This is a genomic window from Pseudoalteromonas sp. T1lg65 (assembly GCF_051930985.1).
In the GTDB taxonomy this organism is placed as follows: Bacteria; Pseudomonadota; Gammaproteobacteria; order Enterobacterales; family Alteromonadaceae; genus Pseudoalteromonas.
This window is the reverse complement of the sequence record NZ_CP196837.1, coordinates 332,672-390,342: the sequence shown is the minus strand read 5'-3', so window position 1 is coordinate 390,342 and position 57,671 is coordinate 332,672. Positions and strand designations below refer to the sequence as shown.

The following is a 57,671-nucleotide window of genomic DNA, read 5'->3' as shown; positions in this document are numbered from 1 at the left end:
GATGTTACGTGGTGCCGTATTAGAAGCCGGTGAAAGGAATGGTAATGAAGGCGTTGTCGTCACTTCAATTGAAGCTCGTTCTCCAGCTGCAAGAGTGGGCCTAGAAGAAGGTGACGTGATCATGCAGGTTAACCGTAAGCGAGTCACCAGTGTTAACGACATGTCTAAGCTGATTTCTGAGATCAAAGGCAATATCGTGCTTGGAATTAAACGTGGTCGAGAAACCGTGTTCTATCTAATTCAATGATATTCACGTAAATAATGGTATTGAAACACAGCGATAGTTGTCGCTGTGTTTTTTTTTGTGTCATTATTGTCTTCATAATGAAAAATATAATGTATCAATACTCGTGCTGAAATTACTTAAATTCATATTCCCACCGTTCTTAGCTGGATTAGGCGTTGCCTTTATCATTATTTGGCTAAATCCAACCCTCAAACAAAATCTACCAAGCTTTGATGTGAATAAACACATTCCGTCACAGCATATGAGCTTTGCTGATGCCGTAGATAAGGCAGCACCTGCTGTGGTGACAATATTCTCAGAAGGCTTTAGCAGCCAGCCGAGATACAAAAGACAAAACACCGTCAGAGAATTGGGGTCTGGGGTTATCATGTCAAGCGATGGTTATATTCTAACTAACTATCATGTGGTTAATAATGCGGATCAAATCCTCGTTTTACTTACTGATGGTAGGCAGTATTTTGATGTACAGCTAATAGGCTTTGATACTGTCACTGATTTAGCTTTACTGAAGATCCCGGCTAAAAACTTGCCAGTTATACCCATTGATACAAATTTCAACCCACGAGTTGGCGATGTGATCCTAGCGATTGGTAACCCTTTGAATCTAGGACAAACGATCACACAAGGAGTGATCAGTGCAACAGGAAAACAAACACTTACCGAGAGCCAATATAATACCTTGCTACAAATGGATGCGGCTGTGAATGTAGGTAATTCAGGTGGCGCAGTTATAAATTCAACAGGTGCTTTGGTAGGAATTACTTCCGCCCAATTCAAGACCAGGTATAACATTGATATTCAGGGGATTTCTTTTGCCATACCCTATGATCTCGCGCTCGATGTGATGGCAAAGTTGATTAAAGATGGCCGAGTAATTCGAGGCTACCTTGGTTTCAAAGGAACTCCGGTTGATAACACGGGTAAAGACGTGACCGATCTCTATACACCTATCGTTGGACTAAGAGCCACTGACATAGACCCTTTGGGTCCAGCTTGGCAAGCCGGTATGAAAAATGGTGATATCTTAATTAAAGTGGACAACACCCCAGTTACAGATCCACAACGCACCTTGAAGAAAATAGGTAATACAAGCCCTGGAACAACCGTCATTTTTGAAGTCATTCGCAATGGAGAGCGGTTAGAGATACAAGTCGAAGTTGCAGAGCTGGAAACCGGCGTGTATTAATAAAAAGAGGGCCTATCGCCCTCTCTGTCTGCAATTATTGAAAAATGTTAAGACTTTCGTCTTTTGATTTTCGCGCCCAAACGACTGAGCTTGTCTTCTATTTTTTGATAACCACGGTCAACATGATAGATACGATCTACGATTGTTTCGCCGCTGGCAACGATACCCGTTAGAATTAAACTTGCTGAAGCTCTCAAGTCTGTAGCCATTACCTGTGCCCCACTTAGAGATTTACTATCGAGACAAATCGCAGTGTTACCTTCCAAACGAATATTTGCACCCATGCGCTGTAATTCTGGGACATGCATAAAACGATTTTCAAAAATGGTTTCAGTAATCGTCGCACTTCCTTCAGCGACAACATTCAACGCGGTAAACTGCGCTTGCATATCAGTAGGAAAGCCTGGGTGTGGCATGGTCTTAATGTTTACCGCTTTCAGGTTCCGCTGACGCATATCAACGTAAATACTGTCTTCTGTCACTTCAACCAGTGCATTCGCATCTCTGAGCTTTTCTAGCACCGGCTCTAAACTATGATAATCGGTGTTTTTACACAGCACTTCACCATGGGCCATAGCCGCAGCAACCAAAAAAGTACCCGTTTCAATGCGATCTGGAAGAATTTTGTGCTCACAGCCAAGTAGTTCTGCTACACCTTCAATCTCTATTCGGCTGGAACCAGCCCCGGTGATCTTCGCGCCCATTGCTATCAGGCAATCAGCTAAATTTGTTATTTCCGGTTCTCTGGCTGCATTTTCAAGAACGGTTTTCCCATCTGCTAATGTCGCTGCCATTAGTAAATTTTCGGTAGCTCCAACACTCACAGTTTCCATAAATATTTCAGCGCCTTTCAAGCGGCCCTGAGTTTGTGCTTGGATATATCCATTCTCAACCTTGATTACAGCACCCATCTTCTCAAGCCCGCTAATATGTAGGTCAACAGGCCTTGCTCCGATTGCGCATCCCCCTGGTAGAGAAACCTGGGCTTGACCGAATCTAGCCACGAGAGGGCCTAGAGCTAGTACTGATGCTCTCATCTGTTTTACCAACTCATAAGGGGCAAGCACTTTGTCGACAGAACTACCGTCAATTTCTAGGACGTCTCCGTCCCACTCGACTTGTGCTCCTAACGTCTTCAGTAAGGCTTCTGTAGTACCTATATCTCTTAGATGGGGAACGTTGGAAAAGCGGCTTTTACCATTGGCTAGCAAGGCCGCAAATAAAATGGGTAAGGCAGCATTTTTAGCACCTGAAATAGTGACTTCACCGGCTAAAGTGGTGCCACCTTGGATAACAAACTGATCCATAGCGGCACTCCGTTATTGAGGTAGGATGAATTTACGTTCTCTTTGCCATTCTTCCGGCGTAAATGCTTTAATGCTAACAGCATGAATGGTTCCATCTTTGATGGTACTCATCAATGGACCGTAAATTAACTGCTCTCGTTTAAGTCTTCTTAACCCGTCAAAACACGCTCCAACCGCAATCACTTCATAATGGCTACCCTGCGCCTTCACGACCACCTCGTCCAGAGGTAATGCTTCTTTCAATAATGTTTCGACCTGATTAGTTTCCATTAGACTCACTCAAATAGGGTTGTAACCTGACCCAGCTCCATCAAATTATGTAACTGTTCAGGAATGTTTCTCAGCTTTAGACTAACGCCGTTGTGCTGTAATAAACCTAAAGAGTGAATTAACCAAGCTAAGCCTGCCGTGTCAACCCTTGTGACCTCAGAAAGGTCAAAATCGATGTCTGACTGAGCATTTTTCAACAAACTTTCAAGAGAAGACGATTTCAGGGCGCTTGGTAAACTCTCTCTTGTAAGCTCGCCATTAAATACGATTTCACCTTTACTCTGGGTGAATGACAGTTTATCCATTGCCATCACTTCCTCTAAACTGGATAGGTAGTTTGCTCTTTTTATCCAGTAACTCGATAACATGTTCAATGCCCTGTTGTCGCAAAATACCTTGTAACTCTGATTGTTTTGCGTCAAGCAAACTAATGCCTTCTGCAATCATGTCATATGCACGCCATTGGTCGTCTTTGCCTCGGCGTACTTTAAAATCTATTTTTATATCCGGCTTGCCCGCTTCAACAATTTTGGTTTTCACCACCGCAACGTGCTCACCTTCAAAAGAACTGGCTTCGCCAAACTCAACCATTTGATCTTTATACTGTGTAAACACACCAGCGTAAGTAGCAATCAGGTAATTGCGAAAGACATCAATAAATACCTTGATGTCATCAATTGCTTTTTGCTTTTCTTCCTTATTGCCGATATTTCGCACTTTTTGGATATGCGAGCCCAGCATTCTGTAAGCAGCATATTTGTAATCGATATAAGGCATTAATTCTTCTTCAACAATCACTCGAAGATGCTCTTTATCTTTTTCAATAATATTTTGTTCCTTCGCGACCCGAGCGAAAGTTTGTGCCGCAACTTGTTCGACCATTTTGTATGGATCTTTGGTATCGACATCACTTGCATTCACCGTACAGGCAAACAACACACTGAGGGTTACCAGAAAAAACTTTATTAACAGAGGTCTAACGTTCATTATTCACCCCCTTGGTTAAACAAGAACTGTCCGATTAGTTCTTCTAACACTAGCGCTGATTTGGTATCAGTCATCATATCACCGTCTTTTAACGCTTTCGTTTCAACGCCGAACAAATCTTCAAGGTTATCTTCTTGCGCTACAACGTCATTTCCTGCACAGGTATCTTTTGCAGATTGCGAAGCGATAACTGGTGAAATACCCAAATATTGCTCACCCAAAATCCCCGATGTCAAAATAGATACTGAAGAAGTATCTGAAAACTGACACTCATAATTTTTATCAATACTCATCGACACTACTGGCACAAACTCTTCTGGGTGAATGTAGATACCATCAACGCGACCGATGACCACCCCACCAACTTTAATGGGGGCTCTTGTTTTTAATGAACCGATATTTTCAAATTTAGCTTTCAATGTGTAAGTTTCACCATTGCCGCTAATGCCAGCATTAGCAACTTTTAATGCCAACAACACAAATGCAGCAACACCCAATGCCACAAACAGGCCTACTAATATTTCAATTTTCCGTGTGTTCATGATTAAAACCTTTTAACTTGAGAACATGACTGCGGTAAGCACAAAGTCAAAACCCAGTACTGCTAACGATGAGTGTACAACGGTTTCCGTTGTCGCTTTACTGATCCCCTCTGAAGTAGGAATACAGTCATAACCTTTATAAAGTGCAATCCACGTAACGAGCAAAGCAAATACAAAGCTTTTGATTAACCCATTAAGGATATCTTGTTGAAAAGAAACTTGTGATTGCATAATTGACCAGAAGCTACCTGAATCGACGCCCAACCAATCCACGCCAACTAAGTGCGCTCCTAAAATGGCGATTGCCGAAAAAATAAGAGCAAGTAACGGCATACTAATAAAACCAGCCCAAAAACGGGGGGAAATAACTCTTTTTAGTGGGTCAATTGCCATCATTTCTAAACTTGAAAGCTGCTCGGTGGCCTTCATCAAGCCGATTTCTGCAGTTAACGCACTGCCAGCGCGACCAGCGAAGAGTAACGCCGTCACCACAGGCCCAAGTTCACGTAACAAGCTTAATGCTACCAAAGGACCTAAACTATCTTCCGCGCCATAGCCAACCAACACCGTATAGCCTTGCAGAGCCAATACCATGCCGATAAACAAACCGGAAACCATGATAATCAGTAAAGACTGATGCCCTATCATATAAAGCTGCTTAATGAGCAGTGGCGTACCTTTTCTGAAATTTGGCATACTGAAAAGTGCACCAAATAACATCGAGGTTGCTCTTCCCAACGCGGCAAAGCGACTAAGAGTCTTATGGCCAAGTTGTTGTAATAAATCAATCATGATTGACTCCCTGTCAGTAGTTCTTGCTGATAATCAGGGGCATTGAAGTGAAACGGTACAGGTCCATCGGCTAAACCTTGTAAGAACTGTTGTACCAGTGGAGATTCGTGCTGCAACATTTGTTCAGGTGTGCCAGTGCCAATGACGCCTTGGTCTGCAATAATAACAACATGATCTGCAATACTTAGTACCTCAGTAACATCATGCGTCACTATCAATGAAGACAAGCCTAACACCTCATTGAGAGATTTAATCAGGCGCACTAGGACTCCCATAGAAATCGGGTCTTGTCCAGCAAACGGTTCATCATACATGATCAATTCAGGATCTAGCGCTATAGCACGTGCCAATGCGGCGCGACGCGCCATACCGCCTGATAATTCTGCTGGCATTAGGTCTTTTGCACCGCGAAGACCAACCGCTTGTAACTTCATTAATACCACTAAACGGATTAGTTCTTCGCTAAGAGCGGTATGTTCTCGAAGCGGGAAGGCCACATTGTCAAAAACACTCATATCGGTGAAAAGAGCACCACTTTGGAACAACATGCTCATTTGCGTTCTTGCAGCGTATAACTCGGCTCTGGACATTTTAGGGATGCTTTGGCCAGTAAAGAGGATATCACCACTATCTGGTTTTAACTGACCACCGATCAATCTGAGCATTGTTGTCTTACCGATACCACTGGGACCCATTATTGCGGTAATTTTACCTTTGGGTACGGAAAAGCTCATGTTGTTGTAGATGATCCTCTCACCTCTTGAGAAGGTTACATCCTTGACTTCTACAATAGACTGCGACAAGCCGCTCTCCACATCTCGTATTTATTTGGTTCATTATGATACTTTTTTTTCAAACTATATGGAAAATCGATTTGGTAAAATTTTGTAAGGGTACGATTATCTCGAAGTGAGAGTTTACTTATACTTTCGATGACGCTTTTGGTAGTATCTACCGAAAATTTGATCCATTTCGGCTAGAGGTTCATGGTTTTATCATTTGTTGTTCTAATTCTCGGCTTTGTAGCACTGGTATGGAGTGCAGACAGATTTGTATTTGGTGCAGCAGCATTGGCACGAAACTTTGGTGTGCCGACATTAATTGTAGGGCTCACGATTGTGGCAATGGGGTCATCTGCACCAGAAATGATGGTTGCAGCACAAGCAGCTCTTGCTGATAAAACAGACACCGCAGTAGGAAATGCAATCGGCTCCAACATTGCCAACATTCTTTTAGTACTCGGAATAACAGCTCTTTTACGCCCTCTTTCGATCGGCTCAGGCATATTGAGACGCGAGATGCCACTGCTTGTTATTGTGTCTTTGGCAGCTTGGTACATTATCAGTGATGACTATTTCAGTTTTGTAGAAGGGAGCGCACTTCTTGTCGGCTTTATCGTGTTTCTTGTTGGCCTTATTATCATTACGAAGAATGGTGGTGGAAACACAGATGATCCGTTAGTAAGTGAAGCCTGTGAAGAAGTTCCCAATAATGTGGCTAATAGTAAAGCTATTTTTTGGTTAGTGATTGGTATGTTATTACTTCCGATTAGTGCCGATTATCTAGTCGGCGCAGCGGTTGATATTGCTAAATATTTTGGCATGAGTGACTTACTCATTGGTCTTACTATTATTGCTGTGGGAACCAGCCTACCTGAGCTCGCAGCGTGTGTTGTTGGGGTTCTTAAAAAAGAGGACGATCTGGCACTGGGTAATATTATTGGTTCCAATATATTCAATATATTAGCCGTCTTATCTATCGCAGGTATTGTAAACCCATCAAATATAGATCATGCCGTATCATCGCGAGATATCTACGTGATGCTTGGCGCAACGGCTTTACTGATAGTCATGAGTTTAAGTTTCACCGGTAAACGTCGCATTAACCGTTTTGAAGGCGGCTTACTGACTTTGGGTTTCTTAGCCTACATGTATTACATAATTTAGTGGACCACTACAATGACAGAAAATCAGTTTATTACCTCGGGAAAGCAGGTCTTTAGTACTGAACTTGAAGCGGTTGCTGAGGTCCAAAAATTCGTTGATAAAAATTTTGCCAAAGCCTGTCAACTGATGTTTTCCTGCGCAGGTCGCATCATAGTAATTGGCATGGGCAAATCTGGTCATGTTGGCAATAAGATTGCGGCTACGTTAGCAAGTACAGGTACTCCAGCATTTTTTGTACATCCAGGTGAAGCAAGTCATGGCGATTTAGGCATGATCACTAAAGAAGATATTGTACTGCTGATTTCTAATTCAGGAGAAACACAAGAAGTACTCGCAATTGTGCCTGTGATAAAACGAATTGGAGCCGCCATGATAGCGATGACAGGCAATCCTAACTCAAATATGGCGAAAAATGCGACGGTCCACCTTTGCGTTAAGGTCTCGAAAGAAGCTTGTCCATTAGGACTAGCGCCAACCGCTAGCACAACGGCTACTTTAGTGATGGGAGATGCTCTCGCGGTAGCTCTGCTGGAAGCTCGTGGCTTTACTGCCAACGACTTCGCGCTTTCTCACCCAGGAGGCAGCTTAGGTAAGCGCTTGCTATTAACCTTAAGCGACATTATGCACACTGGCGACAGTGTGCCAAAAGTTTTAGATTCTTGTACTGTCAAAGAAGCGTTATTCGAGGTTTCTAGCAAAGGGCTGGGGATGACCGCCGTTATCGACAAAGATGGTAAATTAAAAGGGTTATTTACAGATGGCGACCTGCGACGCATTATTGAACAAAAGGTAGATATACACACTACCCCAATCACCTCTGTCATGACCGCGAATTGCACCACGGCCAAGGCGGATATGCTAGCGGCGGAAGTATTAAATATTATGGAAACTAAACGGATCAATGGACTGATTGTTGTCGACCAAAATTATCAACCAGTTGGCGCTTTGAATACTCAAGATTTGTTACGTGCAGGAGTACTTTAAATGAAGTTTGCCGATCTCTATCAACCCATCAGCGAAGAGACCACGCAAAGAGCGGCCAATATTAAGCTACTGATTTGTGACATCGATGGGGTATTTTCTGATGGCAGAATCTATCTTGGGAATCAAGGCGAAGAACTAAAGGCCTTCAATACAAAAGATGGCTTTGGCGTTAAAGCACTGATTGCATCAGGGATACAAGTCGCCGTAATTACAGGACGACATTCACACATTGTTCAGCAGAGAATGACTAGTTTAAATGTACCTTATATTTATCAAGGACAAGAAAACAAGCTTCATGCATATGATGAACTTAAAACCACGCTTAACTTACAGGATAACGAAATCGCCTATATCGGTGATGATGGCCCGGATTTGCCTGTAATGGAAAAGGTTGGTTTTGCTGTTGCAGTAAATGATGCTCACCCACTCGTAAAAAGGCTAGCTCATTATACAACGTTGATACCTGGGGGATACGGAGCTGTCAGGGAACTAACGGACTTGCTCATGCTTTGCCAGAACAAACCGTTAACCAGTGCAGGGGCAAGTACATGACTGTACTGCGTGTTGTTTTACTGATCCTTTTTGCTGGTATCATGGCGTGGCTTTGGCACCCGATATTGACTGAAAAAAAAGACGATAGTGTAAAGCAAGAAGAACACTTAGCTAAACCAGACTATATAGCAACACAACTTCAGCAACTTGCCTACAGTGAAAATGGCCAGTTAAATTACCAAGTTAAAGCTAATAAAATGGAAGTTTTTCAAGAGCTAGGTTTTAGTCACTTTACCCAGCCTGTGTTCACTTTATACAATGGTGAGCAAAATTGGGAGCTCAGCGCAGCAGAAGCCACGTTATACGATAACAATATGCTGGTACTTGAAGGCAATGTCCTAGCTAAAAACTTAACCGAGGGAGCGATGATCAGTGATGTTTTTGCTGACAACGTAAGAGTAGACATAAAACAAAAACTGATGAACTCCCAACAGCCAGTAGAAATAATTGGCCCAAGCCTCAAAATTACAGGTAAGGGATTAACCGCTGACCTACACAATGAGGTCATTGAACTTATCAATCATACAAAGACTATCTATTATGATCAGTAAACTCTTTACTACCTTAACCCTTTTTAGCCTCAGTGTATGGGCTACCGTTGCTTCATCAGTAGAAGATTCGCAAGTTATTATTGACTCAGATCGGCAGCAAGCCCAATTACAAAGCGACATTGCCATCTTTGAGAAAAACGTAACGGTCATTCATGGTCTTCGTCGCATTACCGCCGATAAATTAGAAGCACACCGTCGAAAGGAGCTTGGTGATAATAAGCAATTGCTTATTGCCAAAGGTTCCCCTGCCATTTTTACTGAACAGCAAGCCGATGGCACTATGCTGGAAGCAAAAGCCAACGAAATACGCTATGACGTTGCCACCATGACCTTAGTTATCTCAGGTAATGCGGAGATTAAACAAGCCGGACAGAAAATGAATGCTGACAGCATCACCTATGACATCGATAAGCAGCTGATCAGTGCAGACCGCTCAGATCAAAAAGACTCCAGAGTGCGTACCATTTTAGTGCCGGTCAAAGATGACAAAGATCAATCTAATAAAGGGTTAAAAGAGCAAGGTAACAATTAATGAGTGAATTAATTGCACAAGGCCTAGCAAAAAGCTACAAAGGCAGACAAGTTGTCAAGAACGTAGCTCTCAATGTTAAAGCTGGTAGCATAGTCGGTTTACTTGGTCCAAACGGAGCGGGGAAAACCACTACTTTTTATATGATTGTTGGTTTAGTACCGAGCGACAAAGGCGTTATTCAAATCGATGACCAAGATATCACCTTGTTGCCCATGCATAGCCGTGCCCGCTTAGGTATTGGCTATTTACCACAAGAGTCTTCCATATTTAGAAAACTCACTGTGTATCAGAACCTTATGGCGATATTAGAAACTCGCAAAGATCTCAATAAAACAGAGCGTGAGATTGAGCTTAACGAACTTCTAGATGAGTTTAACATTCAGCATATTCGTGACTCATTGGGTATGGCGCTTTCAGGTGGAGAACGAAGAAGGGTAGAAATTGCTCGAGCTTTAGCCGCAAACCCAAAATTTATCCTTTTAGATGAACCTTTTGCTGGTGTTGACCCGATTTCAGTGTTAGATATAAAGACAATAATAAAGCACCTAAGAGATCGAGGTATTGGGGTTTTAATTACAGATCATAATGTCAGGGAAACCTTAGATGTCTGTGAAACCGCCTACATTGTTTCTCATGGTGAGCTAATAGCATCAGGCACCCCTGAGCATGTTTTGGCAGATCAAACAGTAAGAGATGTCTACCTAGGTGAGCAATTCAAGCTATAGTTAGATTGGTAGTAATAACAACTGTGAAAAAGGATTGTTAGAGATACATGAGACAATCATTACAGCTGCGTATGGGGCAGCAACTGACCATGACACCTCAGCTGCAACAAGCCATCCGCTTGCTGCAATTGAGCACATTGGATCTACAACAAGAAATACAAGAAGCACTAGATAGCAATCCATTGTTAGAGGTGGACGAGTCTGAATCTCAAGATTCTGATGGCGTGGAAATATCTGACCAAGATAAAAACACGGATCAAAACAATTCAGAATCCAGTGATGAGAGTCAAGTCAGTGATTATGAGTTAGACTCGGATACTGCCCTGAGCAAAGATACAGTTAGTGAAGAACTCGCCATGGATGTCACTTGGGATGAATACATGAGCGCCGCTCCTAGTAGTAGCTCAGGTCCTTTACCTGATGACGACAATGTTTATCAAGGCGAAACATCTGAGTCATTACACGACTATCTAATGTGGCAACTACAACTCACCCCTTTTAGTCCAACCGATCATGCCATTGCTACTGCTATTATTGAGGCCGTCGATACATCAGGAATTCTGACTCTATCTTGCGAAGAGATTTTAGAAAGCTTAAATGGCGATGAAAGCGAGGAAACGATTGAGTTAGATGAAATTGAAGCCGTATTAAAACGTATCCAACTTTTTGACCCCGTCGGTATTGCAGCAAGAAGCCTTCAAGAATGTCTTTGTATTCAGTTACGTCAGTTTGCGCCAGAAACGCCTTGGCTAAAAGAAACACAAATGGTGCTAACCGACCATATAGATTTGCTAGCCAGCCGTGACTATCGAACGTTAATGAAGAAAACTCGCCTCAAAGAAGATGAACTAAAAGAGGTAATGACGCTTATTCATAGCCTCAATCCCAAACCTGCGGCCAGTATTCTTCATGAAGAACCTGAATACGTGATACCTGACGTGTCAGTAAAAAAAGTGAAAGGTCGTTGGGTGGTAGAGCTGAATCCCGACGCAATGCCTAAAATTAGAGTGAATGATCACTACGCTGCAATGTCTAGAACCGCACGCTCCAGTTCTGATAGTCAGTTCATCCGTTCACACTTGCAAGAAGCAAAGTGGTTCATTAAAAGTCTTGAAAGTAGAAATGACACTTTATTGAAAGTAACTAATTGCATTGTGCAACAACAACAGGCATTCTTTGAACATGGACCTGAGGCAATGCGTCCTATGGTGCTTAACGATGTCGCGGAGATGGTTGATATGCATGAATCAACAATTTCCCGGGTTACAACTCAAAAATATATGCATACACCTCGCGGCATTTTTGAGCTGAAGTATTTCTTCTCAAGCCATGTAAGTACAGAAAACGGAGGTGAGTGCTCATCAACAGCAATTAGAGCACTGATCAAAAAGCTGGTAGCTGCGGAGAACACAGCTAAACCTTTGAGCGATAGTAAAATCGCAGACATACTAGCTGAACAGGGAATCAAGGTAGCAAGGCGCACGATCGCAAAGTATCGTGAATCCCTAGCCATTCCACCGTCAAATCAGCGTAAAAGCTTGATTTAAGACGTTAAACCAAAGAAGGAAAATGCTTATGCAACTAAATTTAACTGGTCGTCACGTAGAAATTACAGATTCACTTAGAGACTATGTCACCAACAAATTTGCGAAGCTGGAGAGGCATTTTGACCACATCAACAATGTCCATGTGATCCTAGACGTTGAAAAACTAGTACAAAAAGCAGAGGCTACTTTGCACGTGAACGGCGGAGAACTATTTGCTTCGACTGAACACCAGGACATGTACGCGGCGATTGATAGTTTAATCGATAAGCTAGACCGTCAAGTAATTAAACATAAAGAGAAATTAACTCGTCATTAAAATGAAATTGAGTTCACTTGTAAATAAGGACTGTAGTAAAGCTGCGGTCCTTTTTAATAGCAAAAAGCGTATTCTCGAATATATTAGTGAGCTGGCACACACTCAGCTTCCTGAGGTTAGTCAGCACGCTATTCTTGATGCACTGATGACCAGAGAAAAGCTTGGTAGCACAGGGATAGGCAAGGGTATTGCGATCCCACATGGAAGACTAGCCGGTATCGATCATGTCGTCACTATGGTACTTGTGAGTGAGCAAGCGATTCCGTTTGAAGCCATAGACAAGCGCCCCGTGGATATTTTCGTCGCTCTGATTGTACCTGATGGAGATAATCAGCATCACCTAAAGACCTTGGCAACAATTGCTGATAGACTCAAAGACAAAGCGTTTTGTAAGCAACTTAGGCAAGCAAAAACAGATGATGAGTTATTTTCGGTGATCCAGAATGAGTCAAGTAACTGAGCAAGAACAAGGAATGGAGTTAATTATTATCAGTGGCCGCTCAGGCTCTGGTAAGTCTGTCGCGTTGAGAGTCTTAGAAGACTTAGGTTACTACTGCGTTGATAATATACCAGTCAATTTATTGCCCTCATTAGTCAGAAGCGTTTCTGACAGTTACGACAAGATCGCCGTAAGTATTGACGTTCGCAATATTCCTAAAGAAAGCGATGAATTTAATGATATTTTAGAATATCTGCCGGGCTTTGCGAAGCCGACTTTGTTTTATCTAGACAGCGATGACCAAACGTTGATTAAGCGTTTTTCAGAGACACGTCGTCTGCACCCTCTTTCATTACATAATCTTCCTCTTGATGTTGCGATAAAAAAAGAGCGAGAATTGCTTGATACACTCATCAATCGCGCCGACTTTTTAATTGATACAACCGATATCAGCGTACACCAGCTTGCTGAAGACATCCGCGAAAAAATATTAGGTAAAAAAGACAAACAATTAATTATTACCTTTGAATCTTTCGGCTTTAAGCATGGCATTCCAAAACAAGCTGATTATGTCTTTGACGCTAGATTTCTGCCTAATCCACATTGGGAACCAGAATTAAAACCGCTTACGGGCCTAGATCAAGCCGTAATCGATTACCTATCTAGCCACAGCATAGTGCAAAAATTTACCTGGCAAATTCAAACCTTTGTTCAGACTTGGCTGCCACACTTAGAGCGCAATAACCGCAGCTATCTAACCATCGCAATAGGCTGCACCGGCGGTCAACACCGCTCTGTATATCTAGCTCAGACAATCGGAGAACGCTTTGCTCGTACCCACTCGAATGTGAAGATACGACATCGAGAGCAAGAATCAAAATGATTGAAGACAGCTTTTTAATCCGAAACAAATTGGGACTACACGCCAGAGCAGCAACAGTACTGGCAGAGCTGGCTAACCAATTTGATGCTGAAATCACACTCTATCAGGGTGATAAACAAGCCGCAGGGGATAGTGTTCTAGCCCTCCTGTTACTTGAAAGCAGTCAAGGTAAACAAGTTCGTGTTACGTGTGACGGCCCTGATGCCCAACTAGCACTTGAAGCGATAGGTCAATTAATCGCAAATAACTTCAATGAAGCAGAGTAACGCGCTTCTTACTGGTCTGATAACTACTTTATAGATAAGCGCTTTTTGAGTTTGTAGCTTGGTAACTCCCACCAAAGTAAGTTAAACTGTATGTGCCTGCCTGTAGATATACAGAAAAATTTCTCGGCTTAAACCTGTGTAATATCTGCAATAAAAATAGAAAACAATTAAGGTAATCTGTTAACACGGTTTAACAATGTCGCTAGCAAAATAATTAAGGACGTATATGCCTGAAGCATTTGAACAAGACTACACACTGGAACAACTTCAAAAGGCCACCAAGGCCTTAAACAGTGGTCAGTTTGTTCAAGTCAGGCGCATGCTTGCAGAGACAGCACCGTGTGATACGGCACTATTACTTGAGTCTTCCCCCCACAAAATTAGGACAATGCTTTGGCAACTCGTCGATCCTGATATTCAAGGGGATATTCTCGAGGAGCTTTCAGAGGATGTGCGTCTTAGCATCATCTCGAAAATGGAACCTGAGCTCATCGCTGCAGCCACTGGCGATATGGATGATGACGATCTCGGTGACGTACTGAGAAGCCTACCCGATACAGTCTATCAAGATGTTATTGGTGCTATGGATAGCCAAGATCGGGAGCGTGCCACAGTCGCGCTTTCCTATAAGGAGCACTCTGCTGGTGCCTTAATGAGCACCGATACCGTCACAATACGGCCGGATGTTTCGCTTGATGTCGTATTTCGTTACCTGCGCCTAAAGGGCGAACTTCCTGATGGCACAGATGAGTTGTATGTCGTTGATAAACATAACTGCTTTTTAGGCTCGTTGTCCATCAACACGTTACTGACTAGCACGCCAGATAAGATCGTCAGAGAACTCATGGATGAAGAGCGGGAAACAATCCCTATTTCTATGGATGAGTCGGATGTTGCACAGTTATTTGAGCGCCACAACTGGATTTCCGCCCCCGTTGTCGATGATAACGCCCACTTACTTGGACGTGTAACTATCGATGACGTTGTAGATGTTATTCGTGAAGATGCTGAGCACAGCTTGCTTAGTATGGCAGGTCTAGAAGATGAAGAAGATACCTTCGCACCGGTTCTAAAAAGTAGTCAGCGCCGTTCGATTTGGCTTGGTGTTAATCTCATCACAGCTTTAATGGCAGCCTTTGTGGCGAGTTTTTTCGAAGGAACGCTCGATATCCTCCCGATACTTGCGGTTTTAAATGGCATCGTGCCTAGCATGGGTGGTGTTGCGGGTAGCCAGACCTTAACCTTGGTGATCCGGGGTATTGCTTTGGGCCATATCAACCAAACGAACCAGCGTTTCATTATGGGTAAAGAATTAGCGATTGGCGCGCTTAATGGTCTGCTTTGGTCTGTTTTAATCGCCGGTGTTATCGCAGTTTGGCAGTGGGACTTTAAACTCGGTGCCGTGATAGCTTTCGCCATGTTTATGAATTTAGTGGCTGCGGGGATAGCTGGTGCGAGTGTACCAATCGTACTTAAGAAAATGAAAATTGATCCCGCGTTGGCTGGCAGTGTTGTGTTGACCACTGTCACAGACATTGTGGGTATTTTCGCTTTCCTTGGCACAGCGACATGGTTTTTAGTATAAGCCAACCTCGGTTTTCGATGATATGCGCCTCTAGTTGAGGCGCTTATCACACTTAATTTCCTGCTATTTGCATATTATTAATTAGCACAGAACCGGTTTGTATGGCTCCTCGCTTTTCAATGTCGGCTCCCAATCCTTCCACCCCTAAGAACATGTCTTTAAGGTTTCCAGCTATGGTAATTTCACTGACAGGAAACTGAATTTGACCGTTTTCAACCCAAAAGCCCGCGGCGCCACGAGAGTAGTCACCAGTAACCGTATTGACTCCTTGACCCATTAATTCTGTTACTAATAAGCCTGTCCCCATCTTTCTGAGTAACGCATCCAAATCGCCTTCCGTCGGATTCACTAACCAATTGTGGATCCCACCAGCATGACCCGTAGAAACCATATTCATTTTTCTGGCTGAATAGCTAGTCAGTAAATAGGTTTGCAGTTCACCACTGTCGATGATTGTCCTATCTGCCGTTTTCACTCCCTCGCTATCAAATGGACTAGAGGCTAACGCTTGCAACATATGCGGTCTTTCTTCAATAGAAACACACGGATTAAATACTTGCGTGCCCAAGCTATCTAATAAAAAGCTTGATTTCCGATACAGTGCGCCACCACCTATCGCAGAAACTAAATGACCAAACAGGCCACTAGCAATATCGGCTCTGAAAATAACAGGAGTTTTTCTCGTCGATAGTTTACGACTCCCCAGCTTCGCAAGGGTAGCACTAGCCGCTTCGATACCAAGGTCTTTGGCTGACTTGAGTTCGGTTGATAGCCGAGAAACAGCGAACGCAGAGTCTCTTTGCATTTGTTCGTCTTCCTTACCTATCACCATCGTGCTAAAACTATGACGAGTGCGTGGGAAACCAGCTATTAGACCATGTGAATTACCATACACACGTAACCCCTCATGGCTCGAGATGCTTGCGCCATCTGAGTTAATGATCCGAGGATCCGCATCTAACGCTGTGTTCTCGGCTTCTTGGCATAAAGAAATAGCTGCGTCTGGAGTCAATGACCAAGGATGATACAAATCGAGATCTGGAGGGCTCATTTCTAGCAGTTGTTTATCGGCCACCCCATTGCACGGATCGTCAGAGGTAAATTTTGCAATATCTACCGCTTTCTCAACAACCGATCGCAAGGCTTTTGGGCTCAAATCAGCTGTTGACGCAGAACCTTTGTGATTGCCAACGTAGACACTGACTCCCAAGCTACCATCTTGATTGAACTCTATGGTATCGACCTCTCCCATTCGCGTACTCACGGATAACCCTGACGTGCTCGACATCGCAGCCTCAGCAGATGTGGCTCCTAAGCTTTTCGCGTAAGAAAGTACATCTGAAACCGCGTTTTTTACTTCGTCAATTTGAGAATAAATAGACTGTTGATTTGCTTGGTTCATAGTTACGGTATCCATCACCTATTAATACTTATAATGCTAACACAGCAGTTGGCTGTTGTAGCGTTCATTTATGGTATACTTTGCTTAATATCTAAATTGTAGTGTAAGACTAAACATGGCAAAGCAAGACTCAACGCATGATGAAGAAATCATCTATGTTTCAAAAAGTGAATTAAAAAGAGACGCGCAGCAATATCATCAACTCGGCTGCGACATCGCTGACTTGGCTAAAAAGCAACGTGAAAAACTCCCGCTTAACGATGAACTTAAAGAGGCGATGGCGCTTGCTGACAGGATCCGTGGTAAACACGACGCATACCGTCGCCATATGAATTACATCGCCAAAGCACTTCGCTCAACGCCAAACGTCGAAGAGCTACAAGCAGCTTTAGACCTCATCCTCAATAAAAATAATCAAGCTGACGTGCTACTAAATCAAGTGGAAATAATACGAGATGAACTCATCTCTCAAGGTGATGCTCGAATTAATACTCTACTTGAAGAATACCCAACATTAGAGCGTCAAAAAATGCGGCAGTTAGTTCGTCAGGCAGCTAAAGAGCTGAAAGCTGAAAAACCTGCAAAGTCTTATAAAGAGCTATTTCAATATCTGAAAGACGTTGTTATGCCTTAGTTTATAAGTAAAAAAGGGCTTTGCCCTTTTTTACTTATGCGGTACCACCGACGGTGATCTCATCAATTTTCAGACTCGGCTGACCCACTCCTACGGGTACACTCTGACCATCTTTACCACACACACCGACTCCTCGGTCTAGAGATAAATCATTACCAACCATAGACACTTTTTGCATCACATCAGGGCCATTACCAATCAACGTTGCACCTTTGATAGGTGTCGTGATCTTACCGTTTTCAATGAGGTACGCTTCGGATGCGGAGAAAACAAATTTGCCAGATGTGATATCAACTTGCCCACCACCAAAATTTGACGCAAATATCCCCTTTTCAACACTACGAATGATTTCTTCTTGTGTATGTTCCCCTGGGAGCATGTAGGTATTCGTCATTCTCGGCATTGGTAAATGGGCGTATGATTCACGTCTCGCATTGCCCGTAGGTGCTGTATTCATCAGCCTGGCATTCATTTTATCCTGCATGTATCCCTTTAATATGCCGTTCTCTATCAGCACATTATAGGCAGCTGGCGTACCTTCATCATCTACGTTTAATGAGCCGCGCCTATCCGCCATAGTGCCATCATCAACGACAGTGCATAAGCTTGAAGCAACCTGCTCCCCAACTCTACCACTAAAAGCTGAAGACCCTTTACGATTAAAGTCCCCTTCTAGGCCATGTCCCACCGCTTCATGTAATAAAACGCCAGGCCAACCAGAGCCTAACACCACAGGCATAGTGCCCGCAGGTGCGTCAATCGCTTCTAGATTTACTTCTGCCTGACGAACGGCTTCCTTGGCATATTCCATCCAACGCGGTTTGCCGTTTACTAGTTCTTTGAAATACCCATAATCTAATCGCGCTCCACCACCGGCACTACCGCGCTCTCTGCGGCCGTTCTTCTCGAGTAAAACGGAACAATTTAAGCGGATCAGTGGGCGAATATCGGTTGCAAACGTGCCATCACTAGCAGCAATTAAGACTTCTTCATAAACGGCTGAAATGGAGCTTACAACCTGCTGCACTGCAGGTGCTAGTTGTCTAATATACTCTTCAATATCTCGCAATAAGCTGACTTTTTCAGCATCACTCATACTGCTAATGGGCTGCGCAGGTTGAAACTGCAATGGGGCAGTAACGTCTGAGAAAACTTGCACTTTGCTATGCTCACCTCGTGAAGCTATGCTTCTGGCTGCTTCTGCGGCTTTGTTCAACGCTTCAATGTTTATCGCATCCGAATAACTGAACCCTGTTTTCTCGCCACTAACGGCTCGGACGCCAACACCCCTTTCGATATTGTAGGAGCCATCTTTGACAATACCATCTTCAAGTACCCATGTTTCATGATAACTTGACTGAAAGTATAAATCGGCATAATCAACTTGATGCTGGTGAATATACTGAAGCGTTTGTTCCAGTTGCTCTCGAGATAACTCGCTATCTCGTAATAAATTTTGTTCTACACTATTCATAAAAACTCACTTCTAAAACGGTTGTGGCTTGCAACGGGCATCTTGCTACGAACTTTTTCTATATAATCGCGATCTAACGCGTGGCGAATGCAGCCTAGTTCGCGTCCTGCATCTTCTAGAATTTCTCCCCACGGAGAAATTATTAAACTACGACCGTATGTCTCACGACCATTTTCATGCACTCCTGACTGTGCTGCAGCAACCACATAACATTGCGTTTCAATTGCTCGCGCTTGCAACAACACCTGCCAGTGTGCATCTCCCGTCACTCGCGTAAAAGCACTCGGAATAACAAAAATTTCAGCACCTTGCTCTCGCATTACTTGAAATAAACCTGAAAAACGTAAGTCATAACAAACGCTCAAACCGATGTTACCAAACGGCGTGTTTCGAACAACAACGACTTCATTGCCAGCTAAGGTGCGATTTGACTCTTGGTATTGACCAACACTGTCACTAATCTTGGCATCAAACAAGTGTATTTTATTATAGCGTGCGACTTGCTGGCCTTCCTTATTGAATAAATAGCTAGCAGCATGATATTTATGCTCATCTGCCTGTGTCGCAATCGTCCCGGCAGCTATCCAGACTTTATATTGTTTGCACAAAGCCGATATCTGCTCTAAATAGTAAGGAGTTTGTCCTGCATAAGACCATGTATCTTCAGCGTTTGCACAAAATGACAGCCAAGCTTCAGGTAAACAGACCAACGTTTCGCTGCGGATTGATAGCGCTTCTAGTTGATGTTTTAAAAAGTTAAAATTTTCTTCAGGTGCAATTGCTGAGCACATTTGTAAGGCGATAATATCAGCCATAATTTAATCCATCCCTTTATTATTATTTAAATCCTGAGTACTACTAGCTGGCGTAATTTCCTCTACCGCGTTTTGAGCTGCTTCTTCGGATAAGGCTTCACTGTCATTTTGCGTCGGCTGGATTGGGCGTATAGGCTCGGGTAGCTGAATTTCCTTACTTTTTCTATCCACTTCTGTAACGACTGGTTCTTGCATCGTACCTGTAACTATAAAATTGATTTCTGAGATCACCCGTGTTGAGTGGATCACTTTATCCAGTGCCAATGCTGCAAGCCCCGTTACTGGGTTGACAGCCCATGCCATAATAACGGGCAAACTCGAGGTCACTTGCGGTGCAACCGCGAGTTGATAGTTTATTTCTTGAGTGTTTAAATTCGCATAACCACTAATCGATAAATCTGCTGGCACGCCATCTAATTTAGTATCTTGGGTGTACGCGATACCATCATTAATCTGTATCGTCCCCGACATGTTGTTATAAAAGAAGCCTTTAGAGAACACATCTCTAAAGTCCAAACGCAACTTACGAATCAATGAGTCCAAACTAAGTAATGAAAAAACTCTAGCCCCTTTATCACTTATCTCAGCCAAATGACCTTCACCAAGTGTCCAATCTAAATTGCCACGCAAAGAGGCAACATCAAACTGATAGGGTGCGGTTTGCCAGTTAAGTGCGAAATCTATATTAGCTCTTGAGTCTTTTATGGTTGAGGTAATATCAAACTCATCCATTAATTCGCCAAAGTCTTCACTTGCAAGCTGTCCCGATAAATAAGTTACACCTTGCTGAAATCGACCTGAAGCATTGAGTTTATGCTCCTTTTTATCGACGACTAATTCAGAAATATTCAGCATGTTGCCGTCACCAAAAAGAGACAACGACACATTGTCCAACTGATAGTTACCAACTTTACAGTCACTACAAACAAACTTAGTTGCTGGTACTTGAGTCAACCACTGAGTATCGTGCTGTTGCTTTTGCTCCTGCTGCTGATCGGAATCTGGTAAGTTGACTCTTAAGTAATCACTGGTGATCTGAATGGGCCGACTGGAATCTTTTGGAGGGAGTGCCACCTGCGTTCTAATCTCCTTACCAAAGATTTTCATTTCCAAGCCTTGCTGCCCCGGTTGCAGTTTGACCTCAACGTCAGAGAAAGGAATATCGGATACCTTTAAGGTGCTAATATTTCCATATAGTTCAGCAAGTGAAGGCATAAATGATTTTTCCGTTGGGTTCCCTGTCGCTTCGATAACATTCTCAATTAATGGCAACCAGTCAAGTAGCTCGATTTCGGGTTGTTCGATAGTGACATAAAAGCCATTACCTTTAAGGCCCGAATCGTTATCAGCTAGGAGTAAATGTGCTTGAGTCATCTTTGCGGTACCATTGTCAACGATACCGTTAAAATATAGTTTTTCTCCCAGCGAAGTGCTTAGCAAATTAGAAATATCATCACCAATAATCGTGGCCTTCAACGGCAGCAATTGTTCCGCTTGTTTGTTATATGGTGTCGGCAAATTAATAGCGATACCCGCTAAGTCACTTTCAATATGTGCTTTATAATTAAATCCTAAAGGTTGGAAATTTAGCTCAATACTTCCGTCGATTGCAGTGTCACCGGAAATAAAGTCTTCACTAAACCCTCCATCATGCTTGTGCAACACTTTCGCTGAAGCTTGTAACGAGACATCTATTGCTAATTGATACTGTTGTTTATTACCTTGGCCTTTTAGCGATAAGTCTACTGGCATCTCTAGCCAAGTCGCCGTGAGTTTATCTAACTCAATATCATCATTATTGAAGCGTACTGTGCCAACTAAGTTTTGTAGTTCTATTCCAGGCTTTGTTAGCAGTAAATCGTTGTTGGATAGTTCAGCCATACCGGAAGCTAACGTTGCACCTGATTTTAAATCAACGGTCAGATTAACATTCGCTTTGACAGACCCCTTGGGCTGAACAATTGAGAAAATATTTGCCAAGGGGTCGGCTAATGGCGTTGCACTAAAGAACGCTTGTAAAGTATCGCCTTCAGCTTGATGCTCAATATCAACAGTAAGCTCATTGGCTTGGTTTAAGTTTTCAATGCTTACCGTTACAGAGCGGTTAATTTCTTGATTGAGCAGCTTACCTGCGGTCGCATAAATGTCCATTCGCTCATTTTCAAAGTGCAGCTTAACCTTTCCCGAGGTTACCGAAGGCCAATCCGGAGCAAAGGCAAATTCAACCTCATCCAAGTCTGACTGCACTTCAAATTGTCCTGAATTGTCTTCAAATGGAAAGCGGTGGAGCGGCCCAGAAAACAGCACCTGAGAGAGTAAATGCTGGCCATCTTTAATGCCGAAATTCAAGTAATCAAGCAAACTTTTTCGCATCACACTTACTGGGAAATACTGGGCAGCGATCCCCCCATTTCCTCCTAGCAATTCTGCATACAAGTTGAGTTCTGGCTGAGACTTTAAGGCAACTGAGAATTCACTAACTAGAGCAGTGTTACTATCGCTTATCCAGAGATTTGGAGAAAATATTTGCCAATAATTTTGGGCCTGCTTGTTGATATAAATATCACCACTGAGCTGCTCAATAGACAAATTTCTGTTAAACATGGCCTTAGAAAGGAGCTCTGTGTCTGCGGCACTTAAGTTCATACGAAGCGTGCGATTGTCAGCAACCAGCTCCGTTCTCAAACCAAAAATACCCGGTATTGTGTCAAACGGCTGAGTCGCAACTTTATCAATAACTGCCCAGAGACTTGAGAGCTGCCGCTGCTCTATAGCCACTTTGGCACCGCTGACGAGACCATTGGGAGCCAATTCATAGAGTATGTCTCGGCCCTCAAAATCAGCTAGTTGTGCTAACTGAGCAAGCAAATCAACGCGTATTCCTTCGAGCCATAACGTTTGGCTTTGTGTATCTAAAATCCCTTCTACCGCTATCGGGTCAAACACTTTACTTCCCTGAACGAATTCGATCTGGCTAGTCTTCAGATGCCAATGATTTCCTTTTGGCTGTAATGACATTTGCCCTTCGCTAATCGTCAAAGTTTGTGGAATATCGTTTTCTTGCCAACTGATTGTACTGGGTTGTAAAGAGATAAGTGCATCATTAAAACCGCCATCATTAATGCTCGCCCAAAGCTGGGCATTAATATCTCCATTTATTGCTATGTCTCTAAGTGGCAATAGCTCTGACAACCAAGGAATGGGATCAATCTCTGAGGCTAATACATAAACATCCCCTGAGATATTTCTCAGTTTACGGCCTGTTATAGCCAATTGCGCCTTAAAAGAACCCGTTGATAACCCAGGTAGCGCAATCTCTCCCACTGCATGATGCTGTTGTTGAGAGTTTTGCCAGACAACATCCTGTAATAGCAGGCGGTGCGCTTTACCACTGGCAAAAGCGAAAGTTAATTCACTGTTTTGAATAGCAAAATGTCCCACATCTCCGAGAAAAAGCGCCTCTATCAACGCCTGCTGGTCAAATTCACTATCCTCTTGGGTCACGGAGAGCGCAGGTATATCAACAACGGCTTTGAAACCATCTATCACAAAATAGTTGGAGACCAGTTGCCATTGTCGTATTGACTGAATTAGGTTAATTTGAAGCGAAGTTTTTGCAATCTCGATAGCAATAGGGGTACTGGCGTTTTCTGTAAAAGACAACGATTCCAACACTATCGCAGGACCATTTCCTTGCCAGCTTGCACTGATCTTGCCGATACTCATGTCAACATTAAACTGTTCTTGCAGCATGGTTTCAATCTGCTGCCGATAGTTATTCGTGTATGGTAGCGCATATTTTACGGCAGACACCAGCACAGCCAATGTCACCAAGGTGATAGCGAATAATTGCCAAGCTTTACGCAAGCAAAAAAAACAGACGGCCTTAGCCTGCATTCAAACTATCCTTACATCATTACAACGTCAAACTGCTCTTGGCTATACAAGCTCTCTGTTTGAATACTAACTTGTTTACCAATAAACAGTTCAAGCTCTGCTAAATTATGGTACTCATCATTGATCAGTGCTTCACTGACCGCAGGTGAGGCGTAAACCATAAACTTATCTGCATCATATGCTCTGTTAACACGCACAATTTCCCGCAAAATCTCATAGCAGACTGTTTCGACCGTTTTCAACGAGCCCCGGCCAGAACAAGAGGGACATACATCACACAAAATATGTTCAAGACTTTCACGGGTTCTTTTTCGAGTCATCTCCACAAGGCCTAGGGCCGAGAGACCATTAATGTTAGCTTTTGCACGGTCTTTCGCCAACGCGGTTTCTAAAGAGTGAAGCACTCTTCTTTTGTGCTCATCTGAAACCATGTCAATAAAATCAATGATAATAATTCCGCCAAGGTTTCTTAATCTTAGCTGCCTAGCAATTGCCGAAGTGGCTTCAACATTAGTATTAAAGATAGTTTCTTCTAAATTGCGATGACCAACAAAAGCGCCGGTATTCACATCGACCGTCGTCATGGCTTCTGTTTGATCTATGATTAGGTATCCGCCCGACTTAAGTTCTACTTTGCGATGCAGTGCTTTTTGAATTTCAGATTCCACATCGAATAAATCAAAAATAGGACGTTCACCTGGGTAGTATTCCAGTGCACTTGATAACTGAGGGACAAATTCTTCGGTAAATGATTTAAGCTCTTGATAGGTAAGCTTAGAGTCGACTCGAATACGCTCCATATCTTCACCAACATAGTCACGTAAAGTGCGAAATGCCAAGGTGAGATCTTCATGTAAAATACTTGCTTTACTGGTCTTACGGCGCCTAGATTGGATTTTTTGCCATAGCTTCTTTAGAAATTCAGCATCATGTTGGAGCTCTGCTTCTTTAGCACCTTCGGCCGCGGTGCGCACAATAAACCCACCATTTTCATCATTGTATTGCGAGACAATCTGCTTTAAACGATCGCGCTCTTCTTCTGTCTCTATACGCTGGCTAACACCGACATGAGTGGCGTCAGGCATAAAAACCAAATACCGTGAGGGAATTGTGATATCCGTGGTCAATCTAGCGCCTTTGGTACCAATGGGATCTTTCACCACTTGCACCATAATATATTGACCCTGCTTAACCAGCTCCCTGATATCCTGCACTTTCTTGACCGGTGTTTCATCAACCCCTTCTTCGAATGAAGCACTATTGACAATATCTGAAGCGTGCAGAAATGCTGCCTTTTCAAGGCCTATATCAACAAACGCGGCTTGCATTCCAGGAAGGACACGACTGACTTTACCAAGATATATATTTCCCACAATGCCCAAGTTGCCGATCCGCTCAACCTGAACTTCTTGCAATACCCCGTTTTCAATTAGTGCGACTCTACTCTCACTGGGCGTAACGTTAATTAGTAATTCACTGCTCATGGTTACCCAAAAATACTTTAATTAGTTCATCTGTCTCATACAAAGGTAAGCCGACTACGGCAAAATAGCTACCTTTAAGCTGAGTCACAAAACGGCCACCAAGTCCTTGGATACCATACCCTCCGGCTTTATCCAAAGGCTCTTTAGAATGCCAATAAGTTGCTATTTCCTGGCTAGAAAGCGTTTTAAAAGTGACGTCTGTTACAATCACTTGGCTCAAGACTTTGTGCTGTGTTGCCAGTGCAATTGCTGTCATGACTTGGTGTGTGCGTCCTGAGAGGCTTTGCATCATGGCAGTAAAGTCAGCTTTGTCGTTCGGTTTACCCAACACAGTGTTATCAATAACTACCACCGTATCACTGCCAAGTACGGGCCGATCAACATAGCCCATTTTGACACCCGATTGTGCTTTTAGTCTGGCCAAACGTTCAACCGTTTGCCGTGGTGTTTCTCCATCTATGGTGCGCTCATCAGCGTCAACGCTAAATTGAAGAAATTCATAACCTAATTGAGTTAACAACTCTTTGCGGCGCGGTGACGCAGAGGCCAAATACAACGAAGTGGGCATTACCTAATCCTAAATTGTCTTCTGTACTTCCTGAGCAATGGGAAAATCCATAACCAGCAAATCATACCTGTTACGGCTGGCCATAAATATTGCGGGTTAAAGTAGATATCAAGCAAGAAATGGTTAAGCCAAAATTGTAACAAATGATAGAGCGCTAAGAATAGCCCTATTAGTACAGACTGCTGCCAAATAGAAAAGTTTCTAATCTTTTGAAAGTTACTTACGGTAATGTAGATACAAATTGAATAGGTAAGAGAGTTCACACCTAATGGTGCGCCCATGGCAAGGTCCATGATCAGGCCTATCATCCATGCCCAACCTATGTTTACTTTATACGGTAAAGCTAAAGACCAATACATCAGTACCAATAACACCCAGTCTGGTCGGTAGGGCTCTAAAGAAAAAGGCAGTGGCATAAGTGCCATAATTAATGCGACAAAAACACTCAGTGCGATAAAAATATTACTATGCTTACTCATTGTTGAGCGCCTCGCCAGCTTGTTTTCCTAAAATAACCAACAACCTTATTCTGTCCAATTGCGCAACTGGCTCGGCAAACACCTGAGCAAAGGGTAACCCCTCATTTCTATCGATTTCTGTAACTATCGCAACAGGATAACCCTCAGGAAAAGTCCCTCCAAGGCCAGAAGTGACCAATACATCCCCTATTCGGATATCTAAACTATGGGGCACGTGTACTAACCTGACAGTGTTAATTTTTCCTGTACCTTCAACCACTGTACGGACATTATTTCTTAAAATCCTCACTGGGGTTGCATGTGTGGTGTCCGTCATCAAAAGTACTCGTGATGTGGTAGTTCCCACCTGAGTCAACTGACCGACAATCCCCATTTCATCGATTACAGTCTGCCCTTCTTCGACCCCATCAATGGTGCCTCGATTGACCACAACCTGATGGCTATAAGGGTTGGAGTGAACGGATAATACTTGGGTGATTAAACGATTATTAACCTGTTTTGCTGAGGCCCCTAACAGCGCCCGAAGCTCTTGATTTTCCTTCAACAAAAACTGATATTGTTGGAGTTGCTCACTTTGTAGTAGCTGCTTTTCTTTGAGGACTTGGTTTTCTTGTTGCAATCGTTCTCTGGTATGGAGACTTTTCATTCCTATGTTGAACGCTTCGTAAGGCATATTTGCCAAATACAAAAGCGGACTTACTAGCGTATTTAAGCTAGTTCGAACAAACGTTCCGCCTGATGTGTATCGATCCCCTACGATAAGGACAATACTAAGGACAACTGCGACAGAAAGTCGCAGTTGCAAAGATACGGTCCGGCCAAATAATAGATTCATTAGTCGTAGCTAAACACATCGCCGCCGTGCATATCTATCATTTCAAGCGCTTTACCACCACCTCTGGCGACACAGGTTAATGGATCTTCTGCAACGACTACCGGAATGCCAGTTTCTTCCATCAACAATCTATCTAGATCTTTCAATAATGCACCACCGCCAGTCAGCACCATCCCATGGGCAGAAATATCCGATGCTAGCTCAGGTGGTGATTGCTCTAAAGCTACCATAACCGCACTGACGATCCCCATTAATGGTTCTTGTAACGCTTCTAATATTTCGTGTGAGTTCAGCGTAAAAGAACGAGGCACCCCTTCAGCTAGGTTACGGCCACGCACTTCCATCTCAACTGGAGTTTCACTTTTAAATGCAGAACCAATTTCATGTTTAATTTGCTCTGCTGTGGCTTCACCAATCAAGCTACCAAAATTACGGCGTACATAGTTAATAATCGCCTCGTCAAATTTATCACCACCGATGCGAACAGATGAAGAATATACCACACCGTTAAGTGAAATAATGGCAACTTCAGTGGTACCACCACCAATATCAACAACCATTGAACCAGTTGCTTCTGATACAGGTAAACCTGCACCGATAGCTGCAGCCATAGGTTCTTCAATCAAATATACTTCACGCGCCCCAGCGCCCATCGCTGACTCTCTGATCGCACGCTTTTCTACTTGAGTGGCTCCACAGGGCACACAAATCAGCACCCTTGGGCTTGGACGCATAAAGTTGTTATTGTGTACTTGTTTGATGAAGTGTTGCAGCATTTTTTCGGTTACATAAAAGTCGGCAATTACACCATCTTTCATTGGCCGAATCGCTTTAATGTTTCCAGGTGTACGACCAAGCATTTGCTTCGCCGCAGTACCAACTGCTGCAACGCTTTTAGGACCACCAGCGCGCTCTTGACGAATCGCAACCACAGATGGCTCATTAAGTACAATCCCCTCTTCTTTAACATAGATCAGCGTATTTGCCGTACCTAAGTCGATTGAGAGATCATTTGAAAATAGTCCACGTAATTTTTTAAACATGAGGCAGGATTACCTTTAAGAATTCTTAACACAAAACAGCATCATGATGCTGTTCTTTCAAAATCTATGTTATCGCTCTCGTACTAGACGAAAACCAATGTAGTTCGCTCTAAAGTCAGGAGCTAATGCTAATCTGGTTGAGACTCGAGCTAGGCTTGGTGCAAAGTTCCATGCACCACCTCTCACAGTCACATCACTTTGTGAGGCCCTTTTTTGAGTCCATTCCCAAACATTGCCAACCGTGTCATAAAGACCGTAGCCATTCGGAGCAAATTGCGCAACAGGTGCTGGGCTTTTGTTTGACCATTCGCTACCGCACCAACCGCAATTTGCTAAATTTCTGCCAATTTCGTTACCCCATGGATATTCCGATGTTGTTCCTGCGCGGGCGGCATACTCCCATTCCACTTCGTTTGGCAATCGGTATTGAATACCTTCTTCACCAGATAGCCAATCCGCATAAGCTTTGGCATCTTCATAGGCAACACAAACTACAGGGAAATTATCCACCTGTTCATATCCTGGAGTCTGCCAGTTATATTCTAGCTCCCAAACCGGCTCACCGTTTTGATAATGCGCACACCCTTTGCCTTTTTCAGCTAACGTTTTAAACCCTGTACTATCCACAAAACGTCGAAATTCAGCCACCGTAACTTCGCTACTTTGCATTGCAAATGAATGGCTTAATACTTTTTCAACGATGGGTTTTTCGTTTGGTAAACCATTACCTGTTAAATCACCCATTTTAAATGAACCTGCAGGTATAATAGCGAGTTGGTTTTGCAAGCTGGCTAGTGGCTTTGATTGTTTTTCTGGTTTTGACTCTGTGACTTTTTTCACAACTTCTGTAACTGGCTGACGTGTTTTTACCAGTTTGGCCGTCAAAGTACGCGCTTTTCTTAAATTTACCTTGGCTTTGTAGGTATCATAACCCAACTTACGAATTTCAACGTCATGAAGGCCAGTAGGTAAGGCTACTGTTACTTTTGTCGACCCATAGCTCACGCCATTAATAAATACTTCATCGTCATAAACATTAGAGCGTAAAGTTAAGTCGACTGTTTTGTCAGCCGGTTGTGGCTTTTTTACTAGAGGGGTCTCCTCTATTTTTTGTGATTTTATTGTCGCCACTTCAACGTCCGCTGTTGGCTGCTCATCAAAAGTGAGTTGTCTATCTGAGTAGGTTGAGGGAAAAGAGCTTTGAAACCCAACAGCCAAAGGAGTTCCATAATCGCTACAAAATCTGTTGTCCACATTCAGTAAGTTACATAAACGACTGTTGTTTACATCACCGCGCATGGTCACACTGAGATTAACGCTATAGTTGCCTTGGCCACTGAAAGCGCTTGAAACTACGTGGCTATTAAGCACCTGAACTTGCGCCCCTGCCATATTGCGTTTTGGTTCAACTAAACGACTTTCAGTAAGATTGGTAAAAATTTGGTCAATAAAACGTTTTGTTGCCTTTTGTAATCCTATTTGCTGACCACGTTGCTCACAGGCTGCCAGCGTCTCGGTTCGCTTACAGTTGATGGTGTTATCAACTTCCAAGGTCCCTTCACGTGAAAACTCATTTCTTAAGCGCTCCACACGAGCGCTGCTTAGTTGATCTTTTAGGCTTTCAAGGGTGTTTACCAAGGTATGTTTTGTGACACGAACTTGCTCAATGTTTTCTCGCTGAGATGCAATAGCCGCCAACTGCATCGCAATATCATCTTTATTCTGTTTGTGCTCCGCGACTGCCTGCTGATAACGAGTTTGAGCGGAAGAAATGTCAATGGAAGGGTCATCAATGAGTCTTCTATACAACTCATTCATCGCGTCAAGAGCTTGGTTTTTTTCTTTGTCTAACTCAGTTGAACGATCTCTTAGTAGCTCTAACTGAGATTGTAAACGGGTTTCCTCCGCTAAGTGCTTTTCCAATATTGCTGAATATTTATCAAGCTCATTTTGTTTATTGCCTAATTCAGACTCAATGGCGGTCACCGTTGCTGTGTCTTGAGCATAAACACTTGGTGAAACACTTACGGCTAAAATAGAGGCCGTTACAAAAAAAGTTATAGGAGCAATTCGCATATGTTCCGTTCCCAACAGCGGCAGTTGTTTGGTCTTGTTAATTCTTATAGTTAGGGCTCTATGCTATGTACTTACAAAGTAAAACACAAGCTTTGCACAATTAATATCTGAGTTTACAACTATTACCCAGCAACTTGCCAGTTTTAAAGGCATATTTTCTAGATTTTATTTCACTTCAACAAACTATCAAGCTTTCAAGCAATTTATTGTTTTATCATCCAATTTCGGCAGTGTATAGGATGGAAACACTCTATCGCCAAAATACTAAAGTCACCTGCTCTCCCTAGGCTTACTTCTGCACCTGTTGAATGTCCCCATAAACGATTTTCACTCACTTTTGTAGGTAGATTGAGTTACATTACCCACTATAAATACTCGGAGAATGCCTATTACCATGTCGCTAGCACTCAATTTACCTGAATCTCCAATACAAACCCTTGTTCACCCAACTCTAAAGCTGCACGGGATAAGGTTACGAGTAAAGCGCGATGACTTATTACATCCAGTAATTCAAGGTAACAAGTGGCGGAAATTGAAATACAATTTGCTCGAAATGCAGCACCGAGGGTTATCCGAACTGGTTACGTTTGGTGGTGCTTTTTCAAATCATTTATATGCAACAAGCATGGCTTGCAAGATCTTTCGTTTCACCGGTCAAATAATTGTTAGAGGACCACTACTAGATCATCAAAACCCCACCATAAAAATGGCCCAGGCCTGTGGCTTAACTCTTCACTCGGTCACCCGCCAAGAGTACCGAGAGCGAGGCAATAAAGAGTACGTTGAAAACCTAAAGCGACGCTTTCCTCATGCTTGGCTAATACCTGAGGGAGGGACTAACTCATTTGCTATTAACGGGGTTAAGGAATTGGCTAATGCTTTACCTAACACGGATTATGTCGCATGCGCCGTTGGGAGTGGTGGTACTTTAGCCGGACTTATTTCAGGATTACCCAACACAGCTCATTGCATCGGGATATCAGTCCTCAAAGGAGCTGACTATTTGCAGCAAGAGATCAATGCGTTGGTCACAAATGATCGAACTGCTAACTGGCATTTACTGCATGATTATCATCATGGTGGATATGCCAAGCTGACAGAGCCACTTATACAGTTTTGCAAAACGATGAGACGACATCATCATCTTCCTTTAGAGCCTATTTATACCGGAAAACTGCTATTTGCGCTGTTTGATCTAATCGAAAAAGGCTACTTTAAACGCGGCAGTGATATCATTGCCATTCACACAGGTGGTTTGCAGGGACTGGATGGGCTGAGGTATCTGCGCTCAATTAATGTCAGCTAACTGCTGTAGTGGGGCCGAAAAATAATGCCCCTGCGCCCCCTGAACCTTTAACGCCTTGATACACATCAACTCTGAGTTATTCTCTACTCCAACGGCATAAACCGGTAAGCTCATCGCGGAGGCTTGTTTAACAATTTGCCTTATTGCTTGCCTTTTAAAGCTCGAACTATCAACCTCATGAACCAGCTCATAACTTAGCTTGATGGCGGTTACTAAGGAAAATATTTGATGGCAGTCTGTTGAAAGCATTTTAGACACGTTATCAACATAAATCTCAGCACCTATTTCTCTAACTTGCCGGAATACATTCGTTAAGTAAGAACCGTATTGATAAACTTCATCAACGTTAAGCTCGAATCCGACACGACACATCATACCTGACTGACACAATTGCGAACTTAGCCATGTTATAAATTCTTCATCTAACCAGCTTGTTATATGTAAATTAATACTCACTTTGCTATTTGAGTTTTCATGCTTACAGACGGCCAAGGTCTGCTGCACTATCGTTTTGTCCAAGAACTGAAATTGCTCCGGGGTATATAAATGTTGCAAAAATTGCTTCGCTGAGATTTTGCCCATTTCTTTGTGTTTTACCCTTAGCAGCGCTTCGCTCACTATCACCTCTTCCAGCTGTAAATCAAATAGTGGTTGGAAAAACAGTGAAAATTGCCCATTTTTTAGGTAGCTTATGAGTGCGTCCCCATCGGCTTTTAAGCGTTCTGCCAATGTGTCTGTTAAATGAATTAAATGCGTGTGCTGCCACACTTGATTTTCAGCTATAGACAACGCTGATTTCGCGCCTTGATAGACATGAACTTGTTGTTGACTATCCAAGTAAAAACATGCACCAACTTTAACCGTACTGCGGGATAAATCTCGTCGGTAGCAAACCAAAGTTTGAAATATAATTTCATGAACCTTTTTTAAGTAACTACCAACGTTGCCGCTTTTCACTTCTCGAATTGTTATCGCCAGCGAACCTGAAGGTAAATACTTCAAAGAAAATGTATCAGGCCTGAGCATGTTTTTGGCAAAAGCTAACTGGAATTGTACTTTTGGGTCAATATTGGATGGCGTTTGACACTGCCATGAAGCTAACATGAACACATTGTACAATGGCTCTTGTGTTTCAATCACGGCTGGAAGTTTGGTTGATTTTTCTTCACGATAAACAAATAACCAACGGTGCACAAAAGCTAATAAACCCACAAACAACAAGTTAAAGAACAACAGGATTGGACCGTAGGCTAATAAAACAGGTCGATGATAAAGCACCATTTCGCCATCATCTAATTGAAAATGATGAGGTTCGCGGCCACTACTTGGTTTTAGTGTATAACCGAACTTCTGTAGCAGGTGTTGTTTTGTGCCAATTGATGTGGAGTTATCTGGGTTACTTAACGCAGAAACTAATTCCTCGCCTTTACGGTGTATCTGTACATGAATTACATGTGACAACAAGCCATTCAAAACCAGCAGCAAGATCAACCCAAGTAGCACCAACTTCCATTTATGTTGATGTGTTGTTGCGTCTTTCTGATTAATCGACATAGCACTTCTTAGCAGGTTCAAACTAGTTGAAGTGTTGTTCAAAAGCCCGCAAAACTCAAGCTAGAGGCCTGTAAATTCGGGCTCCAAGGCTTAACTAATTGAACCTTTTGAGGTTAAAGTTTTAGCACGTACGAGCACACAAACATTGTGCCAACTTGAAGGCTTTTTTATACCAATCCTCTTAATTAGTTGATCAATTTTGAGTCGAGAAAAGCGAGTTGATAACATCGCTACCGCGTCCTGCTAACGCTTAGGTGCCTACATCCGTATAGGCAAGGCAAAAATTTTGCTATTTAGTTATCTAAATGAGAAATTTTTAACGCCGTTAGCAGCAGGTTTTATCTCAAATTACTCAGATATTTACGCGGATTGGTATTCGAGGTGTTCTTGCATTTCTAGGTATAAAAAAGCCTGCAGTCGCAGGCCTTCAAAAAACTAATTACACAGTTTTAAATATACCAGAAATTAGAACGGCAGTTCACATAAGTTATGCCAAAAGTCATTCAAGCTATTAAAAGTATTGCCTTTTATTGTAAAAAAAGCCAACTTTGTTAAGTTAAACTCAAATATTGTCAACGATTTGAGCAAGAACTATGGAGTGTTCGCCGCTAAGCGTAAAGATAGCATCTTGACACTTTCGGCGACAGCACCTAATCAACAAAACGCCAACTGGATCTTGGAATATCGAGTGGGCCATAATTATCTCCTGTGATTATGGAGGAGTACCTTGAGAGATAGCCTCCCGAGGGTAAGGTATTGCTGTTTAGGGCCTGCTACCGCTATAGCCAGCGAGTGCTGACAGTGAGTAAAGAGTATGACAGGGACCAAAAAGGATAAAACTCTGTAATTGCCCTTTTAAGGTGCAAAAGACAAGTTTTCCTAAGCAAAGGATAGGATGAGAAGTATGATGATTCACTTATGAGTGGGTTAAACTATCCAAACATAAAGATCTAGGAAAAACTTTCACATGTGAAAGTTTTGCGGCTCAACTCCAAAGGAGCAAAAATGGGCAGAACACTGGAAGATATTATTGCAGAGCAACCTCAAAATCTCGTTGATTCTGCTCAGGAAACAGCTTCAAAACAGCTAATCCATATCCATTTAATCGAGTTACTTGAACGTATCGGGGCTGATGCAGGCTGCCACATTGATAACTGCACAATCGATAGCCTACAGAGACTGAAGCAGCTTGTTGCATCAGCAGGAGGAAGACTTCGCCTTCATGTCGACTTACCGGATGGTTCACATCACGGTTTTAAGCTGTGACACTAGAACTTTCACATGTGAAAGTTAAGGTGCGTTGTGCTCTAAATCCGAAAAGTGTCAGATCTAGTCGCAACTAGTACAAATAATAATCATTTCCTACTCAGCATCTTAAATACGTCTAGGGCTTTGGAACAGGTGTGATATAAATAAGGCTCCAGGATGCAAAGCCTTTCGAGCATTACCTCTATTCTAAATATAGCGTCTTCACGAATTGATAGATAAGCCAATTCTGTACACCATTGCCCTATAAATTCAGCCCAGTTATTTTTATCTTCAAATGCAGCAGCTGCAACTAAACCTAATGAAAGATAGTTTTCTGGCTCAGAATCTACATCAATATAATCACGATATAGTCGGCTTAAGATCATAACTGAAGAAGCAATCTTTTCACTTCGAGTCATACAAGCAACTTGTGCCAAACCATTAAGTACCTGATAAACTGAGTCCTTGTCGTTTGCTTCGGCTAATTTGTGCTGTGCACTTTCTAATAGTGAAACTGTACGCTCTAAATGTTTTTCATCAATTTTCCAGAAAAGTGCAGAATTCATCAAAACTCTAAACGATGCTAATGAAACCTCACAACTAACTTGCTCAGCCAGTAAATTCGATATTTCACCGGGCACTTCAGCTGGAACAGAGTTACCTTCCAATGGCCCAGGTAAAAACCAATTCATATTGAATTTTGAACCACTCATAAGCTCTTCTTGTAAACACTTAATCGCCTCATTCTTAGCAGCATCTTGACATGCAATATTTACCCGACCATATAGCTCATTAATGAATTGTTCTGCTGTTAAGTATGTTGGTAACCATCTTGGTTCTTCTATTAGATCAATAAAACTTTGACAGTAAAAATAAAGCCCCCTCTGTTGAGCAGCCCATTGTTCTACTTTGTCAAAGGCAACACTTTCTTCCAATGCAGCTTCAACAATTAAGGCTGACTGGGCAAGAGAAGCGAGGCGCCTGTAGAATGGTGGCTTACCTCTGAATATCTGTAGTCGCGCCAGTTCTCCATCAACAAAAACAGTCATAGAGCAAAGAAGACGTAGATTTTCCAGTGTTTTTACAGATGAAATACTCTCGAAAAGATCCTTAAGAGTAGTATCTAATGAATTGGCAAATTTCAAAACACCGATTTCAAGGCAAGAAACCAAAAGTATTGGATGACAGGTTTCAATTGCCCTCTTTGCGAGAGATTGATACAAAGCTTCGTCAACGATCCCTGTTGAAACAACTCTTGATATTGATTTATGCATACAAACCAATAGCTCATTATCAGTCAGTCCATTTTCTATTCTACCGTCGAAATATTGCTTAAACTCATTGTTACAAAACTCCTCAATATTTTTACTGCCACGATACTTGCCGACAAGTCGTTCATAATAACGAATATCATTCGGAACCAGTGTCGATGCGCTATTTGACGGTCTTTGAAACTCACTCTTTAGTAACTTCTTAATACGGATTGGAGATAAATCCAAATCAAGTAACAAGTCAGATACAGCATCATCACTGACAACCTCCGCCGAAAGCTCAGCTCTCCAGTATTCAATGTCCTCTTTCGAGAGCCAACGATTTTTCGCAACTGTTTCAAATATGCTTAACCGTCTGTCGATATCTCCCAAAAGTGGCCAAAAACTATCATTAACAATCTGCACATCCCCGTTGGTTAGAGAAAAGCCTGAACGTTCACCGGGAAGATTCCGTAACAACCACACATTATGATTAGTATCTTCCAATGAAAATTCCTCCTCGATATTATCAAAAACACTGCGAATAGCCTGAAAAAGAGCTCTTCTAGCAAAGGCATACTCTTTATCACCAAAACTAATAGTCGCATCTGTTCGTAGCCCTAGCTCTTCGCACAATTTAGTATCTGATAGTAGCTCCAACCTCACCGAACTTGGGAATAAATTGAGAGTGTGAGAAACAATATAAGCATGCATAGAGTCCGAGTTACTCATCCTGATCTATCTCCAGTGGATCATTAGCGATACTTTTAATTTGCTGCTTCATCAAATCAATTACATACTTAAAACTCCATGGATCATTGTCCTTCAAGGGCTCCAAAACAAACTCATCCAACCATGCTTTATAGCTATTATTTTGCTTGTCTGACAAATGCTCCGGCGGCATCAGTACAGAATGAACCGCCAAAGCCTCGCCTAAATAGGCCATCCCTTCATTTCCCCTTATTTTATGAGACTGGGCCCATTCCCTATACCCCATAAGCTCATACAACCAGCAGGATCTAGCGCGACTTACTTCGGGAGGAATATCGTCGGACCACTGAGTTCTTATTGCTTTTGCAATCGTCTTCATCGTTTCATGGAGCCACTGGGCATCTCTTGGGAGTTGAACCAAACCACTAATCCTGATCAAAAATAGATTTTCTCTTATCATTCTTAGCTGTTTAGTTGGCTTAAACTCACCATCTGACATTACTGAATGATTTAGGTGATATTCAAGCTCTTCGTCGGAAATGCCAACAAACGCTAATCCAAACTCCCGGAGTAATGTCCTTGCTTCAAGCTTCTGTTCTTGAGAGATAAGTCCCTTATGGTGTAGTGTCTCAATAAAGTCTAATGATGTATAAATAGGTGCGGTTCTTCCATCAAATGCAATATCTCGATGCTTATTCATAAATCGGTCATCTATCAAAGCTGAGTCGCATAATTTAAGTGCCTCAAAAAGCTCTTCTGTTGGCTTGGCAAAATTATTATTAGAAGCTGCCACTTGGTCTCTATTTAAAGGCATTTCAGATAGCATAACTTTCCCAGATGTAAGCCCATTGGAAAATAATTTCCTTATATTCTCTATTTTCGAATCTTCCAACTCGATAATTGAACTGTGACTTATCAACGCTCTATACCTATCACGCTCTCCCTTAAATACATACACTTCAAATCCAGCATCGCTAAGTCTATCAAGCATATCAACTGTAATCAGATAGGTAATTGACAGTGAATCTAGAAATAATCGTGCTCCATTGGCCACTTCAAGTTCGACAGGCCACTCTTTCTCATGTTGGTTAAGATAATTTAAGGCCTCAATACACTGAGATTCAGTGATTACGGCCAGTTCTTTGAGTTTTCTGACTAATTGAGAACATGAAGTCAAACAGTGATGAAATGGAGAAAGATCAGCTTCTACCTCCCTAAAGGTACCTCCGACCTTATACACAGGGTAGGAACACACTACTACTGATTGCAACTCATTCGCAGGATTCTCACGCACCTCCTCAAGCATAAACGCAAGCTCTTCACCTACATCTAGTGCCAGCTCAGGATTATTAATTTTTTTCGGGTGAAAAACAGAAATTTTGCCATCAGAAACCAGCCGTTCAAAATACTTTGCCTTTTCAATTTGGCTAGGCTGATGAAAAGCAACTTTCTGCTTCTCTTCAAAAAGCCATCGCATAAAAGAATGCGGGATAATGATTTTCTTAAAACAATCAAACAGTAGGTTTAGTACCCCTGAATTTTCCATCACCAAAGTACTGGAAGCATCGACAGCAACTGTCTCACCAGCAATAACCTGATCCGACCTCGCACCATGAAATACCGGGACTACACTTTTCCGCCTTATATCTTTCGTATTTTTATTCTCTAAGGGCTGGAGAAGATAAAAATCAGACATAGTTCTGTTCAATAGTTCCGCTACTGTAAAAATGGGGGCATCACCATCAAAATAGGCTTTATAGACCCTTTCATTTTTCTCCCTAGACTCGGATATCATATCTTTTAGGTCTTCGAAAGAGGCCTTGTGTAATGGGCCATTTTCATTAGAGAGAACTATTGCCTTATTAAGCCATGCCGATGTTTCTTGATTGTCCTCTGAGCCCATTGTCGTAGCAATGAAATATGATGATGCAAACACTTGAGGATCATCCCGATATTTTCCTGTACAGAACTCAAGTATTTGCTTTGCTCGCCTTGGAGAAATTGCTTTTGCTAAATGGGCAGCCTGTAAGAGGTCATTCGCGTTTAGCTCCTCCCGGCTATTCCAACTATCCTCCACAAAAATGCTGAGCGATTCCCAATCACCGCTGAATATAGACAAGTTAATTTCTAGCGATTTAAGATCAGGTAGTTGTGATTTTGACTGCTTTAATCGAGCAATCTGTTCATGAGCACCACTTAAGTCCCCCTTTCTAAATAGACACCAAGCCCAGTGAGCTTGTAGCCCCTCGCTTCTCTTGACGAGATCCGTCCTATCTGACAGAAATTGATGAAGCTCAGAAAATTTCCCAAGCGAAGAAGCAGCGTTACAGACTCTGATAGCATCAGATTCCTGACCAGTGCGGTCAAAAAGCTCCCTGCAATATAAGTAGTATCTGTCCCCTCGATTGTTCCTTTCTAACAAATTAACCAAATGAGCAAGATCACTTATAGCTTCACTTTGTTGATATTGGGTTATTGCTAATGCAACAGGGTCTGCGCCCTTGGCTGAATCGATAATATTTTGCAAATTCCTGACTTCGACATCGGACGCCCCTGAATCCCCGGCTTTATCTAAAAGCTGTTGTGCATCATCAACCAACCCTGACTTCGCTAATGCCTCTATTTCTAGCATACTGATTGCAACAGAATTAACGCTCCTTTCTATTTGATGTCTATGGCGGCTGATATAATCCACTGCTGCCGATATTGGTTTTTGTGTCTGAGCCAATACAAACCGTGCTAAACCGATAATTGCGTTATTCGCTGGACCTAGTGCTGTCTGTCTATTTACCTCATTTTCAATAGACTCAAAATCAATATCAATTCCAAAAGCAAATGCCAATGGCAAATATTCAAGCGTTTTTTGATTGTAACTTACGAAGTAGCTCTGAAGTTCAGCAATTGCCTGTTCGTGAGTTTCACTGTTTCTAAGTTGTAACCACAGTACATACTGATCCGAAATATTCGCTACATCTTCAGCGCCCAGATGTCGTGCACGAACCGAGCAAACCTTGAATAGCTCGACAGCTCGATTTCTAAGTAATATAGATTCAGAATCATCAGCCAAAGGAAAGCGATCTGCTGCTAAGGGGATATAAGTCAATACACTCTCACGGAGCTCAACTGCCTTAATTGCATTTACCAAGAACGTAAACGCAGAAAGCTGCGCCAGTGCTGGTGAAATAGATAAGGATTCGTCATCTATCTTTTGAACTACATTTAAAGCCTTTTCCCATTGATGCTCTGTCAACAACACAGAGAGCAAAACGACTTTTCCATCATTATCTACATCGTGAAGGCTTAATCCTGCACTTTCAAACCAGCCCAAAACAGCTTTGATTCCGTCTACTGTTTTTTTAATCATAAAGAAGGCGGCATAATTTGATGGGCTACTTACCTTGAGCAGACCAGAAGCCGCATCTACATTGTTCGATTTAATAGCATCAATAAAGGCCTGCGCTATTACCGCCTCTTCCGTTTCACACAGTTTTTTCGAGCTTGACAACCATTTTTCAGCTAACTCGGCTCTTTCCCCTATGCACAAATATCGTGCAAGTAGCGCTAACGCTCTAGCTTTTGCTTGTGGTGTGCCACCGGACAGCTCTCCATCAATAATGCTTTCTGCTAAAGCAGTCGCTTTTTCTTCCTTAGGAAAAGAACCGAAGAATCGCAGAAATGTAATTTCGCTAGTAAGCTCTTCTATCCTTTCATCTTGAAGATGCTGGGCTCCAAAACCAGCGCCCCTCATTTTATCAACTATCAAATCTGCTGTTTGTTTTGGATGATCTTTAACTGTATCCAGTAGCTTCTTTTCACTGTCCTGCCGCATTGATTTAATTTGAAGCCACACCTCAATCAAATAAATCGATAGGCTTAACCCAATTAAAACCCACCCGGTTATAAACATTGGTGTTGATATTGGTCCACTATATTCTGGAAGAACTTTCTGGTGGCTCAAAAACCAATTTAGAATATCCAGCCATAAAGGAGGATTCAGGATACCGACACCAGCCAACAACAACGGTACGCTTAGCGCTTTCGCTAATGAAGGTCTAAACAGTACAACTAAAAACTTTATGTTTTTCCACACAACATCCCGATCAATATTCATGATGTTCTAGACTCTCCCTGAAGGTGGAATTTCTTTGTCAAACGGCCGGAGGATTTTCGCAGTTTCAGTATTAGAAGGCAGCTCAGCTCCCTCTAACGGGGCTTTATCAACGCCGACCATCTGTATACCTTTCTGCCGCACGTGGAAGGCGATTTGTTGCCAGCGACGTAACCATTGAGCTTCTTTTCTCTTGTAGGCTTCTAGTTCCGCTTTGAGGCGATCCACCTCTACCTGAAGCTCTTCCGCCTCTTTCGTTGCCTGCGCTTTGGTTTTCACGAGGCCACCCGACAATGCTTGTTTGGCATTGTCATAAGCGGCTTTAATTTCAGATTTGGCTTGGAGTGACTGACGACTAAAGCCAAAACGTTCTTCTAGAACAGCCCAGGTGAGTTTTGCTCCAAGCTCGCCAAGTGCCCAGCGATCCAAATCAGCTACGATTGTATTGATGTCACTATCGGACATGCGCCTGAAGCGCTTAACCATGCTCTACCTCGTTTAAATATTGTTCGGGATCAAAGTGCTCCACCCCGTTATCAGCCAGTTGCACAGCCAGCGTTTTGAGTTTTTTATCGTTATGAGCTATCCAATCAGCGCTCTTTTTGGGCTTGTTACTACTTAATTGTTTCTCAGCATTTTTTCGGGCCAATGCGGTAAGGGCATATTGGCGCTTCTGCTCGTCCAGCCTACCCTTGTCATCCTTGACCCACACGTAGTCTTTACAATCTGCCGAACATTGTAAATGGCGCTCGCAGGGTGTTTGAGAAAAGTTGTGGACGCAGATACCTGTACCGACATCATGCACAGCCTGAATGCGTGCTTTAAGAATGGCATCCTGTACTTCTACCGGAACTACTTTGAGTTGCTCAGCCAATAGACCACCGACCAAGCCTTTTTTGATATCTTCGCGGAGCATCAGTGCACGTTTTTCGCGGGATGTATGCTGATAGGCTTTGGTGTCCCTGGGATTGGTTCGCCCAAACCATTCGGTTTGCAGAAGATCACTTAACCCACCTTCATCAAGTAAAGTATTGAGCGTGTGGCGGAAGTGGTGACTGGTAAAATCTACCTCGATACTATTGGAAGCGTATTCAGCAGCAAGAGCAGGGAAATAACGGAGAAATGTGGTGAACATAGACTGGCTACAACTTGTAGCAAGCCAGTGTGCGTAGCTCCCACTGGAAAGACCCAAGTGCCTGATAAATAAAAGATCTTTAAGGTGGTATTCTTTACCAAATTGGTCCGTATGGATGACTGTCAGATAAGCATCCGAGAAGTTGCGATGACAGTATTTAACTAACCCATTTTTGTCAGTGTAATAAATAGGGTTTGCAGGCTTTACCCCCTGCTTACTCAATGCACTATGATCTGGCCACGCGAGGTTTTGTTTCCTGAGCCAGCCAGTGCTGCTCAAAACGGTATGACTGATCCCAAATTCAGTTAAATCAGCCGTATATAGCTTTTTATCTTCCTGTATGGCGTCTAAAAACCTAATATCAGGCCCACCAACTTTGTACATTTCTTCCGCTGTTGAACGCGCTTCAAATGTAATTTCCACTAACTCAACGAGCACGTCACCGACGATGGTGGTCACTTCTGACGGCAAGTAAAGTCTACGCTTAGGTGTGAAAACGTCACCACGACTTGCCTTTCGCGGAAAGAATTCGATATAGGCATTACCCTCTTCATCAATAGACAACTGCTGATTGGGTAATAGTGAAACCTCACTGAATCGTCTTCCTGTGCAAGCAAGTAGTGTCAACATCAGAATATAGAAGCGATACTTATGATCTTGGGGAACTTTTAAGTAGAGTTCACCAATGACTCGAAACACAGAGGAATCGACAAGCTTGTCCGACTTCGTCTCCAGAACCTCTGGATCATCCAACCTTTTGTGATTTATCCCTCCCGTGCTCGCTGGCCGCCTCATCCTAGCGTATTTGTACTGCAATAAAACCCGACATAGACCATTCGAATCACAATGCGCTGCGAACTCTGCAACATGCTTGTGAAGGTTGTAGGCGGTGGTTTCACTGTAGTGTTTTGAGATTAAACCGGACGCATTATCCAGAGCCTCTGGCGTAAGCCCAACTAACTCCTGCCCTAACTGTTTAGCTGCAAATGAGACATATCCAACCGCGGTTATGAAATTGCGCTGATTCGGTGCTGATTGATGTTTTCTGTGGAACCTGAGAACAAACAACGCTTTGGCAACCAGTTCCCAGCAACCGACTAGTGGCTCAGAACCCAGCCTCGGTGACAGCGGAAAACCAAAAGAAGCTGATTTCGTGTTTTTACCAGTCAACTTGACTAGGCGCCCTGCATTGACTTGCCACTCGGGGTCATCCCAAACAACCGACTCAAACCCTTCAAGCTTCATTAGCTTTGCTTTGTCGATTAAAGATTTTAGGTTTTCATTCCTGTCACGCTCCAGACGATCGAGGAAAGGGACGACCTTGGCCTTGCGATTAGAGCGACCATCAGACATTGCGACCCCCTTCCTCACAGAGTTTGGCCACTTGTGCGACCGCAGCGATCACCTCGTCAAGCTGTATGCCTAATCGCGCATTCTCGTACTTTTTTAAACGCTCTTTGCGACCGGCCAGCAGGCACTCCAAGACATGCTCATGAGCAGCATGACGATATGGCTGAAACTTGGGGCACAAATAACATGAGTAAGGGGGATCAAGATGGCAGACACTGGATTCACCACATACACCAATATCTGCTTGATCGGCAGGGTTTTGATCATCTACAAACGTTAGGTGCTTGTCATCTCGCTCACCATTGACGGCATCTTCATCACTATCGATTAGCCTGCCTTTGAAAAAATTAAGGTACTTCGAGAAGCCTTTCGCGGTTGCTTTGTCTAGGTGCTCAACTATTCTGCCAGCCATCTAAAAATAGACATTCACGTGCTGGGTATCGGTATGATCCAGAATTCTGGCCAGCTCACGCTTACTGATTCCCTCAGCTGCTAAACCAGTTGCCAAGGTATAGCGCAACCGCCTTGGCGTAACGCGCATTAACTCGTCAGTAAGCGGCGAGATAATGTTGTGACGTTTTACGAACGCACTAAGCAAACGCGCTATATCGCTGCTTGTCAGATTAAATACGTTATCAATGTCTTTGGATAAAATGGCCGATTTGTTTCCATTCCTGTTAATAAGCAATGGTCGCTCTTCCGGATTCACAAAGGCCCTATCTGCAAAGCTCAGCGGTACCAACTTACTGATTTCGATCAGCTGCTCAATCATGGCACCAAAATGCGGATCGAGATATTCATCCAAAAGATCGTCTCTTGGATTTACAAATCGCTTTTTAATTCTCGGCATGCGAATGATGTAGCAGGGGTCCTCACCTCCGGGAACCAGACATTCAAAATCAGACTCATGCAGAAAAGTTAAGTTAGCTGGGTTGCGTCCAAATGCTATTGAGAGCGCAACCACAACCCTCTGCTGCAAATACTCTAATGATCGCCCCTCATCCGATTTAAGTGCATTGATTAATAGAGGTAGCTCAAGAGACTTGTGCAGCGGACCACTTTCGGGATCTTCCATCCGAACAGCCTCACCTTTCGGATTCCCTGGCAACTCTAATGCCTCAAGTTCTTGCGCATAAATTTCCGAAAAGCCACATTCTGGCTTGTTGTCCGCGCTCCAAATGTACCACTGTATGGGCCTGTACATTACCCACAACCTTTTTCGTGAGCGGGCGCGATTGATAGCGGTTTCAAACAGACCAATTAAGTGCGACTCTGTATCAACTTGAGATACTGGGCTCCCCCAATTTCTCAGAACTTCTCTCCAAACATCCTGATACGCAGCATAACCAGCATGGGTAGATATTCGTTTAAGTCGGTCAGCAACATGGTCTTTGAACGCTTCTCTGATTTCGGAGTTAGTTATCTTTGTGAAATTCAGAGTTGAATTATCCCTCGCAGAATAGGGCAATCTCCAAGTATCACCAGATATATCAACTTCCTTTCCTTCACGGGTAATTAGCTTCTCTATCTCAGGCCAAGACTGCTCGACGGCCTGAGGTTTCGATAATCTAGTATTCAATCCGGCGTCCTCCCTGACACTATTTCAGCCTGGTACCGCTTCAGTGACTTGATTGCCTGTTCTTCCACTGCCTGGGCTATGTAAGTATCTTGTGAATCCAAACTACTATCGCCACGAAGCAAGGCTAGGGCTTCCCTTCTGCGCTGCTCATCCATTCCTGAAGCACGCAACACCCGTTCAAGCCGGGATGAGAATGTATGCCTGAGAGACTTGGCCGTTAAGTTCTCAGGAAGATCGTCTGCGTATTGCGATCGCAACAATTGAAAGAACTGTGTAATTGAGGATTGCGACAAAGGCGAACCCTCATCACTCAAGATTAAATAGTCTGATTCGTCTTGGCTTTTACTTTCAAGCACTTCACGCCAAGTAACAATGTACTCATTCAAAGCAAATGCAAGCTGCCTATTCTCAATCGGGATGACTCGACCATTGCGCTTTATTTGAGGTCTCGGTCGTCTTACATCTAGTGGGTCCGCAGGTCTACGCTCAACCTTTATCGCCGAAATCGCACCAACCTGGACATCCTCTACCCTGAGGCTAAGCAGCTCACCTGGCCTTAAGCCACAAAATAGCATCAGCCCAACAGATACATAATTTCTAAATTTTACAGCAGGATCTCGTCCAAATCCCTGCTCAGCATCGGGATGCAACACGGCAAGCAGGAAGTCAACCTCTAGCTCATTTAACCCCTTACGAAGGCTTTTTTTCATTGGTGTGGCAGACATAAAGCTACCATCCAGCATTTTTAGAAAAAATGACTTTCGCTCTCTCAAACGTTCATAGTCTAGGGAAGACAACGGCAACTGACTTATCAATACGTCCATGCACCAACTAATAAATTGTCTGATAGTCGTTAACCGTTGATTGAAGGTATTAGGTGCTATTACTCTTATACGCCCATTGGCCTGATCATTTCTTAACGCTTCGACCAAGCCACCTTTTAATTCTGCTTCGTTGAATGAGTTCTGAGCCAGCAATTTCGTAGATAGGTCACAATTCGATTTATCCAGCCAGCGATAGAGCACTGAAAGCTCTCTCAAATTCCGAACCAATGTATTTGTGCTGAGGGAGCGTCTGGCAAGAATAAACTCATTAGGTAAGACAACAGGCATACCAGAATCATCCAGCATCATTGGTATCTGTTCGCCCGTTTCGTGTGTGACTAGCTCTATTTTCATTGCACCACCCTTATTGACAAAATAAGAGTAGCTACAAACTTTTATCTTCACAACTTTTAAAGTTATACGATTTTATAAAAACACAAAGTCACATAAAACTAAAAAGCCCTTCAAATGTTGACACACTTAAAGGGCTTAACTTTTCATTTTTATTCTGTAAAACCAATTAGTTAATTAGACTAACTTAATAATTGTTTAACAGTAATTACTTTATGTCATTCAGAACGGGATATCATCATCAAAATCAATGGGGGGTTCCATTGGATTCGTACTACCACCTGAAGCAGGCTTTTGTTGTGGTGCAAAGCCACCTTGCTGCTGACTAGGTTGGTTGCCATAGCCACCACCTTGTTGCTGGCTCGGTTGGTTGCCATAACCACTCGATTGTTGGCTGTGCTGTGCCTGTTGAGGTTGTTGCGGCGCAAAACCACTCTGTTGTGACTGAGGTTGCTGTCCGTACTGCTGCTGTTGAGGCGCTTGGCTATAACTTTGCTGACCGTAACTTTGCTGACCACCTTGCTGCTCAGAGCGGCCACCTAACATTTGCATTTGTCCACCCATATCAACAACGATTTCGGTGGTGTAACGTTCTTGACCACCTTGATCAGTCCACTTGCGAGTTTGTAGACGTCCTTCAATGTAAACTTGCGAACCTTTCTTTAAATATTCGCCTGCCACTTCAGCCAACTTTCCAAATAGTACCACGCGATGCCACTCGGTCCGCTCTTGCAGCTGACCCGTGTTCTTATCTTTCCAACTGTCTGTTGTTGCGATACTAATGTTCGCTACCCCATTGCCATTCGGCATGTAACGAACTTCTGGATCTTGGCCTAAGTTACCAACCAAAATTACTTTATTAACACCACGAGCCATGGCATTGTCTCCTCACACTATGACAAGCCTAATACGTGTTTGGCTTGGTCCAAATCAAAAATCTTATCGTTTACTTTCAGGTAACTGCGATTTTCTTCTCGCACTACCGTCGCTTCTATTACACCTGCAATTGACACTAGTTTATCAGCTAACTTTTCCGCCTGAATGTCATTTTCAACTTCCGCGACTAAACTGATAACCTTGCATTTTGGAGGCACTTCCATCCTCCATGCGACAGCCAACCATATTAACCCAATTAAGGCAGTGGCAGCAAATACCATATTGGTGGAAAAGTGTTGAGCAAGCAAGCCTCCTAATGCCCCACCAATGAAAGCACCTAGAAACTGTCCTGATGAAAATACTCCCATGGCAGAACCTTTCTGGGTAGCTGGCGCTATTCTAGATACTAGCGCTGGCATTGTTGCTTCTAGAAAATTGAAAGCAACAAAATACACCAACATGGCAAACGCAATCCACCATACCGAGTTATTAAAAATAACCAGCAATAATGAACTCAGCACCAACATCATTATTGACATTAAAAATGCCTGTTTTTCTCGTTGCTTTCTAATGGCAATAATCATCATTGGCGCCATTAATACAAATGCCAACAAAAATACTGGAATGTACAATTTCCAGTGCTGCTCAGCATCAAGACCATCCAAAATAAGCTGACCTGGAAGCGCAACAAAAATAGTTGTGAGAGTTAAATGTAGCATCATCACTCCCACATCTAAACGCAATAATTGTGGATGCTTGAGCAAACGACGAATATCCGCCATATTTGCCAAGGTTTCCCCTTTAGGGGCCTTATTTACCGCACTAGGGACCACAAAAGTTACAATAGCAATCCCGAGCAGTGCCAGTACGGCGGTCAACCAAAAAATACCTGAAATCCCAAACGAAGCTGCGATCATTGGCCCAAGTAACATCGCTATCGCAAAACTTAGACCGATACACATGCCAATCACCGCCATTACCTTGGGTCTTTGCTCGTCTCGACTCAAATCAGCGGCCAACGCTAATAGAGCACTCGCAATCGCACCAACACCTTGTAATGCTCTACCTGCCGTAACCCAATAAATCGAATCAGATACCGCTGCAATCACAGAGCCCAAAGCAAAAATCAACAAACCAGAGATAATTATTGGCTTACGGCCGAATTTATCAGATAACCAACCCATTGGTATTTGCAGTAATGCTTGTGTTAATCCATAAGCCCCGATTGCTAAACCGATCCACAATGGGGAAACGTGCTCTAATGATTGACCGTAAATGGCGAGCACAGGCATCAACATGAATAACCCGAGCATTCTGAAAGCGAAGACGGACGCCAGAGAAATGGCGGCGCGCTTTTCAATATGGTTGAGTGAGTCTTGGGACATATACGCTTGCTGTTTGTTAAATAGAAAATCCGCGCTAGTCTAACAAACTATCAATCTAACTTATATTTTTTTAGGATTTCTTTCAGTTTCCCTGAGCTTTTCAAACGTTCAAAAGCCTGTTCAAACAGCTTTAGCTGCCGCTCAGAAACCGACTCTTTGCTAAAAGCAAAGTACACGGGGTTTTGGTGGATAATGTAAGGGCTGATAACGATATTGCTGAATTCTGGGTTATGCTCTTGCTGATACATAATATTGTATTTTTCTTCTAAAAAACCAGCCAGCCGACCGGTATTAAGTAAGCTGAGCTTAGTTTGATTATCCGGCATAGCAATAAATTGAGTATCGTGCTCTTTACGCTGCTCAAGGCGTTCTGCAAAGGCTTTGCCGTAAAAAGCCCCCTTGTGGATGACGATGGGATACGGCAAATGAAACAACGCTTCTAGTGAATCAATGTTATACTGAAACTGGCGATTCATTGCGAACACAATGTTTTCATTGCGCTGAGGTCCAATGAAGTGGATATAAACTTCACGTTCAGGCGTCTTAGACACACTTAACATTAAATCGATTTTGCCTTTTTTGAGTAGTTGGATTCCCCGGCCCCAAGGCACACTGACAAAGCGATGTTGACAATTTGCCTCACGCAACAACGCTTTCGCGAAGTCAACATCTAAGCCATGACTAGTGGGCACCTCATCTGGCACTGTTTGCATAGCATAACTTTCAAATCGTACGGTGATTTCACAACCAAGACTGGAGCAAGAAATCAATACCGCAATCAACAACAATCGAGACAACTTTTTCACCACCGCACTGATCGATTCACTAAGTTTAGTTCGTTTAGCTTAGATAGCTTAATTTTCGTTGCAGTATGCGGTAACCTTGGATCTCTGAGGATATACAACGCAACACTTTTGCATAGGGCAATATGGATAAAATAGAAGTCAGGGGTGCCCGCACCCATAATTTAAAAAATATCTCTCTCACTATTCCAAGAGATAAACTCATTGTGATCACTGGGTTATCCGGTTCGGGAAAATCTTCTCTTGCATTTGATACCTTATACGCAGAAGGTCAACGTAGATATGTAGAATCCTTGTCCGCTTACGCAAGGCAGTTCTTATCATTAATGGAAAAACCCGACGTAGACCATATTGAAGGCTTATCCCCTGCCATTTCTATTGAGCAAAAGTCCACATCGCATAATCCTCGTTCGACCGTGGGTACCATCACCGAAATATACGATTATCTTCGTTTGTTGTTCGCCAGAGTCGGTGAACCTCGTTGCCCAACCCATGATTTGCCATTAGCAGCACAAACAATCAGCCAAATGGTAGATACCGTACTGGCACAGCCAGAGGGAAGTAAACTTATGCTGCTGGCACCGGTCGTCAAAAATCGTAAAGGTGAGCATGTCAAACTATTGGAAGAACTGGCTAGCCAGGGTTTTATTCGGGCAAGAATTGACGGTGAAGTTTGCGACCTTTCTGACCCACCGACCTTAGAACTACACAAAAAGCACACCATTGAAGTTGTTGTTGATCGTTTTAAAGTCAAAGCCGGCCTTGAGCAGCGCCTGGCTGAATCCTTTGAAACAGCCCTAGATCTTGCTGATGGGCTAGCGCAAGTTGCCAATATGGATGATGCCACCAGTCCAGAACTTATTTTCTCAGCTAACTTTGCCTGCCCAACTTGCGGTTATGCCATGAGTGAATTGGAGCCGAGACTGTTTTCGTTCAACAACCCAGCAGGGGCTTGTCAGAGTTGTGATGGTTTGGGTGTGAGACAATATTTTGATCCCAAACGCGTGGTGCAGAACCCTGAGCTGAGCTTGTCAGGTGGCGCAATAAAAGGATGGGATAAACGTAGTTTCTATTATTTTCAGATGCTCAATTCCGTTGCCGAGCATTATGGGTTCGACCTAGAGACACCATTTCAATCGTTGTCTGAGAAAGCGCAAAAAATAGTCTTGGAAGGCTCAGGCACCACGCAAATCGCTTTCAACTATCGTAATGATAGAGGTGATCTCATTACTCGAAATCACGTGTTCGAAGGCGTATTAAATAATATGAACCGCCGTTACCGTGAAACCGAGTCTAGTTCGGTTCGTGAAGAGCTGGCCAAGTACCAGACTAGCCAAGCTTGTCCAAGCTGCCATGGTTCGCGATTACGAGAAGAAGCCCGTCATGTATTTATCGGTAGTACCGATCTCCCAACCGTCACGACCATGAGTATCGGCGAAGCTAATCAGTTCTTTACTAGCCTTGAGTTGACAGGACAAAAGGCGCAAATTGCCGACAAAATATTAAAAGAGATTCGCGACCGCTTGTCGTTTTTGATCAATGTTGGGTTAAATTATCTTTCATTGGAACGAAGTGCAGATACTTTATCGGGTGGTGAAGCGCAACGGATCAGGCTAGCAAGTCAAATTGGTGCCGGTTTAGTCGGTGTTATGTATGTACTCGATGAGCCTTCTATTGGCCTCCATCAACGCGATAACGACAGACTTCTCAAAACACTGACGCACTTACGTGATCTGGGCAATACCGTAATCGTCGTTGAGCATGACGAAGACGCTATCCGAGCGGCGGATCACATTATTGATATTGGTCCTGGTGCTGGCGTGCATGGCGGACATGTTGTTGCAGAAGGAAACCGCGAAGATATCATGGCAAATCCAGATTCTTTGACTGGACAGTATCTCAGTGGCACAAAGTGTATCGAGGTACCAGCTCAGCGACATCTGCCCAGTGACAAATGGCTCGAGCTCAATGGCGCCAGCGGTAACAACTTGAAAAACGTCGATCTGAAAGTGCCAGTCGGGTTAATGACTTGTGTGACCGGAGTCTCTGGTTCTGGTAAGTCGACTCTGATTAACGACACCTTATTTAAACTTGCTCATCAGGAGCTTAATGGTGCCACGACCCAAGAGCCGGCTCCATTTGAAACAGTCCAAGGCCTAGATCATTTCGACAAAGTCATTGATATTGACCAAAGCCCTATCGGCAGAACACCACGCTCTAATCCCGCAACTTATACAGGAATATTTACTGCCATTCGCGAGCTATTTGCAGGAACTCAAGAATCCCGTTCACGTGGATACAAAGTCGGTCGCTTCAGTTTTAATGTTAAGGGTGGACGATGTGAAGCATGTCAAGGTGATGGCGTTATCAAAGTAGAAATGCACTTTTTACCTGACGTCTACGTGCCTTGCGATGTGTGTACAGGAAAACGTTACAATCGAGAAACATTGGAAGTGCTTTATAAAGGCAAGAATATTCATCAAGTGTTAGAAATGACGGTTGAAGACGCTCGCGAGTTTTTTGACAAAATACCTGCCATTAATCGCAAGCTACAAACCTTAATGGATGTTGGTCTTTCTTATATTCGGTTGGGGCAAGCTGCAACAACACTTTCTGGCGGTGAAGCACAACGCGTCAAATTAGCGAGAGAGTTATCAAAACGCGATACTGGAAAAACATTATATATATTGGATGAACCAACAACGGGCCTACATTTCCATGATATTCAGCAACTATTAGCGGTACTTCATCGTCTGCGTGACCATGGAAATACCGTTTTAGTTATCGAGCATAATTTAGATGTGATTAAAACCGCAGACTGGATTATTGACCTTGGTCCAGAAGGTGGCGCTGGCGGCGGTCAAATTCTTACCTCTGGTACACCCGAAGAAGTGGCTAACTTTGCTGATTCTCACACTGGTAAGTACTTGAAACCATTGTTGTCATAGTTAGGAAAACGCTCTATGATTGATGCATAATAATTACAAATAATTTTGTTATGCATCAATTACTACAAGGGCCCAAAAACTTCAGGGCCTTTATCAACAAAGTACGCTTTTCCATTTCCCAGTTTTGGCTCAGTCTAACACTTGCCCAACGTTATTATTTAATTAGCTTTATTCTACTTATCTATTCAGCGACTCAGACTGAGGACTCCTTTTTCCTTGCGGCTCTCATTCTTATTACCACCGTAATAGCATTGTGCTACGAGTTTTGGCCTCGCATTATGGCATTTTGGGAGAGTGTGCCTGGCAAAGCGCTTATTCTGCTATTTTATGCCTTTATCGCTAACTTAGTGCTGGTCCAAGCCGACGGTAGAATTAATGATATAACGGGTGTCAGTACTGAGCACTTCCCTTACACTCATAACATGAGCGTATTACTCTCACTGCCTAATTGGCTGTTTATTACCAGTATCTTAATGCTGCTTTTTATGCAGGTCTTTATGACTTTTTACGTGATGGTCTTATTTCTTTTAAAACCGTTACGGCTCAAGCCTTTTTGGCACCAAAGTCACTATCGTTTCCCAGCCACAACAGCGGTGATCCGATTAATTATGTGCTTCGCTCTAATGGTTATTATTCTTGCTGCTGCAATACAGCTGCGACCAAAAGGAAATGAAGACTTTTTCCATGCTTTCGAAGACCTACCGTTTATCAAAGACAAGTTAACCATTGAATTTGAAAGTACTCCAGAAACGGAAACAAAACTTGCAGACACAGAAGACGAGCCTAAAAAAGAGATAGAAAATGAAGGGTTTTCTTATGGTAAAGGACTTAATAAGTTTCTAGCTTACTTTATTTTTGAGCTTGAATCTGATGAGTATTCTCGTTGCGAACACAGTGAAGGCAGTAACGTGGTCGAGTTAAATGATTTTGAAATACTTGAAATTGTTCCCGATGAGACTGCTGAATATGGTTACACTTACACCGTGAAGCCTTGTATTTCAGCAGCCATTGGCCATCAGTTTAAATCGCCTCAACCATAAAAGCACTGAGCGCTATGCGCTCTTCCTCACTCAGCGGCTGAGCTTGCTTAGCCGCAAAATCATAACGCACCATCACGGTCTTACCCTCTGCACAACACTCGCCATGCTGCCAAGCTTGCTGCAAAATCACAAAAGAGCTATTACCTATACGCTCAATTGCTGTTTTGACTTCGACTTCTTGTCCATAGAATAACTCTCCCTTGAAAGTCACTTCGACTTTCGCCACTATGAGTTTCCATTGCTTGGGATCAAGGTTAGGAGTGAAAACTTTAAAAATTGGTGTACGAGCAGCTTCAAACCAAACCGGGAGTACGGTATTGTTGATATGACCAAGCACATCGGTTTCGGCAAAACGCGGCATGAGCGTTTCAGATAACATAATAACTCCAATAACAACTAGGTAATAATATGAGTGATTTTATCCGCGTTTATGACAGCGCACTCGAAGCGGATTTTTGTGATCAGTTTATTAAAACATTTGAGCAAAGCCCACATCTAAAACCGGGAACTACATCAGGCGGCATCGACTTAAATAAAAAAGTGAGTCATGACCTATACCTACACTCATATCCAGAATATGCAGAACAACTAAAACATATTCAACAAATTACTGCCAAGCACCTATTTGAGTACCTTGAAGAACATATGTTTATGATTATTGGTGCGTTTGGCTTAAAAGTGTATCACCCCAAAACGGGTGAACCTGTTGATTTAACCGCAGATAACTTTGCAGAAGTGGGTAAGCCACAATTACCAGTGTTGGCCCAACAATTATTTAGATTAGGTCCAATTCAAGCACAACGCTATCAGGTGAATAAAGGTGGCTACCCTTATTGGCACAGTGAAGTTTATCCACAGCACGATCACAACGAAGCCTTACACCGAGTGTTGTTATTTATGTTTTATCTCAATGATGTCGAGGAAGGTGGTGAAACCGAGTTTTATTACCAGCAACGTAAAATCGCGCCAACAAAAGGTACCATGGTCATCGCGCCAGGTTACTTCACTCATACACACAGAGGCAATATGCCGCTTTCTAACGATAAGTATATTCTTACGTCTTGGGTGTTGTTCAATCGTGCCGAGCAGCTATATGGCGCACCGCCGAAGAGCGCGTAAAGCGTTACTTTGTGGTAATAAGGCGGTATTGACTACCGCTTTATTTGAATAAACTGCGCCCATTCATTAAGCATGCTTATAAAGTCTTCACGCCCACAACATGCAACCAGCCCTTGTTCTTCCAACTCCAACGCATCTTCCTGATATTGCTCTAGCTCACTACTTTGTTGAAACAAAACATGCGCCTCAAATAACGCCTCTGCGTGATTAAACGTTGCGCGTACCTCTTTACCCAACATGCACAACTCCTTATCTAGTGGAGTCAATGACAATATCTGCTCAATAAGCTCAGAGATTTGCTCTGGCGCGAGTTCATCGGTCAGCCAACGCCCAATAAGTGCGTGTTCATCGTTAAATCTGGCTCTAAAACCATAGAGGGGGTCACGAATAAACTGAAATTCCATACATCTTTTTACCAAACAGGAAACTGCTGCAAATATTATATCAATATTTATCATTCAAGCTTAGGCATTATGCGAGTCAGCTCAGCTTAAGTTACAATGCGCTTTTAAATAAACGATAATCGTCCATGCTTGCAATCGAAACGCTGCTTCCTCTCATTTTTATCGTCACTTGTGGTTTTATCAGTGCAAAGTCCCGCTTTATTCCTGTTTCACAGCTTGATGGTATCCGTACGTTTATCTTCACGCTGTGTATTCCCCTTATGCTATTTACCAGCATGTATAAAGCTGATCTATCGCAAATGGCGGCTGGTCGAATACTACTGAGTTTTTACCTTCCCGTCGCGGGCTGTTTCTTGGTTATCACTCTGATTAGCAAGTATCTATTCAACACGTCAATGAAAGCGGCTGCAACTAACGCATTAGCGGGTACATACTCCAATACGGTGTTAGTTGGGTTACCGGTAATTTTAGTAACATTGGGAGAGCATGCCGCGACAATGGTGTTTATGATTATCACCTTGCACAGTGCGATGCTATTTTTACTAACCTTCATGCTAGCAAGCACCAAGGTAAATTTTTACTCGACGCTAAAACCGTTATTTCTTAATCCGATAGTCGTCAGTATCAGTTTAGGTCTGCTGTTCAACATTATGGATGTTACGCTACCAGAAATACTCACACGCTCCCTTTCATGGCTCGCACAGCCTGCAATTCCGGGCGCCTTGTTTGTGCTCGGCGCAAGCTTAGTTAGCTACCCAGTTAAAGGTCATTGGCGACAGGCCTCATTACTGAGTGCTATTAAACTCATTATCCTTCCCTGCTTCGTCTACTTAACAGCAACATTATTGCTAGTGCCGGAGCGAGAAACACAAGTGATTACATTGATGAGTGCTTCACCGCTTGGAGTTAATGCTTACTTAGTCGCTAGACAGTTAAACAGCCAACAAGCGGTGTTGGCTGCTACAGTCGTGCTTTCAACTTTGATGAGTATGTTCAGCCTCAGTATTTGGCTTCACTTACTACTCTAATAATCAGACCGTGAAAACTTTGCCGCATCTATGATCGCCCACAAATGGAAAATCGCCCCCACAACTGCAGGTACCACCAAAAACCACAAGGCGTAACCTCCAAATACTACTATCGCGAAAATCAGAGCAGCTAAAATACGGCCTTGTACCAGCTGGCCAAGGCCAGGAAAAAATACATTACATATTGCTGCAATTACGTTACCGCCAGAACCTTGTCCTGCCATATGAACCTCACTTCGTCTTATATTAATTATGCTTTGCTTTATACAGTCAGATTTCGTGCCAAACTTAACCAATTGATTTAAATGGCATTTATAAAAAACCATAAGCGCATCAAAATCAAATTTTAGTCTAATTTGCTAACTTTTAGTCTAAATTTTCGTTATATTACTTTTAATAACAACAATAAAAGGAACTATTATGCTGCACCATGTCACAGCACCTTTGACTAAGTTAGTTGAACGTTACTTGCCAGATCCCTTTGTGATAGTGCTACTACTTACTTTTTTTGTCATGTTGCTAGCTGCAGTCTTTACACCCGCGACACCTTTTATGGTAGTTGAAGCTTGGGGCAGTGGCTTTTGGAAACTACTCACCTTTGCAATGCAGATGCTGATGGTATTGATCTGCGGCTATATGCTGGCGAGTACTGCCTTTGTTGCCAAACAACTCGAGCGTTTAGCAAGCTTGCCAAAAAGCTCATCTCAGGCCATTATTTTAACCACTTGCATCGCCATGCTCGCCAGTTGGATAAATTGGGGTTTTGGTCTAGTAGTCGGAGCATTATTTGCCAAAGCCGTTGCAAGGCAAGTTCAGGTGGATTATCGCGTACTGGTCGCCAGTGCTTATTCTGGGTTTATTGTCTGGCACGCAGGTCTTGCAGGCTCCATTCCACTGACTGTCGCAACACCTGGACACTTCAGCGAATCGAGTATAGGACTAATTTCAACCGCAGAAACAATTTTCGCGCCATTTAATCTCGTGATTCTCTGTACTATTTTAGTGACCTTGCCTCTGTTAAACAGAATGATGCTACCAAAAAGTGAGCAGCAGGTGCTGATCGACAAGCGGCTATTAACAACCCCAGCAAAAACAAATGAAAGCCAGCAAACGCCTGCCACAAAACTAGAAAACAACCCATTGTTGGGTGTCATCATGGGCAGTGTTGGCCTTACTTACTTGGCGCTATACTTTTTCCAGAACCAAGGAACATTAACGCTAAATAGTGTCATTGCCTTATTCTTATTTTTGTCATTGCTACTGCATAAAACCGCCAGAAATATTCTCGATAGTCTGCATCAAGCTATTCATGGTGGCGCGGGGATTGTTATCCAGTTTCCTTTTTACGCCGGTATTATGGCAATAATGGTAGATACTGGGCTTGCCCAACAAATTTCAGCGGGCTTCACGGCAATTAGCACGCAAGCAACATTGCCGCTGTGGAGCTTTTTGAGTGCGGGTTTAGTCAATATATTTGTTCCATCTGGTGGTGGCCAATGGGCCGTTCAAGCACCTATCATTATTCCAGCGGCGCAAGCGCTAGAAGCTGATATTGCAAAAGTTGCGATGGCTGTGGCTTGGGGTGATGCTTGGACCAATCTCATCCAACCATTTTGGGCACTGCCAGTACTCGCTATTGCTGGATTAAAAGCAAAAGATATTATGGGGTTTTGCCTAATACAGCTCTTTGTAACAGGCGTGGTGATCGGTACTCTGCTACTAATACCTTTTTAGGAAAAGAGGCGCCGGCCTCTTTTCTGTCATTCCCATGGTTTTATTAGCTTGATAGTATTTTCATCGGTAAACTCAAAATCGGACTTTCTGAATCTGCAAAATGCATCATAACCGCGATATGTCCCCCCACCACCAATAAATAAAATACCGAACTAACGATTTGACCATATCTATCAAGTGGTACTAAGTGGCTCAAGTGTCGAGCTCGCCATTCAAATAAAATTTCCAAGCTACCAACTGCTAAGAAAAATACTAACAGCATCAGCCCAAAGCTGTAACTAAGCCAAAGCCCAAATAATACCCCTGCGACACAAGCCAAAAGCCCAACCCATGAACGCATAGAAAAGCTAATGCTTTTAAGCACATGACCGCCATCAAGCGGCAGAATAGGGAGCAGATTAAATAAGTTCAACAACGCGCTGATCACTGCAACCCCAGCAAAGATCTCCATCTCTGTAGCATAATAAAGCACTAAACCAAGCACAGACGTAATTAAGCCAAATGCCGGGCCCATGAGAGAAATCACCACATCTTGCCAACGAGTTGTGATTTTA

Annotated in this window: 54 protein-coding genes (2 of these 54 running past the window's edge); 22 read left to right on the top strand and 32 right to left on the bottom strand. The window is 43.0% G+C overall.

The features are described 5' to 3' along the window. Both ACSLBF_RS01775 and ACSLBF_RS01770 read left to right on the top strand, forming a co-directional pair. Positions 1–247, top strand: partial view of a DegQ family serine endoprotease gene (locus ACSLBF_RS01775; protein WP_440054912.1) — the final stretch only. 1,106 nt of this gene lie to the left of the window's left edge; the window shows 247 of its 1,353 coding nt (coding positions 1,107–1,353); its start codon lies off the left edge, out of view; the stop codon is at positions 245–247. Positions 248–350: 103 nt separating this feature from the next. Continuing rightward, complete coding sequence (locus ACSLBF_RS01770) at positions 351–1,433, top strand: trypsin-like peptidase domain-containing protein (protein WP_440054911.1); 1,083 nt, start codon at positions 351–353, stop codon at positions 1,431–1,433. A 47-nt stretch (positions 1,434–1,480) separates the two neighbouring features. Here ACSLBF_RS01770 and murA read toward each other — a convergent pair whose 3' ends face one another. The 7 genes from murA to ACSLBF_RS01735 are packed head-to-tail and all read right to left on the bottom strand — an operon-like array spanning position 1,481 to position 6,134. Next, entirely contained in the window at positions 1,481–2,740 is a 1,260-nt protein-coding gene (murA, locus tag ACSLBF_RS01765; RefSeq protein WP_440054910.1) for a UDP-N-acetylglucosamine 1-carboxyvinyltransferase, read from the bottom strand. A 12-nt stretch (positions 2,741–2,752) separates the two neighbouring features. Beyond that, complete coding sequence (locus tag ACSLBF_RS01760) at positions 2,753–3,010, bottom strand: BolA family protein (protein WP_440054909.1); 258 nt, start codon at positions 3,008–3,010, stop codon at positions 2,753–2,755. Positions 3,011–3,015: 5 nt separating this feature from the next. Further along, positions 3,016–3,315, bottom strand: coding sequence for an STAS domain-containing protein (locus ACSLBF_RS01755; RefSeq protein ID WP_440054908.1), 300 nt, complete (start codon positions 3,313–3,315; stop codon positions 3,016–3,018). Continuing rightward, positions 3,308–3,997, bottom strand: coding sequence for an MlaC/ttg2D family ABC transporter substrate-binding protein (locus ACSLBF_RS01750; RefSeq protein ID WP_440054907.1), 690 nt, complete (start codon positions 3,995–3,997; stop codon positions 3,308–3,310). Before ACSLBF_RS01750 ends, ACSLBF_RS01755 begins: the two co-directional genes overlap by 8 nt. Then, a complete protein-coding gene (gene mlaD, locus ACSLBF_RS01745; RefSeq protein WP_440054906.1) occupies positions 3,997–4,539 on the bottom strand; it encodes an outer membrane lipid asymmetry maintenance protein MlaD in 543 nt (180 codons plus the stop codon). Before mlaD ends, ACSLBF_RS01750 begins: the two co-directional genes overlap by 1 nt. Before the next feature lie 12 nt (positions 4,540–4,551). Next, entirely contained in the window at positions 4,552–5,331 is a 780-nt protein-coding gene (gene mlaE / locus ACSLBF_RS01740) for a lipid asymmetry maintenance ABC transporter permease subunit MlaE (protein ID WP_440054905.1), read from the bottom strand. Then, positions 5,328–6,134 carry an ATP-binding cassette domain-containing protein gene (locus ACSLBF_RS01735; RefSeq protein ID WP_440054904.1) on the bottom strand — a complete coding sequence of 269 codons (807 nt, stop codon included), beginning with the start codon at positions 6,132–6,134 and terminating at the stop codon, positions 5,328–5,330. The genes mlaE and ACSLBF_RS01735 overlap by 4 nt, the downstream gene beginning before the upstream one ends. A gap of 183 nt (positions 6,135–6,317) precedes the next feature. On the opposite strand from ACSLBF_RS01735, the gene ACSLBF_RS01730 reads away from it, so the two are divergent. The 12 genes from ACSLBF_RS01730 (at position 6,318) to mgtE (ending at position 15,657) form a co-directional block, all read left to right on the top strand. Beyond that, entirely contained in the window at positions 6,318–7,277 is a 960-nt protein-coding gene (locus tag ACSLBF_RS01730) for a calcium/sodium antiporter (protein ID WP_440054903.1), read from the top strand. Positions 7,278–7,289: 12 nt separating this feature from the next. After that, positions 7,290–8,261 (top strand): KpsF/GutQ family sugar-phosphate isomerase, encoded by a 972-nt coding sequence (locus tag ACSLBF_RS01725; RefSeq protein ID WP_440054902.1) that lies wholly within the window; start codon positions 7,290–7,292, stop codon positions 8,259–8,261. Beyond that, a complete protein-coding gene (gene kdsC / locus ACSLBF_RS01720; protein ID WP_440054901.1) occupies positions 8,262–8,813 on the top strand; it encodes a 3-deoxy-manno-octulosonate-8-phosphatase KdsC in 552 nt (183 codons plus the stop codon). Beyond that, on the top strand, positions 8,810–9,364 hold the full coding sequence (gene lptC, locus ACSLBF_RS01715) for an LPS export ABC transporter periplasmic protein LptC (RefSeq protein ID WP_440054900.1): 555 nt from the start codon (positions 8,810–8,812) through the stop codon (positions 9,362–9,364). The genes kdsC and lptC overlap by 4 nt, the downstream gene beginning before the upstream one ends. After that, a complete protein-coding gene (gene lptA / locus ACSLBF_RS01710; RefSeq protein ID WP_440054899.1) occupies positions 9,354–9,896 on the top strand; it encodes a lipopolysaccharide transport periplasmic protein LptA in 543 nt (180 codons plus the stop codon). The genes lptC and lptA overlap by 11 nt, the downstream gene beginning before the upstream one ends. Next, the gene (lptB, locus tag ACSLBF_RS01705) at positions 9,896–10,621 is read left to right on the top strand and encodes an LPS export ABC transporter ATP-binding protein (RefSeq protein WP_440054898.1); all 726 of its coding nucleotides are present in this window, start codon (positions 9,896–9,898) and stop codon (positions 10,619–10,621) included. The genes lptA and lptB overlap by 1 nt, the downstream gene beginning before the upstream one ends. 47 nt (positions 10,622–10,668) lie before the next feature. Next, the gene (locus ACSLBF_RS01700) at positions 10,669–12,168 is read left to right on the top strand and encodes an RNA polymerase factor sigma-54 (protein WP_440054897.1); all 1,500 of its coding nucleotides are present in this window, start codon (positions 10,669–10,671) and stop codon (positions 12,166–12,168) included. Between the two features lie 28 nt (positions 12,169–12,196). Further along, on the top strand, positions 12,197–12,484 hold the full coding sequence (gene hpf / locus ACSLBF_RS01695) for a ribosome hibernation promoting factor (RefSeq protein WP_440054896.1): 288 nt from the start codon (positions 12,197–12,199) through the stop codon (positions 12,482–12,484). 1 nt (position 12,485) lies between these two features. Next, the gene (ptsN, locus tag ACSLBF_RS01690; protein WP_440054895.1) at positions 12,486–12,944 is read left to right on the top strand and encodes a PTS IIA-like nitrogen regulatory protein PtsN; all 459 of its coding nucleotides are present in this window, start codon (positions 12,486–12,488) and stop codon (positions 12,942–12,944) included. Positions 12,945–12,957: 13 nt separating this feature from the next. After that, complete coding sequence (gene rapZ / locus ACSLBF_RS01685) at positions 12,958–13,806, top strand: RNase adapter RapZ (RefSeq protein ID WP_440056181.1); 849 nt, start codon at positions 12,958–12,960, stop codon at positions 13,804–13,806. Then, positions 13,803–14,072 (top strand): HPr family phosphocarrier protein, encoded by a 270-nt coding sequence (locus tag ACSLBF_RS01680; RefSeq protein ID WP_440054894.1) that lies wholly within the window; start codon positions 13,803–13,805, stop codon positions 14,070–14,072. The genes rapZ and ACSLBF_RS01680 overlap by 4 nt, the downstream gene beginning before the upstream one ends. A gap of 226 nt (positions 14,073–14,298) precedes the next feature. After that, the gene (gene mgtE, locus ACSLBF_RS01675) at positions 14,299–15,657 is read left to right on the top strand and encodes a magnesium transporter (RefSeq protein ID WP_440054893.1); all 1,359 of its coding nucleotides are present in this window, start codon (positions 14,299–14,301) and stop codon (positions 15,655–15,657) included. A gap of 52 nt (positions 15,658–15,709) precedes the next feature. Here the strand turns inward: mgtE and pmbA are convergent, their stop codons facing one another. Then, the gene (gene pmbA, locus ACSLBF_RS01670; protein WP_440054892.1) at positions 15,710–17,059 is read right to left on the bottom strand and encodes a metalloprotease PmbA; all 1,350 of its coding nucleotides are present in this window, start codon (positions 17,057–17,059) and stop codon (positions 15,710–15,712) included. 115 nt (positions 17,060–17,174) lie between these two features. Here pmbA and yjgA point away from each other — a divergent pair, with 115 nt between their 5' ends. Continuing rightward, entirely contained in the window at positions 17,175–17,693 is a 519-nt protein-coding gene (gene yjgA, locus ACSLBF_RS01665; RefSeq protein ID WP_440054891.1) for a ribosome biogenesis factor YjgA, read from the top strand. A gap of 34 nt (positions 17,694–17,727) precedes the next feature. On the opposite strand, the gene tldD is transcribed toward yjgA, so the two are convergent. From tldD to ACSLBF_RS01620, 9 genes are all read right to left on the bottom strand, one after another. After that, positions 17,728–19,167 carry a metalloprotease TldD gene (tldD, locus tag ACSLBF_RS01660; protein WP_440054890.1) on the bottom strand — a complete coding sequence of 480 codons (1,440 nt, stop codon included), beginning with the start codon at positions 19,165–19,167 and terminating at the stop codon, positions 17,728–17,730. Continuing rightward, positions 19,164–19,982, bottom strand: coding sequence for a carbon-nitrogen hydrolase family protein (locus ACSLBF_RS01655; protein WP_440054889.1), 819 nt, complete (start codon positions 19,980–19,982; stop codon positions 19,164–19,166). Before ACSLBF_RS01655 ends, tldD begins: the two co-directional genes overlap by 4 nt. A 3-nt stretch (positions 19,983–19,985) precedes the next feature. After that, positions 19,986–23,879 (bottom strand): YhdP family protein, encoded by a 3,894-nt coding sequence (locus ACSLBF_RS01650; protein WP_440054888.1) that lies wholly within the window; start codon positions 23,877–23,879, stop codon positions 19,986–19,988. 11 nt (positions 23,880–23,890) lie between these two features. Then, positions 23,891–25,363 carry a ribonuclease G gene (gene rng / locus ACSLBF_RS01645; RefSeq protein ID WP_440054887.1) on the bottom strand — a complete coding sequence of 491 codons (1,473 nt, stop codon included), beginning with the start codon at positions 25,361–25,363 and terminating at the stop codon, positions 23,891–23,893. Further along, positions 25,353–25,931, bottom strand: coding sequence for a Maf family protein (locus ACSLBF_RS01640; RefSeq protein WP_440054886.1), 579 nt, complete (start codon positions 25,929–25,931; stop codon positions 25,353–25,355). The genes rng and ACSLBF_RS01640 overlap by 11 nt, the downstream gene beginning before the upstream one ends. After that, the gene (gene mreD / locus ACSLBF_RS01635) at positions 25,931–26,410 is read right to left on the bottom strand and encodes a rod shape-determining protein MreD (protein WP_440054885.1); all 480 of its coding nucleotides are present in this window, start codon (positions 26,408–26,410) and stop codon (positions 25,931–25,933) included. The genes ACSLBF_RS01640 and mreD overlap by 1 nt, the downstream gene beginning before the upstream one ends. Further along, positions 26,403–27,245, bottom strand: coding sequence for a rod shape-determining protein MreC (mreC, locus tag ACSLBF_RS01630; protein ID WP_440054884.1), 843 nt, complete (start codon positions 27,243–27,245; stop codon positions 26,403–26,405). The genes mreD and mreC overlap by 8 nt, the downstream gene beginning before the upstream one ends. After that, the gene (locus ACSLBF_RS01625) at positions 27,245–28,288 is read right to left on the bottom strand and encodes a rod shape-determining protein (protein ID WP_440054883.1); all 1,044 of its coding nucleotides are present in this window, start codon (positions 28,286–28,288) and stop codon (positions 27,245–27,247) included. Before ACSLBF_RS01625 ends, mreC begins: the two co-directional genes overlap by 1 nt. A gap of 69 nt (positions 28,289–28,357) precedes the next feature. Beyond that, entirely contained in the window at positions 28,358–30,364 is a 2,007-nt protein-coding gene (locus tag ACSLBF_RS01620; RefSeq protein WP_440054882.1) for an SUMF1/EgtB/PvdO family nonheme iron enzyme, read from the bottom strand. 394 nt (positions 30,365–30,758) lie between these two features. Here ACSLBF_RS01620 and ACSLBF_RS01615 point away from each other — a divergent pair, with 394 nt between their 5' ends. Further along, positions 30,759–31,670 carry a 1-aminocyclopropane-1-carboxylate deaminase/D-cysteine desulfhydrase gene (locus ACSLBF_RS01615; RefSeq protein WP_440054881.1) on the top strand — a complete coding sequence of 304 codons (912 nt, stop codon included), beginning with the start codon at positions 30,759–30,761 and terminating at the stop codon, positions 31,668–31,670. On the opposite strand, the gene ACSLBF_RS01610 is transcribed toward ACSLBF_RS01615, so the two are convergent. Further along, complete coding sequence (locus ACSLBF_RS01610) at positions 31,653–33,224, bottom strand: EAL domain-containing protein (RefSeq protein WP_440054880.1); 1,572 nt, start codon at positions 33,222–33,224, stop codon at positions 31,653–31,655. The genes ACSLBF_RS01615 and ACSLBF_RS01610 overlap by 18 nt on opposite strands. 1,005 nt (positions 33,225–34,229) lie before the next feature. Between ACSLBF_RS01610 and ACSLBF_RS01605 the strand changes: the two genes are divergently transcribed. Next, positions 34,230–34,490, top strand: coding sequence for a hypothetical protein (locus tag ACSLBF_RS01605; protein ID WP_000533826.1), 261 nt, complete (start codon positions 34,230–34,232; stop codon positions 34,488–34,490). 89 nt (positions 34,491–34,579) lie between these two features. Here ACSLBF_RS01605 and ACSLBF_RS01600 read toward each other — a convergent pair whose 3' ends face one another. From ACSLBF_RS01600 to ACSLBF_RS01555, 10 genes are all read right to left on the bottom strand, one after another. Then, the gene (locus ACSLBF_RS01600) at positions 34,580–36,454 is read right to left on the bottom strand and encodes a hypothetical protein (protein ID WP_440054879.1); all 1,875 of its coding nucleotides are present in this window, start codon (positions 36,452–36,454) and stop codon (positions 34,580–34,582) included. Then, entirely contained in the window at positions 36,447–40,544 is a 4,098-nt protein-coding gene (locus ACSLBF_RS01595) for an HTH domain-containing protein (RefSeq protein WP_440054878.1), read from the bottom strand. Before ACSLBF_RS01595 ends, ACSLBF_RS01600 begins: the two co-directional genes overlap by 8 nt. A gap of 6 nt (positions 40,545–40,550) precedes the next feature. Further along, positions 40,551–41,027 (bottom strand): protein kinase, encoded by a 477-nt coding sequence (locus ACSLBF_RS01590; protein WP_138363135.1) that lies wholly within the window; start codon positions 41,025–41,027, stop codon positions 40,551–40,553. Further along, positions 41,020–43,029, bottom strand: a complete 2,010-nt coding sequence (locus ACSLBF_RS01585; RefSeq protein WP_440054877.1) for a hypothetical protein — start codon at positions 43,027–43,029, stop codon at positions 41,020–41,022. The genes ACSLBF_RS01590 and ACSLBF_RS01585 overlap by 8 nt, the downstream gene beginning before the upstream one ends. Then, the gene (locus ACSLBF_RS01580; RefSeq protein WP_440054876.1) at positions 43,022–43,438 is read right to left on the bottom strand and encodes a hypothetical protein; all 417 of its coding nucleotides are present in this window, start codon (positions 43,436–43,438) and stop codon (positions 43,022–43,024) included. Before ACSLBF_RS01580 ends, ACSLBF_RS01585 begins: the two co-directional genes overlap by 8 nt. Continuing rightward, entirely contained in the window at positions 43,439–44,605 is a 1,167-nt protein-coding gene (locus ACSLBF_RS01575) for a hypothetical protein (RefSeq protein WP_440054875.1), read from the bottom strand. Further along, positions 44,602–45,783, bottom strand: coding sequence for a tyrosine-type recombinase/integrase (locus ACSLBF_RS01570; protein ID WP_138363132.1), 1,182 nt, complete (start codon positions 45,781–45,783; stop codon positions 44,602–44,604). The genes ACSLBF_RS01575 and ACSLBF_RS01570 overlap by 4 nt, the downstream gene beginning before the upstream one ends. Before the next feature lie 219 nt (positions 45,784–46,002). Beyond that, entirely contained in the window at positions 46,003–46,656 is a 654-nt protein-coding gene (ssb, locus tag ACSLBF_RS01565; protein WP_440054874.1) for a single-stranded DNA-binding protein, read from the bottom strand. A gap of 17 nt (positions 46,657–46,673) precedes the next feature. After that, positions 46,674–48,041 carry an MFS transporter gene (locus tag ACSLBF_RS01560; RefSeq protein WP_440054873.1) on the bottom strand — a complete coding sequence of 456 codons (1,368 nt, stop codon included), beginning with the start codon at positions 48,039–48,041 and terminating at the stop codon, positions 46,674–46,676. A gap of 50 nt (positions 48,042–48,091) precedes the next feature. Then, complete coding sequence (locus ACSLBF_RS01555) at positions 48,092–48,847, bottom strand: substrate-binding periplasmic protein (RefSeq protein ID WP_440054872.1); 756 nt, start codon at positions 48,845–48,847, stop codon at positions 48,092–48,094. A gap of 122 nt (positions 48,848–48,969) precedes the next feature. Between ACSLBF_RS01555 and uvrA the strand changes: the two genes are divergently transcribed. Both uvrA and ACSLBF_RS01545 read left to right on the top strand, forming a co-directional pair. Beyond that, positions 48,970–51,792, top strand: coding sequence for an excinuclease ABC subunit UvrA (gene uvrA, locus ACSLBF_RS01550; protein ID WP_440054871.1), 2,823 nt, complete (start codon positions 48,970–48,972; stop codon positions 51,790–51,792). A 278-nt stretch (positions 51,793–52,070) separates the two neighbouring features. Then, positions 52,071–52,832 carry a hypothetical protein gene (locus tag ACSLBF_RS01545; RefSeq protein WP_440054870.1) on the top strand — a complete coding sequence of 254 codons (762 nt, stop codon included), beginning with the start codon at positions 52,071–52,073 and terminating at the stop codon, positions 52,830–52,832. Here the strand turns inward: ACSLBF_RS01545 and ACSLBF_RS01540 are convergent. Next, on the bottom strand, positions 52,813–53,211 hold the full coding sequence (locus tag ACSLBF_RS01540; protein WP_440054869.1) for an acyl-CoA thioesterase: 399 nt from the start codon (positions 53,209–53,211) through the stop codon (positions 52,813–52,815). The two genes, ACSLBF_RS01545 and ACSLBF_RS01540, sit on opposite strands and share 20 nt — an antisense overlap. Positions 53,212–53,240: 29 nt before the next feature. On the opposite strand from ACSLBF_RS01540, the gene ACSLBF_RS01535 reads away from it, so the two are divergent. Beyond that, positions 53,241–53,951, top strand: coding sequence for a 2OG-Fe(II) oxygenase (locus ACSLBF_RS01535; protein WP_440054868.1), 711 nt, complete (start codon positions 53,241–53,243; stop codon positions 53,949–53,951). A 32-nt stretch (positions 53,952–53,983) separates the two neighbouring features. Here ACSLBF_RS01535 and ACSLBF_RS01530 read toward each other — a convergent pair whose 3' ends face one another. Continuing rightward, entirely contained in the window at positions 53,984–54,355 is a 372-nt protein-coding gene (locus ACSLBF_RS01530) for a YacL family protein (RefSeq protein WP_440054867.1), read from the bottom strand. A 125-nt stretch (positions 54,356–54,480) separates the two neighbouring features. Between ACSLBF_RS01530 and ACSLBF_RS01525 the strand changes: the two genes are divergently transcribed. Then, a complete protein-coding gene (locus ACSLBF_RS01525) occupies positions 54,481–55,383 on the top strand; it encodes an AEC family transporter (protein ID WP_440054866.1) in 903 nt (300 codons plus the stop codon). Here the strand turns inward: ACSLBF_RS01525 and ACSLBF_RS01520 are convergent. Continuing rightward, positions 55,380–55,607: a hypothetical protein gene (locus tag ACSLBF_RS01520; protein WP_440054865.1), complete on the bottom strand. Its 228-nt coding sequence runs from the start codon at positions 55,605–55,607 to the stop codon at positions 55,380–55,382. The two genes, ACSLBF_RS01525 and ACSLBF_RS01520, sit on opposite strands and share 4 nt — an antisense overlap. Before the next feature lie 196 nt (positions 55,608–55,803). On the opposite strand from ACSLBF_RS01520, the gene ACSLBF_RS01515 reads away from it, so the two are divergent. Next, complete coding sequence (locus ACSLBF_RS01515; RefSeq protein ID WP_440054864.1) at positions 55,804–57,117, top strand: short-chain fatty acid transporter; 1,314 nt, start codon at positions 55,804–55,806, stop codon at positions 57,115–57,117. Positions 57,118–57,160: 43 nt separating this feature from the next. Here the strand turns inward: ACSLBF_RS01515 and ACSLBF_RS01510 are convergent, their stop codons facing one another. After that, positions 57,161–57,671 carry the 3' portion of a site-2 protease family protein gene (locus ACSLBF_RS01510; RefSeq protein WP_440054863.1) on the bottom strand. Its footprint extends 500 nt past the window's final position, so only the last 511 of its 1,011 coding nucleotides appear in the window; its start codon lies beyond the right edge, outside the window; the stop codon is at positions 57,161–57,163.

What these genes read in the sequence shown, in the direction of transcription:
- murA (WP_440054910.1), bottom strand. Translation starts at nt 2,740, where the DNA reads ATGGATCAGTTTGTTATCCAAGGTGGCACCACTTTAGCCGGTGAAGTC.
- ACSLBF_RS01760 (WP_440054909.1), bottom strand. Translation starts at nt 3,010, where the DNA reads ATGGAAACTAATCAGGTCGAAACATTATTGAAAGAAGCATTACCTCTG.
- ACSLBF_RS01755 (WP_440054908.1), bottom strand. Translation starts at nt 3,315, where the DNA reads ATGGATAAACTGTCATTCACCCAGAGTAAAGGTGAAATCGTATTTAAT.
- ACSLBF_RS01750 (WP_440054907.1), bottom strand. Translation starts at nt 3,997, where the DNA reads ATGAACGTTAGACCTCTGTTAATAAAGTTTTTTCTGGTAACCCTCAGT.
- mlaD (WP_440054906.1), bottom strand. Translation starts at nt 4,539, where the DNA reads ATGAACACACGGAAAATTGAAATATTAGTAGGCCTGTTTGTGGCATTG.
- mlaE (WP_440054905.1), bottom strand. Translation starts at nt 5,331, where the DNA reads ATGATTGATTTATTACAACAACTTGGCCATAAGACTCTTAGTCGCTTT.
- ACSLBF_RS01730 (WP_440054903.1), top strand. Translation starts at nt 6,318, where the DNA reads ATGGTTTTATCATTTGTTGTTCTAATTCTCGGCTTTGTAGCACTGGTA.
- ACSLBF_RS01725 (WP_440054902.1), top strand. Translation starts at nt 7,290, where the DNA reads ATGACAGAAAATCAGTTTATTACCTCGGGAAAGCAGGTCTTTAGTACT.
- kdsC (WP_440054901.1), top strand. Translation starts at nt 8,262, where the DNA reads ATGAAGTTTGCCGATCTCTATCAACCCATCAGCGAAGAGACCACGCAA.
- lptC (WP_440054900.1), top strand. Translation starts at nt 8,810, where the DNA reads ATGACTGTACTGCGTGTTGTTTTACTGATCCTTTTTGCTGGTATCATG.
- lptA (WP_440054899.1), top strand. Translation starts at nt 9,354, where the DNA reads ATGATCAGTAAACTCTTTACTACCTTAACCCTTTTTAGCCTCAGTGTA.
- lptB (WP_440054898.1), top strand. Translation starts at nt 9,896, where the DNA reads ATGAGTGAATTAATTGCACAAGGCCTAGCAAAAAGCTACAAAGGCAGA.
- ACSLBF_RS01700 (WP_440054897.1), top strand. Translation starts at nt 10,669, where the DNA reads ATGAGACAATCATTACAGCTGCGTATGGGGCAGCAACTGACCATGACA.
- hpf (WP_440054896.1), top strand. Translation starts at nt 12,197, where the DNA reads ATGCAACTAAATTTAACTGGTCGTCACGTAGAAATTACAGATTCACTT.
- ptsN (WP_440054895.1), top strand. Translation starts at nt 12,486, where the DNA reads ATGAAATTGAGTTCACTTGTAAATAAGGACTGTAGTAAAGCTGCGGTC.
- rapZ (WP_440056181.1), top strand. Translation starts at nt 12,958, where the DNA reads ATGGAGTTAATTATTATCAGTGGCCGCTCAGGCTCTGGTAAGTCTGTC.
- ACSLBF_RS01680 (WP_440054894.1), top strand. Translation starts at nt 13,803, where the DNA reads ATGATTGAAGACAGCTTTTTAATCCGAAACAAATTGGGACTACACGCC.
- mgtE (WP_440054893.1), top strand. Translation starts at nt 14,299, where the DNA reads ATGCCTGAAGCATTTGAACAAGACTACACACTGGAACAACTTCAAAAG.
- pmbA (WP_440054892.1), bottom strand. Translation starts at nt 17,059, where the DNA reads ATGAACCAAGCAAATCAACAGTCTATTTATTCTCAAATTGACGAAGTA.
- yjgA (WP_440054891.1), top strand. Translation starts at nt 17,175, where the DNA reads ATGGCAAAGCAAGACTCAACGCATGATGAAGAAATCATCTATGTTTCA.
- tldD (WP_440054890.1), bottom strand. Translation starts at nt 19,167, where the DNA reads ATGAATAGTGTAGAACAAAATTTATTACGAGATAGCGAGTTATCTCGA.
- ACSLBF_RS01655 (WP_440054889.1), bottom strand. Translation starts at nt 19,982, where the DNA reads ATGGCTGATATTATCGCCTTACAAATGTGCTCAGCAATTGCACCTGAA.
- ACSLBF_RS01650 (WP_440054888.1), bottom strand. Translation starts at nt 23,879, where the DNA reads ATGCAGGCTAAGGCCGTCTGTTTTTTTTGCTTGCGTAAAGCTTGGCAA.
- rng (WP_440054887.1), bottom strand. Translation starts at nt 25,363, where the DNA reads ATGAGCAGTGAATTACTAATTAACGTTACGCCCAGTGAGAGTAGAGTC.
- ACSLBF_RS01640 (WP_440054886.1), bottom strand. Translation starts at nt 25,931, where the DNA reads ATGCCCACTTCGTTGTATTTGGCCTCTGCGTCACCGCGCCGCAAAGAG.
- mreD (WP_440054885.1), bottom strand. Translation starts at nt 26,410, where the DNA reads ATGAGTAAGCATAGTAATATTTTTATCGCACTGAGTGTTTTTGTCGCA.
- mreC (WP_440054884.1), bottom strand. Translation starts at nt 27,245, where the DNA reads ATGAATCTATTATTTGGCCGGACCGTATCTTTGCAACTGCGACTTTCT.
- ACSLBF_RS01625 (WP_440054883.1), bottom strand. Translation starts at nt 28,288, where the DNA reads ATGTTTAAAAAATTACGTGGACTATTTTCAAATGATCTCTCAATCGAC.
- ACSLBF_RS01620 (WP_440054882.1), bottom strand. Translation starts at nt 30,364, where the DNA reads ATGCGAATTGCTCCTATAACTTTTTTTGTAACGGCCTCTATTTTAGCC.
- ACSLBF_RS01615 (WP_440054881.1), top strand. Translation starts at nt 30,759, where the DNA reads ATGTCGCTAGCACTCAATTTACCTGAATCTCCAATACAAACCCTTGTT.
- ACSLBF_RS01610 (WP_440054880.1), bottom strand. Translation starts at nt 33,224, where the DNA reads ATGTCGATTAATCAGAAAGACGCAACAACACATCAACATAAATGGAAG.
- ACSLBF_RS01605 (WP_000533826.1), top strand. Translation starts at nt 34,230, where the DNA reads ATGGGCAGAACACTGGAAGATATTATTGCAGAGCAACCTCAAAATCTC.
- ACSLBF_RS01600 (WP_440054879.1), bottom strand. Translation starts at nt 36,454, where the DNA reads ATGAGTAACTCGGACTCTATGCATGCTTATATTGTTTCTCACACTCTC.
- ACSLBF_RS01595 (WP_440054878.1), bottom strand. Translation starts at nt 40,544, where the DNA reads ATGAATATTGATCGGGATGTTGTGTGGAAAAACATAAAGTTTTTAGTT.
- ACSLBF_RS01590 (WP_138363135.1), bottom strand. Translation starts at nt 41,027, where the DNA reads ATGGTTAAGCGCTTCAGGCGCATGTCCGATAGTGACATCAATACAATC.
- ACSLBF_RS01585 (WP_440054877.1), bottom strand. Translation starts at nt 43,029, where the DNA reads ATGTCTGATGGTCGCTCTAATCGCAAGGCCAAGGTCGTCCCTTTCCTC.
- ACSLBF_RS01580 (WP_440054876.1), bottom strand. Translation starts at nt 43,438, where the DNA reads ATGGCTGGCAGAATAGTTGAGCACCTAGACAAAGCAACCGCGAAAGGC.
- ACSLBF_RS01570 (WP_138363132.1), bottom strand. Translation starts at nt 45,783, where the DNA reads ATGAAAATAGAGCTAGTCACACACGAAACGGGCGAACAGATACCAATG.
- ssb (WP_440054874.1), bottom strand. Translation starts at nt 46,656, where the DNA reads ATGGCTCGTGGTGTTAATAAAGTAATTTTGGTTGGTAACTTAGGCCAA.
- ACSLBF_RS01560 (WP_440054873.1), bottom strand. Translation starts at nt 48,041, where the DNA reads ATGTCCCAAGACTCACTCAACCATATTGAAAAGCGCGCCGCCATTTCT.
- uvrA (WP_440054871.1), top strand. Translation starts at nt 48,970, where the DNA reads ATGGATAAAATAGAAGTCAGGGGTGCCCGCACCCATAATTTAAAAAAT.
- ACSLBF_RS01545 (WP_440054870.1), top strand. Translation starts at nt 52,071, where the DNA reads ATGGCATTTTGGGAGAGTGTGCCTGGCAAAGCGCTTATTCTGCTATTT.
- ACSLBF_RS01540 (WP_440054869.1), bottom strand. Translation starts at nt 53,211, where the DNA reads ATGTTATCTGAAACGCTCATGCCGCGTTTTGCCGAAACCGATGTGCTT.
- ACSLBF_RS01535 (WP_440054868.1), top strand. Translation starts at nt 53,241, where the DNA reads ATGAGTGATTTTATCCGCGTTTATGACAGCGCACTCGAAGCGGATTTT.
- ACSLBF_RS01530 (WP_440054867.1), bottom strand. Translation starts at nt 54,355, where the DNA reads ATGGAATTTCAGTTTATTCGTGACCCCCTCTATGGTTTTAGAGCCAGA.
- ACSLBF_RS01525 (WP_440054866.1), top strand. Translation starts at nt 54,481, where the DNA reads ATGCTTGCAATCGAAACGCTGCTTCCTCTCATTTTTATCGTCACTTGT.
- ACSLBF_RS01520 (WP_440054865.1), bottom strand. Translation starts at nt 55,607, where the DNA reads ATGGCAGGACAAGGTTCTGGCGGTAACGTAATTGCAGCAATATGTAAT.
- ACSLBF_RS01515 (WP_440054864.1), top strand. Translation starts at nt 55,804, where the DNA reads ATGCTGCACCATGTCACAGCACCTTTGACTAAGTTAGTTGAACGTTAC.